This window comes from Nocardia sp. CDC159 (genome assembly GCF_023740735.1).
GTDB lineage: Bacteria > Actinomycetota > Actinomycetes > Mycobacteriales > Mycobacteriaceae > Nocardia > Nocardia pulmonis.
On the sequence record NZ_JAMRXH010000015.1, the window covers coordinates 1 to 57,671 of the forward strand.

A 57,671-nucleotide genomic window follows, 5' to 3' on the forward strand; every position below is an offset into this window, starting at 1 on the left:
TTCGAATCGCGGATGTACTGCTCGATCGGGTAGTCCTGCAGGAAGCCCGAACCACCCAGGGTCTGCAGCGATTCGGTCAGGTACTGGTAGGCCCGCTCCGAGCCGACACCCTTGACGATCGGCAGCAGCAGATCGTTGACCCGCGCGGCCAGATCGGCATCGGCACCGGAAACCTGCTCGGCCACCACCGGATCCTGATGGGCGGCGGTGTACAGGTACACCGCGCGCAGGCCCTCGGCATAAGCCTTCTGGGTGGCCAGGCTGCGGCGCACGTCCGGGTGGTGGGTGATGGTGACGCGCGGGGCGGTCTTGTCGGAGGCCTTGGTCAGGTCCGCACCCTGCACGCGCTGCTTGGCGTAGTCCAGCGCGTTCAGGTAACCGGTCGACAGCGTCGAGATGGCCTTGGTGCCGACCATCATGCGGGCGTGCTCGATGACCTCGAACATCTGCGCGATGCCGTTGTGCACCTCGCCGACCAGCCAGCCCTTGGCCGGAATGCCGTGGCCGCCGAAGGTCACCTCGCAGGTGGCCGAGACCTTCAGGCCCATCTTGTGCTCGACGTTGGTGACGAAAACGCCGTTGCGCTCGCCCAGCTCACCGGTCTCGTGGTCGAAGTGGAACTTCGGCACGAAGAACAGCGACAGGCCCTTGGTGCCCGGGCCCGCACCCTCGGGGCGGGCCAGCACCAGGTGCATGATGTTCGGGAACAGGTCGTCGGAATCGGCCGAGGTGATGAAGCGCTTGACGCCCTCGATGTGCCAGGAGCCGTCCTCCTGCTGGACCGCCTTGGTGCGACCCGCGCCCACATCCGAACCGGCATCGGGCTCGGTCAGCACCATGGTGGCGCCCCAGCCCTGCTCGGCGGCGATCTTCGCCCAGCCCTTCTGCTCCTCGGTGGCGTTGTTGTAGAAGATGTTCGCGAAGCCCGCACCCGCGGCGTACATGAACGCGGCGGGCTGCGCGCCGAGGATCAGCTCGGCGATGGCCCAGTAGGCAGTGCGCGGGAAGGGCAGGCCGCCCAGCTCCTCGGCGATGCCCAGCTTGTCCCAGCCACCCTCCTGCAGCGCGCGGTAGCTCTTCTTGAACGACTCCGGCAGCGTGACGCTGTGGGTGTTGGGATCGAATACCGGCGGGTTGCGGTCGGCGTCGGCGAAGGACTCACCGAGCGGACCCTCGGCCAGGCGACGAACCTCGTTGATCATCTCCTTGACCGTGTCGGTGTCCAGGTCGCCGAAGGCGCCGGAGTCGAGGATCGGGCCGAGACCGAGCACCTCGAAGAGGTTGAACTCCAGGTCGCGGACGTTGCTCTTGTAGTGACCCATGTCTGTTACTCACTCTCCGTTGAGTTGGTGCGGTCGGTGTCTGTTCCGTTCCCGCCCAGCTGTTGCCACCGGGGTAGTCGCCGGAAGTCCGCCTACTACTCGCGGGTAACTTACACCGTATATTACCGACGAGTAATAGGCACTCCAAGGCTCTTACGGCGGATTGTGACGCGAAGAACAAGCCCACGCCCGTCAAGCCCCTCTAGCTCTTTCGACCTCATGTGGGGTTAGCGTGAGGTGTGCGCATCCAGACGAGTGCGGGACCTGCGGAGATCGAACTGGACCGGCCCAAGCGTCCGGTATCGCTCCTCCTGCTGACCCACGGTTCCGGCGGCGGCGTCGATGCCAAGGATCTGCTGGCCGTCCGCGATCGCGCGGTCGATCTCGGCATCGCCGTGGCCCGCGTGATCCAGCCCTATCGGGTCGCCGGTCGCCGCGCCCCGGGATCGGCCACGGTGCAGGACGCGGCCTGGACGGAGATCGTCACCGCCCTGCGCGAGAAGGTCCGCGATGTGCCGCTGGTCCAGGGCGGGCGCAGCAACGGTGCGCGGGTGGCCTGCCGCACCGCCGTCGAGGTCGGGGCGAAAGGCGTTCTCGCGCTGTCGTTTCCGCTGCACCCACCGGGTAAGCCGGAAAAGACCCGGCGCGCCGAACTGCGCGCGGCCGCCGAACATGTCGACGTCGTGGTGATCAACGGCGCCCGCGATCCGTTCGGCATCCCGGACCCGGCCGACGCGGCCGAGGTGCGCATCATCGCCGGCCAGCCGCATTCCTTCCGATCCGGCTTCGACGAGATCGCCGCGACCGTCGAGCCATGGCTGCGCCGCTGGTCCGCGGCCTGACTCAGCCGGCCGTCGCCTGCTCTTCCAGATCGGGCACGATCCGCGTCGCGACCACGAGCGCGTCGATGGCATCCCCGCCCTCGGTCGCCCGCAGCACCCGATCGGCCACCCGCACCCGCACATGGTCCCCGGCCGCGGCCAGATCCCGCACCACATCGTCGGGCGTGAACAGGATCGACGCATCCTGCGGCCCGCCACAGCCCTCGGTGAGATTGCGGCTGTCGTGCCCGAGCACCAGCAGCGTCCCGCCGGGGGACAGCCGCTCGGCGGCCTGGGCCAGCACCGCGCGGCGCTGTCCGTCCGGAAGATGCAGGAAGACCATGAGGATCAGCTCGAACGGCCCATCCACCCCGGCCGCGGCCAGATCGGTCACATCGGCGCACTGCCACTCGATGCGAGCGCGCACCGACCGCGACAGCCGCGAGCCGACCGTGCGTCCCTTGTCGATGGCGACCTGCGAGAAGTCCACCGCCCGCACCTGCCAACCATGCGTGGCGAGCCACAGCGCGTTGCGACCCTCCCCGCACGCCAGATCCAGCGCACGGGGCAGGGCGGGCGGCTCCGCACCGGGCGCGTCGGGCTGCAGCGGCACCCGCCGCTCCAGCCCGTACACGTGCTCCACGACGGTCGCGTTCGGCGGTGCGCCCCAGACCAGTTCGCTCCGGGCATACCGCTCGTCCCACTCCGCCGCGTCCATGCCGCCGAGTGTATGTGGTTCGGCTACAGGGTCGTTCGCATCAACAGGACGTTGTACTGGCTGTGCACGGTGGTGAGGAAGTAGAGATCGCGGCCGGTCTGATACGGGAAGATCGAGGGGGCGTAGGCGGTGGGCAGCTCGCGGGTGTCGATCAGCACCTCCGGTGGGCTCCACGGACCCTCGGGGGAGGAGGCGCGCCGCATCACCACCGAGTTCCACGGGTCGGTGGTGAGCATCAGGTACTGGCCCAGGTACTGGTTCCACATCACCGACAGCTCGCCCACCCCGGCCGCGATGGGCGTCGCGGCGTTCGGATCGCCCTTGCGCCAGCGCTCGCCGTCCCAGTACTCGTATTCGTCGAGATTCTGGATGTCGTGCTCGCGCACCCGGGCGATATATGCGAAATGGTTGCGCCCCGAGGGAGTCCCGTATTCGTAGACGAACCCGCCGTCCTTGAGGAACGCATTCATCTGAAAGTTCGAGTTGCCGCCCTCGTCGGGCCTGCGGGTGAAGGTCAGATCGGCCCACGTCTCCCCGTTGTCGGCCGATGCGGCCAGACCGGAGAAATTCGTCGACCACTGCCCGACCTCGTCCCAGCTGCGCACCGACATCAGACTCATGTACTGGACCCCGTCCACCGCGATACCGGCGGTCGGAATTCGGCTGATCTCGATGAACGGAATCTTCGGACTCGGAATCAGATCCCGGGCCTGGCCGAATCCGTCCCGGACCACGCTGTCGAAATAGATGCCGTTGCTCGGGTCCTGGGTGTGGCTGCGCAGCAGCACATTCGATCGCCAGGCCCACACGCTGCCGGAGAGCAGATTCGGAAAGCCGACCCCGGCGGTGTCGCCGAATGCGGTGAGCATTTCCCCCGCACCGTTGTCCCACATGATGCCCAGATCGGTGCCGAGCACATTGTTGTTCTCGGTGTGGTTGGGGCTGGCCATGCCGGTCACCTGGAATACCGCGCGGGTGCGGCCGGGCAGCTGCGGCAGGCCGCTGGTGCCGTTGAGCACCGGAATCGGATTGATGGCGTTGGGATTCGCCGCGGCAGGCGGATTGACGGTGAAGAGCAAGGCCGAGACACCCGCCAGTGACAGCAGGATGGATCTGGTCTTGGTCAAGGTCGGTGGGCCTTCCGGGTTATCGCCGATCCGGTGCGGCCCACGTGAAGATCTGTGACACCGCACACGATCATCGACTTGGCTGGCAAGGTGTGAAAATGCTAACAGCGCTTCGAGAGCGTGTGGGTGTCACCCACCGACATTTTGGGTAACGATCGAATACTTCCGCGCGAAATTACACGCGCGAAAGTCAGCGGCGGCCCAGTGCCTGCCGAATCAGCAGCGGCAACTGGGTCGCGCGTTCGATGCCGAGCGTGCGCAGAGTTCCGCGCTGCCAACTGCGGTCGAACAACCGTTTGGCGGCCATGACGGCATATGGCGAACGGGCGCTTATGCGTTCGGCGAGTTTTTCCGCCGCCGCCCGCGGGTCCGCGGTCACCTCGGTGATCAAACCGATTCGCTCGGCATAGGCGGCATCGACCGGATCCGCGGTCATCGTGAGCAGCAGCGCCTTATCGATGCCGATCAACCGGGAAAGGGTCGCCGCCCCGGTCATATCCGGAATCAGGCCGTGCTTGACCTCCATCACCGAGAAATCCGCATCCGGGGTGGCGAATCGGAAGTCGGCCGCCAGCGCCAGCTGCAGCCCGCCGCCGTAGCAGTGCCCGTGCACCGCGGCGATGACCGGCTGCGGCAGCCGCCGCCAGGCCCAGCACGCCTCCTGGAAGGTGTTGGTGCCGCGCCCGGGCAACGGCACGAAATTGCGCACGATGGTCAGCGGATCCCCGGCGGCCTTCGCGATATCGAGGCCGCTCGAGAAGCTGGGGCCGTTGCCGGTCAGGACGACCGCTCGGACGTCGTCGCGCTTGCCGATCTCGCGCGCCACCCGCACCAGCTCGCGCAGCATCGGAATGGTCAGGCCGTTGTGCTTGTCCGGGCGATCCAGCGCGACGTAGGCGCGGTCGGCGTCGATGGTCAGCGATACATGGCTCATGGCGTCCCCTTGGTCGACTCCAGCAGAATCTTCGCGCATCCGGTGGGGTCGTCGTAGAACGGGGTGTGGCCACTGCCGTGCAGGGTCACGTGGCGGGCGTGCGGTAGCCGGGCCCGCGCGCGCCGACTCTGCGTCGCGTAGGTGAGCAGGATGTCGCGATCGCCCCACACGATGGTGACCGGAATCCGCGCCAGCCGCCCAGCGTCCTGCAGCCGGGCGTGCTCGAAAGAGCCCAGCGCCGCATCGAGTCCGGGCGCATCCATCGCGCCGTACGCCGTGTCGAGGGCGATGCGGGTCCCGACCGCCCACGGCCTGCCGAAGACCAGCCCGAGAAAGGCCGTACGCCCCGCGGCCGTCCCGAGCACCCTCGGCAGCGTCGGCCGCAACAGCATCCCCAAATCCTTGGACCGCCCCAGCGCCTGCTGACACCAGATCCGCCCCACTGTCGACCAGAACCCGATCGGCGAAAACGCCGTCACACTCCGCGCCAACCCGCGCGCCCCGAGATTCAACGAAATCAGCCCACCCATGGAATTCCCCGCCAGATGCGGCCGCTCCACCCCCACGTCCGCCAAAAACCCCGCCACCGCGTCCGTGAGCGTGTCCACACTCGTCTCCGCCAACGCCTCCGACCCCCCGAACCCCGGCAGATCCACCGCAATCACCTCGAACCGCTCGGCCAACAACCCCATGACCGGCTCCCAAACCTGCCACCGACTCCCCACCCCATGCACCAAAACCAAGGGCTGCCCCCGCCCAACCCGCTGATGATTCAACATCCGCCAACTCCCGCACTAGGTGACCCCGCTCACCCTAACAACAATTGACACACCGCCAACAGCTCCACCCTCTCCCATCTCCCACTCCCGCCCCGAGCGCTCTCGGTCCACGCAGCACCCCTTCCTGCCCCGCGCAGCTCCCACCTCGATTCCCCCGCCCCGGAGCGCAGCGGAGGAGCGAGGGCGAACGGTAAGATAATTGGTATGGCAACCCGCAAGGTGACTCTTTCCCTCGACGAGGCGGCCTGGTCGTATGCCGAACAGGCCGCGGCGCGAGCGGGGATGTCCCCGTCCGCCTGGATCTCCAAGGCCGCCCGGCGCGAGGCCGTGCGCACCGGTTGTGGTCCGGTGCCCGATCCGACCGCGCTGGCCGCCGCCGACGAGGCGGAGCTGGCGGCCGCCGAGAGGGAGCTGCGTGCGCAGGGGTGAACTGTGGACCTACAACCCGCACGGTTCGCCTCGGCGCCGAAATGTCGTCCTCATCTCCAGTGACGGCATCAACGAATCCCCGCGCCCCTGGCTGATCGCGGCCGAGGTGGAGGCGGCGGACCCCGACGACATCCTCGCGGTGTCCATCCCGGGGCACGGCTGGGTGCACGCCGGGAATCTGGGCCGCATCTACCGCGGCTGGCTCGCCGAACGCATCGGTGAGGTCGATGCCGCAACCGTCGAGCGGCTCGACACCGCGCTGCGCGCGGCCATGGATCTTTGACCCACGTCTGTTGCCCCGCCGCGTGATACGGCAGGATCACCACGGCGGTGCCCGCGCCGCCGCTGCCGACCTACTCGCGAGAATCGAGGAACAGTTGAGGATTTCGCTGATAGCCGCCGCATTCGTCGCCCTGCCGCTACTGGCGGCCTGCGGCGGCTCCGACACCAAGGACGCCCAGCCGCAGATCACCCAGGCCGACGTCTCCAAGTCCTTGCAGTCCGGCGGTCTGCAGGCCAACCTGGCCGACTGTGCGGCGAAACACTTTGTCGATGCCGGTATCTCGCAGGACGGCCTGCGCACCATGACCAAGTCCAATACGGCTCCCACCGCCGATCCGGGCACGGGCATGAGCAAACAGGATGCCGAGAAGGCCCGTTCGGCCGCGCAGAAGATCGCCACCGAATGCTTCAACCCCAGCTGACCCGCTGAGCGGGCGGCGCGTTCTCCGGGCGGCCGCGGCGTCGGCGGTCGCGGTCGCCGCGGCGGTTGCCGCACTGTGGCCGGTGTACGTGCGCCCGCGCATCGACACCCCCGTGCGGGCCGACGCGATCGTGGTGCTCGGCGGGGCGCACGACGGCCGCGAGGAACTGGGCCTGCGGCTGGCTCGCGACGGCTACGCACCCCGCGTGCTGTTCTCCGACCCCTACGAGCACAGCGCGCTGATGAACCGGATCTGCCACGGCGGCTACTCCTTCGAGGTCGACTGTTTCGACCCCGATCCGCGCACCACCCGGGGCGAGGGCCGCGAACTGGCGGCCCGGGCCCGGGCGGGCAACTGGCATCGCGTGATCGTGGTGACCTTCACCCCGCACGTCTCCCGTGCCCGCTACATCCTCGAAAAGTGCTGGGACGGCGAGCTTCTCATCGTGGTGGCGCAGCCGCGCATCTCGCCGCTGCGGTGGGCCTACCAGTACGCCTACCAATCGGCCGGATACGTCAAGGCGGCATTCGAGCGCTGCTGATCGTTACCAAAGGGAAGTAACGTATCCGTAACTGCCCGGAAAAAGTGGCTCTACATTCGGCCGTGAATCTCATCTCCGAACCCCGTTCGCGACGAGCGGGAGTGAGGAGTGACGAGTGGTCGAGGTGCAGGCGCGGCAGGAGAATTCGGTCGCCGCGACGAAGGAAACCCTGGAGGACTACACGCTGCGCTTCGCGCCGCGTAGTTATCGCAAGTGGAGCCCGGCGGTGGTGGGCGTCTCCGCGCTCGGCGGTATCGCCTACCTGGCCGATTTCGCCATCGGCGCCAATATCGGCATCGCCAACGGCACCGGCAACGCCCTGCTGGGCATCGGCATCTTCGCGATCGTGGTGATGCTCACCGGATTCCCGCTGGCCTACTATGCCGCCCGCTACAACATCGACCTGGACCTGATCACCCGCGGCAGCGGCTTCGGCTACTACGGCTCGGTGATCACCAATCTGGTGTTCGCGTCGTTCACCTTCATCTTCTTCGCTCTCGAGGGCTCGATCATGGCGCAGGGGCTGAATCTCGGCCTGCGCATTCCGCTGTGGCTGGGCTATCTGGTGTCCACGGTGTTGATCTTCCCACTGGTCATCTACGGCATGAACACCCTGGCCAAACTCCAGGTGTGGACCACCCCGCTGTGGCTGCTGCTGATGGTGGCTCCCTTCGTCTTTCTCGTTGTCCGCCATCCGGATTCGATCGATTCCTTCCTTGCCTACGGCGGCAAGGACGGCAGCGGGGTCAGCCTGACCGGCGCGCTGATGGCCGCGGGCGTCTGCCTGTCGCTGATCGCCCAGATCGCCGAGCAGATCGACTATCTGCGCTTCATGCCGCCGAAAACCCCCGAGAATGCCCGCAAGTGGTGGACCTGGGTGCTGCTCGCCGGTCCGGGCTGGGTGGTCTTCGGTGCGATCAAGCAGGTCGTGGGCCTGTTCCTGGCGGTCTATCTGATCGCGAATCTGCCTGGCGCCCAGGACATCGCGAATCAGCCGGTGCATCAGTTCCTGGAGATCTACCGCGATATGGTGCCGTCCTGGCTGGCGATGACACTCGCGGTGGTGCTGGTGGTGATCAGCCAGATCAAAATCAACGTCACCAACGCCTATTCGGGCTCGCTGGCATGGACCAACTCCTTCACCCGGGTTACCAAGACCTATCCGGGCCGGCTGGTGTTCCTGGGCCTGAATCTGGCGATCGCACTGATCCTGATGGAAGCCAACATGTTCGACTTCCTCAACAACATTCTCGGCTTCTACGCCAACTGCGGCATCGCCTGGATCGTCACCGTCGCAACGGATATCGCGGTCAACAAGTACCTGCTGAAGATCTCACCGAAGCAGCCGGAGTTCCGCCGCGGCATGCTCTACAACGTGAATCCCGTTGGGCTGGTTGGGTTCGGCCTGTCGGCGGTGCTGTCGATCATGACCTTCTTCGGCGTCTTCGGTGAGACGCTGAAGCCCTATTCGCCGATCGTCGCCGTGGTGATCTCCTTCGTCGCGACGCCGCTGACCGCGCTGGCGACCAAGGGCCGCTACTATCTGCGCCGCACCGACGACGGGATCGCGGCGCCGATGTTCGACGAGCACGGCAATCCGTCGGGCGAGACGCTGACCTGCCACGTCACCGGCATGGAGTTCGAACGGCCGGACATGATCGCCTCCGCGGTGCCCGGACCGGCGGGGGAGATCCAGTACATCAGCTCACTGGCCCTGTCGACCGACAAGTCCGGCGTGCACGTCCTGCCGCCGCAATAAGGTCAGCCCTGCTGCGGCAGCGGGAAGTTCAGGTACGCCTTCGACGGCGTGGGGCCGCGCTGGCCCTGATACTTGGACCCCGCTGCCGCGCTGCCGTAGGGATTCTCCGCCGGGCTGGACAGCCGGAACAGGCACAGCTGGCCGATCTTCATGCCCGGCCACAGCGTGATCGGCAGATTCGCCACATTCGACAGTTCCAGGGTGATGTGCCCGCTGAATCCCGGATCGATGAATCCCGCCGTGGAGTGGGTGAGCAGTCCCAACCGGCCGAGGCTCGATTTCCCCTCCAGCCGCCCGGCCAGATCGGTGGGCAGCGAGCACACCTCGAGCGTCGAGCCGAGCACGAATTCGCCCGGATGGAGGACGAACGGCTCCCCGTCGACGGGTTCGACGAGGGTGGTCAGCTCGTCCTGCCGCTGAGCCGGATCGATATGGGTGTAGCGAGTGTTGTTGAACACCCGGAACATCCGATCCAGTCGCACATCGATACTCGACGGCTGAACCAGCTTCTCGTCGAACGGTTCCAGCGCGAGCCGGCCCGCGGCCAGCTCGGCACGAATATCGCGATCGGAAAGCAGCACGTCGACAGAGCGTAGTGTGTCGGTCTCCGCGGCGGGCAGCGGGGAGCGGGCCGCCGGAAGGTTGCTGACATCATGTGCGCATGCTGCACGTGCTGTATCTGGTCGGTGTGGCGGCCTTTGCCGCGAGTGGAGTGCTGGCCGCGTACCGGGCCAATATGGATCCGTTCGGCGGCCTCGCCCTGGCCTTCGCCGCCTCCATTTCCGGCGGCACGCTCCGGGATGTGATCCTCGGGCGCTACCCGCTGTACTGGACCCACGACTGGGTGCTGCTGACGGTGATCGGCGGCGTCGGCCTGGCGACCATCGCCTATCTCCGATTCTGGACGCTGCCGCGAAAATCACTGTTGGTCGTCGATGCCATCGGCCTGGCGGTGGTGACCGTGATCGGTGCGCGCGCGGCCATCGAGGTGGGCGCCACACCCCTGGCGGTGATCATTCTGTCGGTGATGACGGGCGTGACCGGCGAGGTCGTTCGCGATGTGCTGTGCGGCGAATTCCCCCCGCTACTGCTGCGCGAGGACGTCTACGCCATCGCCGCGCTGATCGGCGCCTGCTGCTATCTCGGCATGCACCACCTGGGCTCGGGCCCCGGCCCGGCCGCGTTGATCTCCGCCGGAGTGGTTTTCGCCCTCCGCATGGCCGCCGTCTATTTCGGCCTGCACCTGCCCCGCCCCCACCGGCCCGGGCCGTAACCCCTCGACCCGCCCCGGCCCAACCCCTACCCCCTCCCCTGCCCCCGTCCGGCGAAGCCGACGGGGTGGGCATCCGGCTCTCCCCTCCAACGAGTCGGTAGCCCACCCCGACCCCCGGATTCGGGCGAGATGCGTTTGCCCTGCCCGCTAACAGCATTGGATAGTGGTCGCGCCGCAGTCAACACCTGCAACCCGTACATCTTGTCCGGGTAGGAGTAAGGAATCTTTTCGATGTCGTCCATTCGCAATCTCGGCACCTGGGTCCGGGAGTGGAGAAATCGCGCCGAACTCACCCAGGCTGAGCTCGCCACAATGGTCGGGATCGCCGAGGAAACGCTGTCCGCCATCGAACGCGACAAGCGCCCCATCTCCCAGAGCGTGCTGCGCCCACTACTCACCGTCCTCGGCATCGACCCCTCGCTGGCGAGGGCGTTCACCGACATGTACGCCGGACCGCGGCGGCTCGATCACGTCCGGCCGATTCCCCAGGAGATATCCGCACTCGAGGCCATCTCGACTCCCGCCTGCTACCAGGAGGTCCGGACCTACCGGATCGTGGCCGCCAACACCGCCGCCCGGCACGCGCTGCCGGGTCTGGAACCGGGCCTCGCCCTCGTCGAATGGGTGCTGCTCGACCCGCGCGCCCGCGAGGTGATCGGCGACTGGGAAGCGGCCGCGCACAACTTCGTCCATTCGCTGAAAATAACGGCACGGGCCCTGATGGACCCGGAGGTCGGCGAATCACTCATCCGGACATGCAGTCAGGCCCCGGAATGGGATCGCATGTGGAATACCGAACCCGACGAGTTCGGACCCATGACCCTCACCCACATCGATCCCGTCACCCGCATTCCACAACCGGTCTACCTCACCTCCTGCACCCTCCAATACCCCCGTGCGGGTTGGGCGCTGTGGATCATCAGTCCGGTCATCGATCCCGGCGACGTGGACAGCCACCCGAACGTCGTGGCCTGGTCCGAATAGAAATTCAGATGTCGCCGTCCATCAAGAATCTGGGCAATTTCATCCGCGAGCGAAGAATCGACAACGATCTCACCCAGGCCCAGCTCGCCAAAATGGTAGGGATCTCCGAGGAGACACTGTCCGCGATCGAACGCAACAAGCGCCCCATTACACAGGGCGTACTGCGCCCACTGCTCATTGCTCTCGGTCTCGAGCCGACGCAGGTGCAGTCGTTCACCGGCATGCACGCCGAATCGCAGATGTCCGATCACGTTCGGCCGATTCCGCACGAGATATCCGCACTGGAGGCCATTTCGACCCCCGCGTGCTACCAGGAGATCCGTACGTATCGGATCATGGCCGCCAATCCCGCCGCCCGGCGCGCGCTGCCGGGCCTGAAACCGGGCATCAGCCTCGTCGAATGGATACTGCTCGACCCGAACGCCCGCAAGGTGATCGGCGATTGGGACGCGGTCGCCCACAACTTCGTGTATTCGCTGAAGATGATGGCTCCGGGTTTGATGGAGCCGCAGGCCAGTGCGGAACTCATCCGGTCGTGCAGTCGGGCACCGGAATGGGACCGTATGTGGAACACCAAGCCCGACGAGTTCGGACCCAGGCCCACCATGATCCACATCGATCCCGTCACCGGCATCCCGCAGGCGGTCTACGTCACCTCCTACACCCTCCAATACCCCCGCTCCGGCTGGTGGTTGTGGATGCTGAGCCCGGTCCGGAACCAGGAATGACCCGAATCCCGCCGTCGCGCGGCGGAATTCGGGTCATTCGAATCAGGCTCGGGTCAGTGCACCAGAACGGGCTCGTCGGACGCCTCCGCCGAGGTGCTGGATCGGTTCGGCAGCAGCACCGCCATCGCGAACACCAGCAGCGACAGCGCCGCCGAGACACCGAACGCCAACCGCATCCCGTCCAGATGCGCGGTCGTCGCCTCGACGCCGTCCGCGATCAGCGCGGTGCTGCGGGCCGACATCACGGTCACCACCAGCGCGGTGCCCAGCGCGGCGGCCACCTGCTGCAGCGTGCCCAGCATCGAACTGCCATGGGAGTACAGGTGCGGCGGCAGCGCGCCCAGCCCCAGCGTGAAGACCGGGGTGAAGGCCGCGGCCAGCGACACCATCAGCACGATGTGCAGAACCAGCAGCTGCCAGTACGGCATGGTCCGCGAGATCTGGGTGAATCCGGCCAGTGCGAGCGTGATGCCCAGCGCGCCCGGAATCACCAGCACCCGGCCGCCGAAGCGGTCGAACAGGCGGCCGACGGTCGGTCCCAGCAGACCCATCGCCAGCCCGCCCGGCATGACCAGCAGTCCGGTCTGCAGCGGGCTCAGGCCGCGCAGATTCTGCAGATACAGCGGTAGCAGGATCATCGAGCCGAGCATCGCCAGGAACGCCACCGACATCAGGACCAGGCCCTTGGTGTAGGTGCCGAAGGCCAGGATGCGCAGATCCAGCAGCGGAGTTCCGCTGCGCTGCAGTCGCAGCTGACGCCAGGCGAAGATGCCGATCAGGGCGAGACCGGCCACCACGATCAGCACCGGCCCGGTGGCATTGCCGGTCTCGAACCGGCTCAGGCCGTACACCAGTCCGCCGAAACCGAGCGCCGCGAAGGCCACGCTGGCCCAGTCGATCGCGCCGGTCTCCGGTTCCCCGATGTCCTCCAGCCGTCGCAGGCCCAGCCAGGTGACCGCGCCCGCGATCGGCAGCACCAGCACGAACAGCCATCGCCACGAGGCGATTTGCAAGACCAGCCCCGACAGCACCGGACCCATCGCGGGCGCCACCGAGATGGCGAGGGTGACATTGCCCATCACCCGGCCCCGATCGTGTTCGGGTACCACCGTCATCAGCGTGGTCATCAGCAGCGGCATCATCACCGCGGTGCCGCCCGCCTGCACGACCCGCCCGACCAGCAGCAGCGCGAACGAGGGTGCGATCGCCGACAGCGCGGTGCCGAGCAGGAATACGCCCATCGCGATCGCGTAGGCCCGCCGGGTCGTGACTCGCTGCAGAAACCATCCGGTCACCGGAATGACGGCCGCCATCGTCAGCATGAACGCCGTGGACACCCACTGCGCCGCCCGCTCGGTGACGTCCAGATCGGTCATCAGCCGCGGAATCGCATTGATCATGACGGTCTCGTTCAAGATCACCACGAATGTCGCGAGCACCAACAGCCGGACGACTGTCGGGGTCCGTCTGGCCGGACTAGCGGATATTTCGGCGGACAACGGGTACCTCCGGAGCGTTCGTGAGTGGTCGACGACATGTGGGCCGAGGCGGTCTCGACTGCTGGGCGCCACACACATCAGACGGGAACAGTCCGCTCAACTCACCGGTCTCGCGCCACTATTCCGGTTCGCTTCCTTGCGAAGCATCCGATTTTCCACCGCCATGCCCACCGCATGCCCGTGAAAGCCCCTGGTCACCACGACTTCTCAGCGACTGTACGGTCGTATGGTGAGTCTGGTCACGTCCGGCATAATCCCAGGTCGCCACCTCCTACCTGGGAAGTTGGCTGCCGCGACCGAGGGTCTGCTATCGTCTCCCCAGCGCCCCGTGGGGCAGCGCCGGTGTAGTTTAGTGGTAGAACATCAGCTTCCCAAGCTGAGAGTGCGGGTTCGATTCCCGTCACCGGCTCTTTGCTCGATCTTTTCCCCGCCGTATCCGGTTGGTGGCCAACATTTTTCGCAGGCGAGTCGGGATGCCCTGCGGAACTGCGGGTTTCCGCTTGTACATCTGATGTTGCCCGGGGACTTGCCTCGCGGACGCGGGGTGGCCATCGCTGGCGCTTACCAATCGATCATGCGTCTCACGGTGTTCGGGACTGGGTATCTGGGAGCCACCCATGCCGCGTGCATGGCCGAGCTCGGGCATGAGGTGGTCGGGGTCGATGTCGACCCGGGGAAGGTCGCCAAGCTGTCCGACGGGGTGGTGCCGTTCTACGAACCGGGGCTGGAAGAGGTGTTGCGGCGCAATCTCGATCGCAAGCGGTTGCGGTTCACGACCTCCTACGAAGACGCCGCGGCCCATGCCGATGTGCACTTCCTGGGGGTCGGCACGCCGCAGAAGAAGGGGGAGTACGCGGCGGATCTGAGGTATGTACACGCGGTGGTCGATACGCTCGCGCCCATGCTCGAGCGCCCGGCGGCGATCATCGGCAAGTCGACAGTGCCGGTCGGGACCGCCGCCGAACTCGGCGCCCGAGCCCGGGCCGCCGCCTCGACCGAGGTGGAGGTCGCCTGGAATCCGGAGTTCCTGCGCGAGGGCTACGCCGTTCAGGACACGCTGCGCCCGGACCGGCTGGTGGTCGGGGTGGATCGCGCTCGCGCGAACTCCTCCTGGGTAGAGGAACTCGTGCGCGAGATCTACGCCGATCTGATCGCGGCCGAGGTGCCATATCTGCTGACCGATTTGGCCACCGCCGAATTGGTGAAGGTCTCCGCGAATGCCTTTCTGGCGACGAAGATCTCGTTCATCAACGCGGTCTCCGAGGTCTGCGAGGCGACCGGCGCCGACGTCACCGTGCTCGCCGACGCGCTGGGCCACGACGCCCGCATCGGCCGTCGCTTCCTCAATGCGGGCCTCGGCTTCGGCGGCGGCTGCCTGCCCAAGGACATCCGCGCCTTCATGGCCCGCGCGGGCGAACTGGGCGCCGATCACGCCCTGTCCTTCCTGCGCGAGGTCGACAACATCAATATGCGCCGCCGCACGAAGGTCGTCGATCTGGCCGCCAAGGCGTGCGGCGGTTCGCTGCTGGGCGCCAATATCGCCGTGCTCGGTGCGGCCTTCAAACCCGAATCCGACGACGTGCGCGATTCGCCCGCCCTCAATGTGGCCGGAATGATCCAGCTGCACGGCGCGGTGGTCACCGTGTACGACCCGAAGGCCTTGGAGAATTCGCGCAAAGTTTTCCCAACGCTCAACTACGCGACCTCGGTCGCCGAGGCGTGTGAACGCGCCGACGTGGTGCTCGTGCTGACCGAGTGGGCGGAATTCACGGCTTTACGGCCGCAGGATTTGGCCCCGGTGGTCCGGTCCCGGTCCATTATCGACGGCCGGAATTGTCTCGATCGCGCCGCTTGGCGGGCTGCGGGATGGGTGTACGCCGGGCTCGGCACGCCGTAGGGTGGTCCGAGCAGGTACAGTGACCCCCACCGTGGGGCGACGCTGGCCATCCGCAGGCGGCGGGCGCCGCGCACGTCGTGGAGTGTGAGAACGAGATGGGCAGCAGATGAGTTCGGTATTGGGAGTTTCGGTGGGAGCGGGCGCCATTCGCCTCGCGCGCCCCGCGCCCGGAAATTCCGCCGAGCGATTCGCCCCGGATCATTTCGAGTTGCAGACCCTGCCCGTGGACGATCAGCGGGTCGAAGAGGTCGCCGCCGACGGCCTCGGCGCCGCGCTCAGCCCGGAAGTCGCCGCCACCGCCATCGCCTTCCGCAGCGAACAGCACGCCCGCGCCCTGCGCGCCGCGCTGGCCCGCCGGCAGCTGACCAATTACGAACTGGTGCCCGAGGTGGTCGCGGCCCTGCAGTTCCTGGAGTCGGCCGGAGAGCTGTCCGGCTTCCGCACCATCGCGCTCTACGACCTGGGCAGCTCCGGCCTGTCGGTGAGCGTGGTCGACGTCGCCAGCCGCCAGATCCTCTACAGCGAGCGCACCAGCGATATCAGCGGCGACTACCTGGATTCGCTGATCCGCGAACAGCAGATCGCCTCGGGCCGGATCGCGCACCCGCCGGATCCGGAGGGCCTGGCCGCGCTGGACGCGCTGTGTCGACAGGCCAAGGAGCAGCTGTCGGTCAACACCGCGGTGGCGCTGCCCTCCGAACACGGCCTGGTGCTGATCTCGCAGGAGAATTTCGAGGCGCTGATCATGTTGGCCGTGGAGTCTTCGGCCCGCATGGCCCGCGATGTGATCATGCGCTCCGAGCAGGCCGTGCAGGCCGTGGTCGCGATCGGCGGCTGCGCTCAGATTCCGCTGGTCACCCGGGTCCTGGGGCGCTGGCTGGGTATGCCCGTGGTGGTGCCCGCACATCCGGAGACGGTCGTGGCCCGCGGGGCGGCGCTGCTGGCTCGCCCGGCCCGCCCGGTCGCCGCGCCGCAGCCGGGCCCGTCGCACACCGAGGACACCGAACAATTACAACCGGCCTGGCTATCCGACGACTCCGCCCCGCGCACCCGCCGCGAGGCCAAGGTCGGCCGCGGCCTGGAACTGGCTCGCGGTCGGCGGCGGGAGATGAGCGTCGCCGGTGTCGCGGTCGGCGCGCTGGTGGTCGTGGCCGCGGTCGGTCTCGGCCTGGGCTGGGCCCCGCAGGTGCTGCAGGGCAATTCACAGAGCAGCAAGACCTCGCCCACGACGACCGAGACCAGCACCCCGCATACCACCGTCGCCGAACCCACGGCGACCCCCGCGCCCACCGACACCACCATGGAGTCGGTCGCCGCCCCGCCCCCGCGCTACCAGCCCACCACCGAGCCGCCGCCGCCTCCGCCGGGACCGAACACCATCGTGGTGCCGGGCCTGCCGCCGATCGTCGTCCCGCCGATTCCGCCGCTGCCCCCGCTGTTCCCCGGACCGCCGCAGTAACGCTCAGCGGTCGTAATCGCTCGGCGGCCAATCCCGGCGGTACCGATGCCGTGGTCGCTCGGCTTCCTCGGGCTGCCAATCCTCCGGCTGGCCGGATCGCGGATACGGCTGGGCCGGGGGCTGCTGTGGATAACTCACACCCGGGTGGTAGCTCGGCGGATCGTCGTAGTCGTCGTCGCGCGCGTGCTGACCGGGTGTGCTGAAGCCGTCGTAGGTGCCGCCGTATCCGGTTTCGGATGCGCTGTAGTACTGCTGCTGGTGAGCCGCCTCGTCGTCGGCCGCGTGATGGGCTCCGAGATCGCCGCTCACCCGTTCGTAGCCGTAGTCGTCGGCGATCCGACCGGTGCCGACCCGGCCGCCGTGGCCGGTTTCGGGTATGCCGGGGTGCGGGATGTTTCGGTAGTCCCCCGTGGGATCGTGGAACTGCGCGGCCGGATAGGCGTCGTGGTAGCCGTCCTCGACGGGATCCTGTGCGGCGAAACCGCTGCGCGTCGAGCCGATTTCCTGGTCATCCTCATCCCGGTGACGTCTGCGGGGAACGAAATTCCCACTCGTCGCGGCCATTTCGTCGCTGATCTCGTCCTGGGCATGATTCTGCGTACCCAATCGCATTCTCACCGAGGCGCTTTCGTCATCCGTGTACGACGGTGCGGAGACCCGTCTGCGCGGCGTTTCGATCTCGTCCTCGTCGAGGGTGTGCGTCCGCGGGGCGACCCGTCTGCGTGGTGGTTCGGTGTCGTCCTCGTCGAGGGTGTGCGTGCGCGCGATGGCCCGTCTGCGTGGCGGCTCGGTGTCGTCCTCGTCGTGCGTATGCGCCCGCACGGCGACCCGCCGTCGCGGCGAATCGCTGTCGTCCTCATCGTGCCCACGAGCCCTTCGAGAGCCCGCACCCATGAGCTCGGCACGCAGCGAGAACGGCCGCGCCAGCACCACCGCGATCGCCGTCGTCAGCGGTACCGACAGGGCCAGGCAGATGCCGCCCACCGCCGAGCGGGCGATCTCGATCGCCACCGCGTCCCCGGTCAGCACATCGCGCATCGAACGCCCCGCTACCGAGAACATCAGCAGCAGCGGCAGCGCCCCACCGGCATAGGCGAGGACCAGGGTGTACACCGTGCTGGCGATGTGATCGCGCCCCACCCGCATGGCCGCGGCGAAAACCTCACGGCGGGAGGCCTCCTCGTCGAGCGAGGCCAGCTCGAAGGCGGCCGACGCCTGCGTGATGGTCACATCGTTGAGCACACCGAGCGAGCCGATGATGAACCCCGCCAGCAGCAGCCCGGTGATGCTGACGTGCTGGATATAGGTCGCGACATTGGTGTTGTCCTCCTGCGACAACCCGGTCACATGGGTGAGCTTCAGCGTCACCACCGACAGCACCGCGGACAGCACCATCGCGCTCAACGTCCCCAGCAGCGCCGAACTGGTTCGCAGATTCACCCCGTGCGCCAGATACAGCACGGCATAGAGAATCAGTGAGCCCGCCACCAGGGCCACCGGCAGTGCGGGTTTTCCGTCCAGCAGCGCGGGCAGCATGAACGCCACCAGCACCCCGAAGGCGAACACCAGCCCGAGCACCGCGCGCAATCCGCGCCAGCGCGCCACGGCCACGATCACGACCGTGAACGCGATTCCGATCAGCGCCAGCGGCCAGCCGCGCGAATAGTCGTCGAAGGAGTAGACCGGTGTACCGCTCGGATCGTTCTGCCGCACGATCCGGATCTTGTCCCCGGCGTGCAGATCGGGTTGACCTGGGCCGGGAGCGATTTCGAGCAGCGTGTGCTTGCCCTGGTGCGGACCGGACTCAATGGCGATCATGCTGCGCTGGCAGGTGTAGGAGCTGGCGGGCGGCGGCAGCGGGGTGTCGTCGAAGACCTTGCCGTTGGATTGGCTGCCGCACGGCCCCACGTCCTGCATGACCACCGTGCCACCCTCGGTCACCACGGCGCCACCCCCGCTGTTCTGCATCGGCAGTGGAATGTCGATGTGCTGACGGCTGGGCCACAACCAGATCGCACCGATGACCACGAGCATGCCGATGCCGATGAGTAGCCCGACCACGACCCGGGCCGCGGTGGCGCCGATCGCGATCGGCCCCGAGTGATGGTGGTGGTGATGGTGGTCGCTCACCGGTCCCTACCTGTCCCTTGCGTACCTGACCGAAGCGAGCTTAAAGGATTTGGTTTTCAACAACACTACGGCGAGGGTTGCGACCGCGGACCCGGACCGAATGCGGTTCACCGCTGAAGATTTGGAGAATGCCCAGTTGAGAGGCGGGAGGGGGTGGCGGAGAGCAGGGGGATGTCTCCGCCACCCAGGGATCCGACGGCCCAGGGGGGTAGGCGGTCGAACCCAGGGCCGAGCGGCCCAGGGGGGGTAGGCGGCTCGGCCGGGCACCTTGAGTGCCAAGGACTACTGTACACAAACGGCCGTTCTTTGCGCTAGCTAAGTCTTCAAAAACCTCAATTTTTCGGACTCACGGTTTGTTTCGCGCGGCAACGAACCCGATCGGCTGTCGTCACTGCCGATAGCTGGCCAGGAAGTTGCCGAACCGCTCGATCGCGACCGCCAGATCCCGCGCCCACGGCAGCGTCACGATCCGCAGATGGTCGTGATACGGCCAGTTGAATCCGGTTCCCTGCACCATCAGGATCTTCTCCTGTAGCAGCAGATCCAGGATCAGCTTGGAGTCGTCGTGGATCTCGTGTACCTCGGGATCCAGTCGCGGGAAGGCATACAGCGCGCCGCGCGGCTTCACGCACGACACACCCGGGATCATGTTGAGCTTCTCCCACGCCACATCGCGCTGCTCGAGCAGGCGGCCGCCGGGCAGCACCAGATCATCGATGCTCTGATGGCCGCCGAGCGCCACCTGAATCGCATGCTGCGCAGGCACATTCGGGCACAGGCGGGAGGAGGCGAGCAGGTCGATACCCTCCAGGAATCCGGCCGCATGCTCCTTCGGCCCGGTGATCACCAGCCAGCCCGAGCGGTATCCGGCGACCCGGTACGCCTTGGACAGCCCGTTGAACGTCAGACACAGCAGATCCGGCGCGAGCGTCGCCAGGGAGATGTGCTTGGCGTCGTCGTAGAGGATCTTGTCGTAGATCTCGTCGGCCAGCAGCAGCAGCCGATGCTTGCGGGCCAGGTCCACCAGCTGCTGCAGCACCTCGGTCGAATACACCGCGCCGGTCGGATTGTTCGGATTGATGACCAGCAGTGCCTTGGTCCGGTCGGTGATCTTCGACTCGATATCGGCGATATCGGGCTGCCAGCCGTTGGACTCGTCGCACAGATAGTGCACCGGCGTACCGCCCGCGAGGCTGGTCATGGCCGTCCACAGCGGATAGTCCGGCGCGGGGATGAGCACCTCGTCGCCGTTGTCCAACAGTGCCTGCATGGTGATGGTGATCAGCTCGGAGACGCCGTTGCCCAGGTAGACGTCGTCGACATCGAACTCCGGGAAGCCCGGAACCAGCTCGTAGCGGGTCACGATCGCCCGGCGCGCCGACAGGATGCCCTTGGACTCCGAGTAGCCCTGCGCGTACGGCAGCGCCGCGATCATGTCGCGCATGATCACATCCGGCGCCTCGAACCCGAACGGAGCCGGATTGCCGATGTTCAGCTTGAGAATGCGGTGCCCCTCGGCCTCCAGCCGCGCCGCATGGGCGTGCACCGGCCCCCGGATCTCGTAGACGACGTTCTGGAGCTTGGTGGACTGCTCCAGAACGCGCGGCGGTAGATGCGATGACTGGCTGGTAGGGCTCACCCGTCCAATGGTGCCACTGGCAGGCAAGCCCCTTTTTCGCCCGTCCCCTACGCCGACAAATGCACCGGGATCATCCGCACGGCCGCCGTGGCTCCGCAGAATTCCTCGATGCGTTCGTCCAGGTGGCGGGCCTCCACCGCGTCCCGGAACGGTGGCGCGGCGATGCGCCGACGCAGTTTGGTCAGGCGCTCCTCCAGCTGAGCGATGCGCTTGTCCTCGGCCAGCTCCAGCACCGGCCGCAACGCCTCGGCGGCCCCGTCGAGGCTGCCGTTGATCAGATGCGCGGCCGCGTTGTCCACCCGGGCCAGCGATTCGGCGCCGTAGGAGCGCTGCTCCTCCGGCCCGCTGGTGTACAGCTCGATCGCGCGCTGGGTCGCCTCCAGCGCCGGTGTGGCCTGGTCCAGATGGATGTAGGTGGCCCCGGCGTAGTAGTGGCTCTTCGGCTCGTTGAAACCGAAGACGCCGCCCACCTCGTCGTGCAGGGAATCCCGCTCGGAACTCTCCCGAGCCGAATCGGCCTCCCGGATGCAGCGCTCGGTATCGGCGACGCTGCCCAGCTTCGACCAGATGCGAGCCTCGATATTGTGCAGCCGCACCCGCGCCGTCGCCGATTCGGCGTACTGCTGCCCGTTCTGGGCCAGCAGCACCCCGCGCCGCGGGCGCTCGGATTTGTATTCGATCAACGCCTGCATGCCGCGGGTCCAGGCCCGTAATCCGTTGTGCTGACACAGCTCCGCATAGGCCCAGGCGGCCCGGGCCTGTTCGCCCGCGGCGTCGTGATAGCCGAGATCGGTGCTGGCATTGGCCAGCAGGCCGGAAAGCGTACCGGCCAGCAGGTACAAATGACTTGTGTCCGAGGGCCTTTGATGGCCCTCGAGCAGCCGGTACACCCGCCGCCGGACGCGTAGCATCTCCACCATCATCGGCACCGGTGGCACATGGACATAATCGTTTGCGATGCGCGTGACGTCAGCGTCGAGTTGTTCCAACGTGGACGCACCTACGTTGGTCGCCTCGGCCCGGCCGGCGTGCTCGCTTGCTTCGTGGGCAGCCGCCATGATCAGATCCCTCTCCGAAATCGCTGCTAACGCATCACCTCTCATCGCACCAGCGTCTACGAGTGCCAAAAGTTCCGCGTCGCTCGAATACTTGGCGTGCGCGGAATTCTCGCCGCGCACCTCGAATTCAGGTGCGGGTCGATCGATAAGGGGCTGATCGATCAACGCCGCGAACCGTGCCCGCACAACATCGTCGGACCTGGCAAGAGATGTATCGAGGGCAGCCTGGTTCACCGGGCGGGGGTGTACCCGGGCGCCACCTGCTTCCCATTTCGAGACCAGGCGCTCGTGCACACCCAGATGTGCCGCGAACTCCCGGATACTCATCCGCTTCGCATCGCGGAGGGCGCGGGCTTCTTTCCCTGACCACTGCCGGACCACGATGTCATCCCTTCCGCAACGAGCTCCGTAATCCAGGGTACGAGCGCATGGTGATCATGGCCACAGCCGAAACCGAGCTGGTATCAGCGATTTTGCAGGTGCCATGGACAGAGGCAGCGGAAGGGCAGCGCAAGGAGGGCGGGCGTGCGTTCCGAACGGGGGTCTCCGGAGGCGAAGCTGGGAGAGGATCGAGGGAGTTCGCCGTGAACGTGGAGAAGCTCAGGACTGTCGAGGATTGGGTGGCGTTCTACCGGCACGAATTCGGATTGCCGGTTACCGAGCGCGGTGGCTTCGTCATGCTACCGATCACCGGGCGGATCGGCGTCGTGCATCTGCCCACGAGGCGCGCCGAGCGCGTCCGCGACTCCCTGTCCGAACAGGGGATGGCCGGTCCCATGCTGGCCCGCCAGATCCGGTGGAGTTTCCTGGTGGTGCCCGACAGTCGACCGGGCACACAGGTTCTCGACGTACTCAACCGTTTGGATATCGGCATCCCCGCCATCGGCAGTGCCGTCATGTTGCCGACCGGTCTCGGTAGATGGACCCGGGAAGGGTGCCACTGGGTCGTGCCGCCGAGCCCCGACAACAAACTCCCACCGCTGTCGGTGGTCATCACGACGGCGCTGGCGGTGGGGAGCGGCGGCGAGGTCTGAATCCTCGCTCCCTCGGGCCCGGGTCCGCCTCTCTTTGGCAGTCGACGAGGCGGACCCGGATACCGGGGTCTTGCGTTCATCAGGCCGGGATGCGTTGGCTACGTGTGTATCTGATCAAAACCCCGTCTCGCTGTGTATACTCCGGCCGTCGGATATGTCCGAAATATATTGTGCGGCTGGGCATACGGACGGATGGAAGGTATGGGATAGATCGAGGTGGATTGCCACCCTTTCGGGTAGGGCAGGCGGACGAGAGCTGGCGTTCGCGGGGTGGGCGTCCTTCCTTTGTTTCCGGCCGGTGCAGCTCCCCGGCATACGGAAAAATCGGTCCTTCGGGGCCGGGAGGTCATGGGATCCGTTGTGGGTCTTCAAATAAGAGGGGATAAAGCCGCATGGAGGCGAGCAGATGGGCGACGTGGTTCGGCGCGTTGCTGGATGGTGAAGCGCTGACAATCGTCGGTGCGGGTTTGGGTGTCGAGATCGTCCGGCGGATACAGCAGGGGACCGCCACGGTCAGCGATGTGATTCGGGCGGCTTGGGAACTGGGGCGAGATCCGCGGGAATTATTCCCGATGTCGTTCGACGACTTCGATCGTCTTGGCGACGATCTCCTGCGGCGAGATGCCGAGGGCGTTGCACAGGGCATGTAGTTGCAGCATGTCCGGTGAGCGCTCGCCGTTCTCGAACCGCTGAATGGTGCTCACCGCCAATCCCGAAGCGGCCGCGAGCTGCGGCCGGGTGAGGCCCCGCCGGGCCCGCGCGGCGCGCAACTCGCTGCCGACCGCGCGATTGATCTCGCCGTCCATGTCCCGCAATTCCATACGGACCATTGTGAAGTCCGAACGGCGTTCTTGCAAACACATACGGCGTGTTGGCGCATAAGTGCCAGTTCCGTGTGTCGCTCTAGTTACTGGTCCGTATGGACTTGCTGAAGGTCCATACGGACCTTACAGTGCTCCATATGGAACTAGAAGATAGATGCATCGCCTCCAGAGTCGAGGTCGCCATGAGTGCGGCGGGGGTGGATCTGCCCGAGCTGGCCCGGCGCACCGGGCTCTCGGAGGCGGCGTTGGTCCAACGGCTGGCCGCGCCCGGCTCGTTCCGGTTGAACGAGCTCGGGCGCATCGCTCTCGCGCTGGATTGCAGTCCCGTGGAACTGGCGGGGTGTTCGGGGGACGACGGTTTTCCGACATGCTGCCGACGGGGTGCGGCCGCATGAGGGTTTTGTCGAGGCGGGGGGCGTCGAACAGCGAAGTGGGGAAGCTTGTGCTGCTCGGCCGCGCCGAGGCGGTGATGTCACGGTGAGCGACCGGTTGTACATCGACCGCGCCGCGGTCCGCGAACTCGTCGCCCTGCTGCGCGAAATCCCGGATCTGGCAATGGATCTGCTGGACGCCACCACCCGGCAGGCCCGGCTCGGCCACCGCGAACGGCGGTGGCAACACCACTCCGGCGCCCAGCCGCTGCCGTACAACCCCGCGGCCGCCGCGGCCGCGGATCGGCTGCACGCCGCGCTCGTCTCCTGGGTGCGCCACGTCTGCGAGCATCGCGGCCTGGTCTACGCCGGTCCGACCACGACCGGCGGCCTGGCCCGCTGGCTGGACCGGCATCTGATCGCGCTGGCCATGACGCCGGGCGTGGAAGCCGCACCGGCCGAATTTCGGATGGTCGTCACGGCCGCGACCAGAATCGTCTGCCCGCCCGCGACCGTCATCGAACTGGACACCACCAAACTGGCCCTGGCCCGCCGGAGCAGGCTCAATGCCTCCGGAATCGCCATGCTGGCAAAGGAATTGGGCGAGCAGTATCGGGGCCTCACCGTCCGGCGCATTCAGACCCTGCGCGACGCGGGCCGAATCGCACCGGTGCCCGGTCCATGGGCTCCCGACTGGCCCGACCAGTACGTGGTCGGGGACGTCCTGGACGCCCATCTCGTCCATCCGCTACGGTGCCGCCGAACAGCCACCACGGAGTCGGCGAGTAAACAACCCACGGTCGGAATCGAAGTGCGCCGCGCCGGATGATCCGGCCGCCGCGACTTCCTCCGCGTCCCCACGTTCACATCCACAGGCCGACGAGTTCTCCGGAACTCGGCGGCCTGATTCGTATCCGGAGCAATCCCGTGCACTACACCCTCACCCAACTCTTCGACCTGGTCGCACACGCGGCGCCGAACATGCCCCCGACCGTCGATCGCGCGCACGAGCTGATGCGCGTCCACCGCGAATGCACCGTCGATTCCTGCGCCCACAAGTGCGCCGCCTTCGAGGTCTTGATCGCCGCGCGCCATATCGTGCCCGATTCGTCGCGCCGCTACTGATCGCGAAAACCGTTGCTCACCAGCCTTTTCGGCAGAAAGTTTGACAAATCGATTCGCTTACGTGAAGCTATGTGCAGCGCCACAGTTGTGCCCACGATCCGGAAATCAACTCGGATCTCCTCCGCCACAACATCTTCCGCGCACCAATCCCGAGCACAGCCCCCGAGCTGCGGCACGCCCCCGACGAAATCCCTTAGCCCCCTTGTGTATCGGGCCGGGTCGAGCGCGCCGCAAACCCGCCTCCCCGTGTCCCGTCTCCCCAGAGCCAGCGGTCGCTAGACGGTGTAGAGCGGCGGAGGCGCCATTGCCCTACCCCCGGCCGAGCGGCCGGGGGTAGGGCGCACAGACCCGTCAGCCCGCCCCGCCCGGCCGTGCCTCCCGCATCTCGTCACCCCTCGAAAGCGGTTGCAGGCCAACGGAAGCCGGGGCGCCCGCGGCCCCACCCGCACCCCGTTCACGCGGGTGGGGCCGCCCCTGCCGAAAGGAGGTGAACAGATGCTCACCCTCGCCCTCGACCTGATCGAGCTGGCCTGCAAGGTCGCCCACATCGTCGTGCCGGTACTCCAGCGAATCCTCGCCCTGTGACCGAAGAGAGGCCCTGTGATCACCGTCCTCACCTGCCGCGGCACCGGGGAACCGCTGGGTGCTTCCACCAATCTGCTGACCGCGGTGACGCGGCGACTGGACCCGGACAAATACGTCCTCGGACCCGATGTCGATTACCCCGCGAGCGTCGGACCGATCAATCCGCGCCGGGACCTCGGCGGCTGCTCGGAACGACAGTCGGTCGAGGTGGGCGTCGTCGCGCTCGCGGCGGCGATCCGCCGCGCACCCACCAAGGTGGGCCTGCTCGGCTACAGCCTCGGCGCGCAGGTGCTGACCCGTTTCCTGGAGGCCAAGGCCCGCGGCGAATTCCCCGACTGCGAGCTGGTGTGGTCGGCCACCATCGCCAACCCGCTACGCCGCGAGGGTGATTCGATCGACCCGAGCCCCACCGGCTTCGGCATCAACGGGCAGCGCGGCGAATGGCCAGGCGACATCTTCACCTGGGAGGTGGCCTGCCCGCTCGATCCGATCACCTCCTGCCCCGCCGATTCGCCACTGCGCAACCTGGCCGACGCGGTCTCGGCGTTCGGCTTCGCGGAACTGGGTGGATGGTCGCTCGATCTGGCCGATCGCCTACGCCGAAACCGCTGGCAGCCCAACCGAATCGAATGGTGGCGACATCCCATGCACGCCTGGGACCAGTGGTCCCGCGCCGCCGCGCTGATAGAGGGCTACCTCCTCGCGGGCACGCATACCACCGCATACATCGACAACGGCTACTGCGCCCGCCTCGCCGCGATCCTCGACGCGCACGGCTGACCGCGCGGTGCCCGACCTCAGGAAGCCCCCGTGACCATTTTCGGCATCGACATCTCCAACAACAACGGCCCCGATATTGACCTGGCTCAGGTTGCCCGCGAAGGCTTTTCGTTCGTCTTCGCGAAGGTCACCGAGGGCGACTACTTCATCGACTACACCTGGCCGAGCTATCGCGACGCTGCGCGCGCCAACGGGCTGCTGCTGGCGGGCTACCACTATCTGCGCGCCGACTGCGATATCGACGCCCAGGTGGACCTGTTCCTCGAACACCTCGGCGACGCGCCGTCGATGCTCGACTTCGAGGAGAACTCCGGCGATCTGTCGACCTTCTGGGCCTTCGTCCACGCGCTGAACGCCCGCGGCCGACAGCTCAACCTGTCCTATATCCCGCGCTGGTACTGGCAGCGAATCGGCAGTCCCGATCTGTCGCGGGTGCCCGGCCTGATCCAGTCCAGCTACGTCTACGGCACCGGTTACGCGTCCGAGCTCTATCCGGGCGACGATTCGCGTTTCTGGAACGGCTTCGGCGGCAAGGCCGTCGACCTTCTGCAGTTCACCGACCGCGCCCTGGTGGCCGGGCATCACATCGACGCCGACGCGTTCCGCGGCGGCCTCGACGACCTGCGCCGCCTGCTCGGGCTGTCCACACCACCTACCGAAGGAGCTCTCATGGCGCTGACCGAAGCGCAGCAAGCCGACCTCTACCACAAGGTCAACGAGATCTGGGACCAACTGCTCGGCCCCGGCGGTCAGGGCTGGCCGCAACTCGGCCGCAACGCGGCGGGCCAGCACCTCACCCTGGTGGACGCCATGGCCCAGCTGTCGAGTGAACTCCGCACTGGCACCCCGGGAGCCACCGAATGAGCGCGGGCGAGTTGGTGTCCCGCAACGCCAAGACGGTGATCTCCGCGGTCGGCGGACTGATCAACGTCCTGGCCGCGACGGCCCTCCTGTTCCACTACGCCCCCGCCGAACTGGCCGGTTTCGGCGCCGCGGCCCTCACGGCCCTGGAGGTCCTGCGCAGCGTCAACGTCTGGCTGGTCAAGAACGAGCCCCTCATCGAAGCCGCGGTAGACGCGGGCGCCGAACTGATCGAAGCCATCCAGCACCCCCGCGGAGCCGCGTGATGCCCCTGGCCGAAACCGCCGCCCTGGCCGCCGCCACCTTCGTCGGCGGCTCGGGCGCCACCGCCTTCTTCTCCTGGCTGCGCGACCGCAAACGAATCCCGATAACCCAACTCCGCCACGAGGTCACCGCCGCCAAGGACGTCAACGACATGGCCCTGGCCACCCTGGCCCGGGTGTCGGAAGAACTCCGCGTAGTCACCCAGCGCCTGGACGCGGTGGAGGCAGCCCAGGAGGCATCGATCCGCGAATTGAACCGCGTGACGGGACTTTTCCGGGAGGCACTCGGCGTGCTGCGAGGCGTGATAGAGGCCGCGCAGCAGGGGCGGATTCCGGAATTGCATATGTCCCGGGAATTGATGGCCGAGGTCGAGCAGGACCACGGCACCGGCTGGCCACGCACCTACGAGTAAGAACCGAAGAAGGAGACCACTATGTCCGACAAACTGGCGAATACCAAGGCGTTCTACGACGAGGTCCGGACGGTCTTGGCCGGAAAGCTCAGGTGGGAGAGCTATCCCGGTTCCGCGCTGTCACAAGAGCTGAGGCATCAGTTCCAGCTGCTCCAGTTCGCAATCGATGCGGACGTCCGCGGCGATGCGACCGGTACCCCGACCGACGTCAACACCAAGAAGTTCGCCGCCGACCTCTACAAAGCCGGTCCCGTTGTCGAGCGGTACACCGAAGCCATGACCCCGACACAGCGAATGCTGTTCGGGGACCGTCAATCTTCTCCCTACGCGAACCGCGGGTTCGCGGGCGACCTGGTGGCGGCCCTGCAGAAGGACGATCCGACCTGGAAGCCGTGATTCTTGCGGTCCCCCGCACAGCCGACCCAGCTCTTTCTGGAGACGAACCCGCACATCATGTCCGACAGGGAAATCATCGAATCGGTCACTTTCGGCGACCACCGAGCCCCCACGAACTACGTGAAAACCGATAGCGGCCAAATGGTTACTCCCGAGTTCCTGGCCTTCATCCAACAGGCCTTGACCGGAAAACTGCCCCCCGCACCGGAACTGGACGCCATCGACCCCCAGATCAAAGCGTTGGCGGAGGAACTGTCGGCAATCCACCTTCCTGAGTGGCAGGCCCCCAACTCTCCGAAGACCGCCGAGCCCACGGTAACCGGCCTCAAACAGGCCACGCGAGTCGCGGAGTACCTCTTCAAACGAGGCGTCCGAATACATCCCGAACTCGAGCAGATCCGCTGGGTGGCAACGCCCGGCGGCCCTCCCGGCGCTTTCGACACCGGGCTGCATGTCACCAAGGACGAGAACGGCGATTGGCCCTCCCCCGATCCGGACGCCTTCTACGACATGGAGGACATCCAGGTCACCCAGACCGACGACGGCCGTTGGGTAGCCGTGCATCCGCGGGGGTTGTCGTTCGATGCGGCCACGAAGACCGAGGCATATGCGGGCGTGGTCGATCAGCTGCGTCAACGGATCGAGCGCGCCCGAAACGAGCAGCCAAACGAGAATCAGTAATTCCTGATGCGGTAGCTCCAACCGTTTGCCCGATCTCGTTGGCGCCCAACTATTTCAAGGTTACGTCGTGTCTGATTCAAATCGAAAACCTCCGAGATCGGGCCCGTTTCTTTCCCCATTCTGGGTGGATCGGATGGCCCAATTCCAGCGAATGGCTACCGGTCCGACGCCCGCTCGAGAAGGCGCTACGGGTACGGCGAACGAACGTCGTGTCTACACCTTCTACGACATGACTCCGGCCGGTGCAAGCCGAAGACTGGAACGCGTTTTGTCCTCCCGCGACATGGTGGCCACAGCGCAGTCGATCGCGATCGAAGCTTCGGGCCTGGACCCGATAGCCAGAGTTATTCCGCCGAGCACGCCATCTGCTCCGATGCCGGTGAGCCCGCCGAGCATTCCGGAAGGAACTCAGGTGGTCCCGCAAGAAACGTGGGACAACGGCACCCAAAGAGCACCGCTTCAATATGAACCGAACCACAACACTATGCGTGGTGGCGGTGGCGGTGGCGGTGGCGGTGGCGGCACCTCTCCGGGCGGGAACAACCGCAACACGCCGGGCCAGTCGGGTGGCGGCGGCCAAAACGGCAGCACCCCTCCACCCGCTCAGCGCTGGGTCATCAATCCTCCTGGCCACTATGTCATCTGGGAAAACGACCACCCACGGTGGGAAGACGGCCGGGAAGTACACATCTTCCGGGACGAGAACGGCAACATCACCGGCTTCGGCTATCCGGAACCCGTCCCCGGCACTCAGGACGACGCCCGAGCCGAAAACAAACCGGCGCAGGATCACAGCGACGCCGGATCCCAGCCGAGTCCCTCCACGACGGGCAACGGCGGAGGGTCGACACCGGTTCCGAGTCAGGGCGGCAACGAGGGTCCGCGCCCCAACACCACCGCCCCCACGCCCGCCGACCCCGAAGACGCGAACCAGGAGCCGAACCCCGCTCCGCCGACCGACGCGCCCGAGAACGAGGACCCGGCCCCCGCCGACCCCGCCGCACCAGCGGAATCCGACCCGGCCCCCCAGCCGAATCAGCCCGCCGAGCTGCCACCCGAACCGGAACCCGAAGAACCCCAACCGAAGCCAGAAGAACCACAGGAAGAACGCGGCATCGGCCAACCAGGATTCCTCGAAAGCTTGATCCCAGGATGGGGCTCCGGCCGAGCCGCAATCGACGATTTCCAAAACGGCCGGTGGGTCTGGGGAATCTTCAACACCATCATGGCAATCAGCGACTTGTTCTTGATCGGCACCATCGCCAAGGTCGGAGCGAAGGCCCTGCTCAAACTGGGCAAAATGCTCCTCGAGAGCGGAGCGGTGAAGAAAGCGATAGCCGACGCCGCTGCCGCCGCTGCCAAGAAGGCCGTTGATGCCGCCAAGGCGGTGGTCGACGGCGTCACGTCGGCCTGGAACAAAGCCGGCGAGATGGTGGCTGGAATATTCGGCGGAGGAAAAAAGAAGGCTGCCGAGGAAGCGAAGAGAGCTGAAAAGGCAGCGGCTGAGGCGCAGAGGGAAGCGGCCGAACGGCAGTGGAAAGAAGCCGCCGAAGAACGCCAGAGAAGACTCGATGAATGGAAGAGGAAAAAGGAAGCGGGAGAGAAGGTCGACTACACACGTCGATCGCCCGAATGGAAACCGTCTGGCGACGGATTTGATGATCTCCGTTCAGACATTCAACGGATGCACGACAGCTCCCCTAATATCTCGCACACTCGGACTCTCGCGTCAGGAGAATTCGAAGCGGCTGATGGAAGTAAGATCAACCTCCGAGCGTCCAGCGCGAAAGAGAAAACGGTAAAGCGGGAACGGAAACCATTCCCCGATGAAGCTCGTGAGCCGGTCGATAATCCAAACCGCTACGAACACTTTACGGTCGGTGAAATCCCTCGTAACGCCGACGCCGAGCTGAAGATCCTGGAGACCCTGCGTAGTCAGCTCAAACCCGGAGCGTCGGGCAAGTTGCGAATGGTCGTCGACCTGCCGTCGGGAGATAGCAAGCTGGCGACTGAGATCGTATGCGATTCGTGTCGAGGTGTCTTGAATCAGTTCCGTCACGAATTTCCAGGCATTAGTGTGGAAATTCGTGACATGTACGGTAGAATTATCACGCCAGAGTGAGCAGCGGAATGGATGGGATAGGAAGATGGCGGCCGACGGTGGCGGCAACATTGCAAATATAATTCGGCATCTGTTCGAAGAGGTTGAACGTAACGACATGGACTTGAGCAGGGTGGTCGGAGCCAGCGATGAAGAAATCGATCGGATGGCTGCTGCCCAGAATGTTCCCAATGTGCCTGTCGCCTTCCGTGAGGTGCTTCGTTTGATCGGCAAGAACGAAGGCCCCTTTTTTGGCGCGATCGATTATTTCGGCGTCAGCGGAGATTATTATGAAGCAAAAGATTTGGCACTGGAATTCTATCGAGAATTGCCCCCTGATCAAGATGTGCTAGTTGATGCAGATCATATGCTTGTGCTGACTACCTATCAAGGTGAAGCGTGTGTCGTGATTGACGGTGCCAGCCTCGGGGAGTCCAATCCGCAAATTTTGACGCTGCTCGAAGGGGGTGAGATTATTGTTCGGGGGCGTACGGTGGTTGATTGGTTTGCCGAGGCATGTGAGAGAGTTGCAGGGTGTAGATGATTTTGGATAATAATAGTATTTTTTTGAAAAGTTGACACCAAACTTTTGCGGGGGTATCGCTCCGATTGTGTGAAAGGGGGTGAATATGTCTGAAAAGATCACGTACCCGGATATCGAGAAGGCTCTGACCGACTACCTGTTGACGCAGTTTGCCGCGCTCGCGGAGCCCGCGAAGGTGGTTGTGAGAATGCCTGAATCGCGGCCACCGCGGGTTGTCCGCGTAGCTCGCAACGATCGGAAGCTGCGAAGCGACAGGGAAGATTTTGAAGGGCTGCGTGGGCCGGAGCGGATCGTCGACCGTCCCCGCGTGGTCTTCGAATGCTATGACGATTCCGGTGCAGCCGCGGAACTGGCGGGGAAGGTTCGTACCATCCTTGCCGCTGCCGCTCCCGGCTATATCGGCCAGGTCTGGTGCGACTACATCGAGGATGTCGGTGTCGAGAACAGCACCGACTCGGTGACGGCCGCCCCGCGGTATCTCGTCACCACCGACCTATACGTGCGAGGCACCGTACTCGCGTAACTCCCCTGCGGGAGAACACAACTGAATACACCTCATCCCAACGGGCCTGCGCAACAATCCCGAAGGGAATGGCTATGGCCAAGCAGTTCAGCAAGCTGATCGGTGCCGGCACTCCGGTTTCGGTGACGGGCGGTGTGCTGGTTGCACCGCTCGGCACTCCGCTGCCGACCACGGTGAGCGACGCCGTCAACGACAAGTTCAAGCCTCTCGGTTATGTCTCCGAGGATGGCATCGAGTCCAAGGGCGAACGCCGCGTCGAGTCCGTCAAGGACTGGAACGCCGATATCATCGCCCAGCTGCAGACCGAGCATTCGGTGCGGTTCGGGCTCACGCTGTACGCGGTGTGGGATCAGGACGTTCTTGCCGAGGTGTTCGGCCCGGAGAACGTGACGGTTCCGGGCAAGCCCACCACCACCTCCGGCAATCTGATTCGGGTTACCGAAAACGGCGCCGTGCTGCCGTCTCGTTCGTGGGTCTTCGATATGAAGAACGAGAACAGGAAGCTGCGTATCGTACTGCCCAACGCCAAGATCTCTCAGGTGACCGAGAAGAAGTTCGTGTCGAAGGAGTTGGCGGGCTTCAACATCACCATCGAGGCGTTCAAGGACGATTCCGGCGTGAAGGCGTACCGCTACCTGGACGACGGCCTCTACGCCACCGCCTGATAAGCCCCCAGCGGCGGCGGATTTCAACCTACGCGCAGGCCCGCCCGCCGCCGCTGGGCCTCTCCCATTAACGCCTGCGCATCTTCATCTGTACGAAAGGGTCTGCGCCCCAATGACTTCACCGAAGGCCCCCTCGCTCGAATACGAGCCCACACTCGTGAAGGACGATTTTGTCCGGAGGGTGAGCGGAATCGAGATCAGACTGCCGTCGCTGGCATATCTGAAGCCCGGGCTGATCCGCCGAATCCGGCGATTGAGCGATACCGACGCGATCTGCACGCTGCTGGAGCTGACCCTGGACCCGGCCGCGCTTGCCGCGGTCGACGACATGGATCCGGGCGATTTTCAACAGCTCATGAACGAATGGCGGACGCATTCGGGAGTGGACCTGGGGGAATCCTGAGCCTCGCGGCTCTGATCGAAGAGCACAGCGAGGCCATCGAATACGACCTCATCGGCCTCGGTCTGAGGCTGCGTCAACTGGGTACGGAGCAGCTGAACTGGCGTGATCTCAAGGTGGTCGTCACTTGCTCGTCACCCGACTCCGCCACCGCCCGAGCCAGATATCCCGAAGAACACAGATGGCAGCTCTGTCCGATGTTGCTGGCCGATATGGCTGATTCGTTGCGTTGGCTCGTCTGGGCGAAGACACCCGACGCCAGATATGGCCGGAACCGGCCCGACCCCATCCCTCGGCCCGGGGTGAAAGCCGCGACCGAGCGCATCGGTACGGCGGCAAGCCAGGAGGAGATGAACGACTTCCTCGGCTGGACGTGACGGTGTGCGGCTCCGCAGATCGCGGCGTCGGAGGGTCCGAAGGTCGATGGAATGAAAGAGATTGAGCATGGTTTTTCGAAAAGAAATGCTGAGCCCTCCACCATGGCAGGACTATGAATCGAATTTTGGAGAGTTGATCCAAGGGGCCGGGCTCGGGCAGACCATGTCCGATCTTGCCAATTTGCTCGACGGCCCCTCCTTCCTCGCCGGAGATCCGGCCATGCGGACGCTGACGGATCTCGTCGGACTGCTTCCCGCTTCGGGTCTTTCGCTCGACCAAGGGGAGTTGTTCGGCCAGCTGAACTCGCTGGCGAGTGCATTGAGCACCGGAATGATCGCTGCCGCGGGCGAGGCCGGTGCGCGCATGGGAGCGGCGTTGGGTTCGGCCATCGGCCCCGCCCTCGGGGCACTGGGTCCGGCCACCGCACCCGGTGGCGCCCACCCCTCCTCGGCCCGATCGGTCCGCGCTTTCGCATCCGATCCGGAAGGAAGCCGAGGGTATTTCCCAAGTTCCTCCGCGGCACTGGCATCGGGTCGTGGAAGCTATTTCGCTCCGTCCGCCGGTCTGCCCGGCGGGTCGGTCCCCAGTCTGCCCGGAGAACCCGCCCGGATGCGGGCGCATGTTCGCCGTGGCAGGCCGAGCCCACCCCCGGCACTCGGAGAGGACCTCTCGTTACGTGGCTTCCTGGATACGTTCAGGATGAATCCCCGTAAGCCGGTCGGCGATCCACCCGGCTTGGCACGAGCTCCGATGGGGGTACCGGGACCCCGCGCGTCCCTGTTCGGCGATGCGCTTGCCCCGGCCCTCGGACCGTCCTTCCCAGACCTTGGTGCGCACTTGGGCGAAGTGGGTGGAGCGTTGCTCGGTGGCGCCGGTGCGACACCCCAGCAACCCGCCGCCTCCGGATCAGGCGGTTGGCAGGGCTTCGATCAGAACGGCTTGGCCATGGCCGGAATTCAGGGCGCCGTGTCCGGCGCCATGCAGGGCGGCCTCATCGGCGGAATCAAAGGCGCGGTCAGTGGCACGGCTTCGGCGGCCGGTGGGCAGCTCGGTACCGCGATCGGTACCGCGATCGCGCCTGCTTTGGGCCCGGCCGCACCGCTGGCACCGATTGTCGGTGGGCTGTTGGGCTCGACGCTCGGTTCCATGGCCGCGGAGACCGTGCTGAAACCGGTCGAGCAGGTTGTCAGCTATGCCGGCCAAACCGCGAAGGAAGTGATCGGCAGCGGTTTCGGCTTGGTCGATCTGGCCAACGGCCCGGGCGGACATACCGCACGGGGCGACATCTACAACTTCAACGGAATGGACCCGAAGAGCGCCGCGATAGCGGTGGAGCGGGTGCATCGGCGCCGCACATTGGCGCAGCAACGCGGAGGAGGGCTCGGTCGGTGACCAGGCAACTACTCGAAACCCGCGACACCAAGGTCGTCGTGTGGGACATCAACGGTCGGGTATGGCACATCTCCGGCGCCAACGCCGGTCGTGAGGGGGTGCGGCTGGCCAAACAGTCGGGATTCATGTTCGCACCCGTGCAACTGCTCGTTTCGGAGGGCGCCCGTCAGGATGGCGCGACATTTCATCGCTCGGTCCGCTCGAAGAAGGAGTGGGACTTCGTCGTGGTCATCTCGGGAACCGCGAAAGCCGGTGTGACCGACCCGGTTCGTGACTTCTATGCCGTGCACGATGCCTGGTTCCGGGGTTGGTCGACGGATATCCCGGTCACGGTCGGCACCTTCACCCGCCATCAGGGTTGGCGGTTCCAGCGCGCACAGTTGGAACTCGCGCCGGAGCCGATCGGCGATGTGGATCCGGCCCGCAACGCGCTGGTGATGTACAAGATGTCCGCGGTCGCCATGGACCCGCTCGAGCACCACTTCGAGGAAACCTCTGTCTGGACCAACACCGTGGGCCGCAACGAAGGCATCGTTCGTGCCCGAAATGCCGCGGACCAGCCCGCCTGGCCGCGGTACACCATGAACGGCCCGGGGCGCTGGTCGATTCTGGACCCGACCGCCGGTGACCTGACCCGCATGGTGCAGACCCCGATGTTGAAGTCCCACCAGACGTTGCGCATCGATACCGATCCACGTCGCCGGACCGCGCGCCTGAGCCCGGCGGTCGAAGGCGAGAATCCGTGGGCTCAGATGGCCGGTCGTCGCTGGCTCGCGGCGCTGCCGCCGTGGAGCTCGACCGATATCACCGTGCGGGTGGAGGGCGGGACGCTGCAATCGAGCCTGATCGTGTCGGTTACTCCGCGATCGTCGAGGCCGTTCTGATGACCGCGACCTGGGATCCACACGCCGAAGCACATCGAATGGACCGGGCGTACCGCGACGAACGCGAAGCGCTCCGCGATCCCGAGGTGCTGGTGCGCTACTGGGACAAGAATATGCGGGAGGTGGGCGAGGAGCACAATTACCTCTCCCTGGAGTTCACCTATCCCCGCAACGCCGCGGGCGGTCTGAAGATGGTCTGCCCGCGCGACATGGTTCATTTCGACCACCTGTTCGACAACGACGACAAAGAAGACGCGACCATCCCGATCACGGTGAACACCAAAGGTTTTCGCTGGGATGGTTACATCACCAAGGCGTCCATCGTCAGGGACGAGCAGGGTGTGGAGACGGTCGATATCGAGGCCATCCACTGCTGGAACCACATCGCCACGATCTGTTGCTGGGCAAACCCTTTCGCACCCATCCTGGCGCAGTTCCCGCGGCACATGATCCAATTCGGACCGGTGCGCACGATCGTCACCAACTATTTGACGGCCAATCTGCTGCGCCTGCAGGGCGGTAATTCCCTGTTCCCCATCGCCGTGGTTCCGGTGGACCCCCTGCGCGACACCAGTAGGTGGAGTGCGGCCTCGGCGCGATTCGACATGGCGGACAAGCTGTTCGCACCTATGCTCGAGGACTCCGGCGTCATGCTGACGGCCAAGTTCTTCCTGCCGGGCGAGGACGAGCAGCCCGCGCCGGACTGGTTTTACCTGGACCGGCCCACCGTGGTGTTGGAGGCGGTCGACAAGTCGGGCGTCACCGGTTCCAGCGGCACGCTGCTGGACGGAATCCAGTCCTGGATAGAGGAATTCAGCGACGACGGCACCACGCCAGTGCGCTATCCCAATCTCAACTCGACCACCGATTACGAGGCGGTGTACGGGCAGCCGGGGAAGAACGGGACGTTCAAGGCCTTCCCCTGGGTGTGGTACTTCGAGGGCGAGTACTCCGGTATCGGCCGTTCGGAAATCGCGCTGCATAAGCCGACGGCCACCGACATCATCGTCGGCGGTCGTTCCCCGGGCTGGGTCAACGCCGGTATCGAAATGGTGTTGAAGGGCCTGCTCTCGCTCATCGGCCTGGACTGGCTGTATCGAGGTCAGCTCAACGACGTGTTTCTGGCGTGGATGGTCTACCGGAACGCCGAGCGCGTGCGACGCGCGGGCCCTTACGCATTCCGCGAGTTGTACATCTCCGGCAGCGACAAGGCATTCAATCTGGATGGCCTCGTCGCAGCCCGGCAGGGTCTGCACCTGACCCGCGGCTACACCAGCAAACGGGTCACCGTGGAGGACAACGCTCCCTACGTGCTCGGCAGGGACTTCCAGCTGGGCGATCAGATCGGTTTCGCACTCGACGACAAGATTTTCACCGATTACGTCACCGAGTTGACCTTCACCGACGACCGCGAAACCGCCGCGAGGTGGCAGATCGTCGTCGGCGACGGTTCGGACGAAGAGGATTCGATCGTCAAGGCGTGGCAGCGGCTCGGGCGCGTCGCGGCGGCGGTCAAGGATCTGGCCACCGATGTCGGCGCGGACCTCGACCTGCTCATCTTCTGACCTCGTTTCGTGAGGAGAAAACATTGGCCGACATCAGTTTTCCGGCCCATATCACCGTGCGTCGCGAGCTCGACGCCGACGGGCTGCCGATTGTGACCGCGGACGTTGACGTCGACGGCGACGTCGCTGGGATGAAGCTTCCTGCCGGTGCGCCGGGACCCCAGGGTCGAAAGGGTCAGCCCCGCACCACGTTCCGAAAAATGGGCGCGATCGAGAACGCCGCGGCCCGACCCGCCGGTCTCGGTCCCGACGATCGCGGCAAATGGTGGCACCGGCTCGACGACAACGGCATGGACTGCTGGGACGGCGCGGCGTGGGTGCATTCGCCACAGGTGGTCGGACCACAGGGACCGGTCGCACCGCCGAACACCATTACCGCGGCCCCGACCAAACACGAGGAGAATCTCACCGTTCCCGCGGTGCGGCTCAGCGGCTCGGGACCGAGCCAGCAGATGATCACGACCGCGCCGGCGGGTCTGCAGGGGCCGAAGGGGCCGGCCGGCGCGTCGGGAACCATTGCCGACGCGCTGCACAAGGCGACCGGCCCGACGAGGGGCTCGGTATTCGCATTCAACCGGGCCAATCAGATGTTCCGTCCGCTGCCGCCACCGCTCGGTATCGGCCCGTGGTCGTGGTCCCAGGAGGATTTCGCCGCCGATCAGGAAGTCGACACCGCGCTGCTGACAGTCGGAACCTTTACGGTGCCGGCCCAGCCGTTCGCCTGGCGACCGATCGTGCAAGGCCATGTCAATGCCGGTGGCGTGCCCAGGGAGAGCAAGGTTTCCCATGTCGCGACGACCGTGTGCCTGAACAGCACCGATGGTGCCGTGCTGGCCGGAACCCGAACCTCGGCGGGTCTGTACCTGCTGCTCCCGCTGCTGCCGTGGTATCGCGACGGCCAAGTCGCGCAGACGCTGTCGCCCGCCTCGGGATTCGCCAAGGTACCCGCGGGACAGCCGGCGAGCCTGGTGGTGAGCCTGGCCAGGACCGAGAACAACGGCGGCGCGATCGGTTTCAGGCGTGAGCAGACTTCGCTGGTCGTCTACGCCCAGCCCATCTGAACGAGGTGACATGTCTACCGTAGGCGAATACTTCCGAGCCACGAAGCTGCGTGGCATCGATGAAGGGGTCGGTGCGCCCGGACTCGTACAGTCGATGCACGGCACACCTCGGGACGGCTCTTTCGAATTGATCACGGGCACACCCGGACCCGTTGGGGCACAGGGCGAACAGGCGGCCACCTTCCGGTGGGAAGGCGATATCTCCGATCCGGTGGCACTGGCCGCGTTGGCGACCCGACTCGGCACCGTGCACGCGGGACGCGCCTGGCGCGTGAAGTCCACCGACACGTTGATGTATTGGAACGGTTCCGGTTTCGAGACCTTCACCGACGCCTTCGGCGCGCCTGGACCCGACGGAAAGCCGTGTTCGATCACCATCGGCACCGTCGACACCGGACCCGTCGGGTCGGATCTACGGGTCACCCTGACCGGCACGGCACCGAATCTGGTGCTGAATCTGGTCGTACCCCGGGGCATCAAGGGGCGTAAGGGCGATCCCGGCGGCCCCGGACCGATCCGGGAGGCGTCAGATTATCTCGACGGGCCGCTGGTGGACCGTGCGGTGCCCATATGGAGCGAGACCGCTCAGAAGTGGAAGCTGCAACCCTATCCGGGTCTTCGTGGGCCGTGGTCGCTCGTGGAGGCGCGTGCGTGGGACGACGGCCCCGGCTTCGCCCCCGGCAAGCGAGATATCAACGTCGATTCGATGACGGTCGCGCAGTTGAAGATTCCCGCGCAGGACACCGATTGGCGGCCGGTTCTCGGCGGGGGTGTGGTCACGTCGACCACGGAACCCCACGAAATCACGTCCGTGACTCGAGTAGATACCGAGGTACGCCTCGGCTCGCCCACCGGGCAGATCGTCGCACTCGGCGCGGGTTTCCCGATGGGAGTCGACGGAATCGGCTACCTGCAGCCCTACTACGGCGTCCGGTCGATGACACCCGACAGCACCGTCGGTGTCGTGCCGGCTGGACAGGCGACCACCCTTTACGTCGTGCTGCGCCGGAAGGGCACATCGACATGGATCTACTACCAGTCCAACGCCCAAATCATCTGCTGGGCAAGACCGATCACCACATCGTGAGGGCGGAGAACCAGATGGCCGACCAACAAAACATCGTCTTCGACGACGACATCACGATCACGATGCGGGGCGTCTCCGATTCCATCGGCCTGCCGTACACGGTCAACCCCGTCGAACTCGTCGATCGCGAGGCGGTGATCGAACTGCGCGACGGTCCGGTGGGCCCGCCCGGTCCCGAGGGCGATCCGGCCTGGCCGTGGCAATGGCAGGGCGATGTCGCGGATTTCACCGCCCTCCGCGCGCTGAAACCGACCCGCGCGGACGCGGGCAAGGCCTGGCGGGTCGTCGCGGAGAATGCCATCTATCTGTGGAACGGTGCGGAATTCGTCGCGTTCTCGAATGCCTTCGGCAGGGCGGGCCGTCCAGGCCCGGTCAATACCCTGATCGGAACCGCGGTGGCCGGGCCTACCGGATCCGCCGCTGCGGCAAGGATTCTCGGCGAAGCGCCGGGACAGCAGCTCGAGATCACTTTCCCGCGCGGGATTACCGGCGATGTCGGTGACCCGGGCCGCCCGGGGCGGTTGCAGGACGCCGCGGATGTGCGGATCGATGCCGACCGTCAACTCGGCCAGGATTACGTCCTGGGCTGGGACACCTCGGTGTCGAAGTTTGTCCCGATGCCGTGCCCGCGGTCTGCCGGACCCTGGGCGATTTCATCGGGTCAGTTCAGCGGCGGAGCCAATCTGAACGATCCGAAAACCATAGCGGCGATCACCATTCCGGCTCAGCCGGTGGCCTGGCGACCGCAAGTTGTCGGGTCCATTCAAGTCAGAGCGAGTAACGGCACCCGATGCGATGTCGAGGTCCGGATCGGGGACAACAGGAACGGCGATCTGGTCGGCTACGGCGCCGGTTACGACATTTACAGCTGGGACTGGTTGCTGATCGGTCCGCATTTCGAAAGCCCGCTCACCCCGACATCGAAATTCGGCGTGGTCCAGCCGAATCAAACCGTCACGTTGTACGTCACCGCGATGCGGAAGCAGGGGACCAAGACGTACGAAGTCGACACTGCGGGCGCTCAGCTCATCGTTTACGCCCAGCCGATTTAGCACCACGCTCATCTCTCGAAAGGTATTGATCCATGGCCGATCTGCCCCCTTTGAAATACGGCAAGGTCGTCGGGCGTTTTCTCGCCAACGTCGCCCACGGACCCACTATCGGTGATCTCCCCGATTTCCCGGCGCTGACCGGAACCGTCACCTTCACCGCCGAAGCGCCGAAGGTCCTGGTCGCAGGGGCACAGCCGCCTGCTACCTACGTGCAGCTGCCGAAGCATTACGAATGCGAACTCGATTCGCAGGGTTACCTCACCTGGCGCGGCGTGCGGGGCGTTCGCCTGGTGTCACCGAACAGCTCCACCAATCCGTCGAAGTGGACGTGGCGGGTGACGTTCAAACTGTCCTATCAGGACGAACCGGTGCCGCTCGAATCCTTCGGTTTCGTGGTGCCGGAATATGTTCCGGGACCCGATGAGAACAATCCCGATGCCGGTTCGATCGGGCTGGTCGATCTCACCCTCGTGTCGCCCGTGCCCACCTCCCCGGGCAATGCGGTCGTCGTCGGGCCGCGTGGCGAGGGGCTGCGAATCGACGGGCTGGTCGACACCTACGACAAACTGCCGCCCGATCCGTCGGAGGGCGCCCAGTACGTCGTGCGGGCCGACGGGCTGCTGTACGTGTTCCACGCCGCAGCCGGCGGCTGGACGCCGAACGGTCGGGGTGCCGTGATCCGTGGGCCGGCCGGCACCACCGATTGGGCCGGAATCACCGGCAAACCGGCCACTTTCGCGCCGATCATCGGTTCCACCGCCACCACCGCGGTCGCTGGGAACGACCCGCGTCTGTCCGATGCACGGACACCGACCACGCACACTCATCCCGCAACCCAGATCAACGACTCCACGGCGATTGGCCGGGCGTTGCTGACCGCTGCCGACGCGCCCGCGGTGCGTACAGCCGTCGGCGCGGTGTCGGTCGACGATCCCCGGCTGTCCGATCCGCGCAAGCCAACCGCGGAGGGTCAGGCTTACGACATCGCGTACAAGTCGCATATCGGAACCCGCGCCGCCGGTACCGGGAATGTGATGCCGGAAGGCCTGCGGATCGAACGCAGGATCTCGGTCAGCTCGGTTACCTACCGCGGTGAGACTGCTGGCACCGGCAACCTGATCGTGGAATTGCGACAGAATGGCAATGTCGTGCCGAATTCGTCGGCGACCATCACCCCGGCGAACCAGACCGGGGACACCACGATCACCCCGACCACGCCCTGGACGTTCATGCCCAACGATCGGCTCACGGTCAACATCACGACGGTGGATACCGGTACCGGTAAGGGGCTGCAGGCCAGTCTGAAAGGCGTGACGGCCGCATGAAAGCGAGTGCACGATGCCGCTACTGATCGTCGGTTCCGCCTCGGCGTTCGCCCCGGTCGGGATGCTCAAGAACGGGCCGCAACAGTTGACCCAGGACTGGGCCATGGTCGTCAATTGGACTGCCGACGTCGCCCGCTATCCCGGTTCGGTGGTAGTCGGTGACAAGCAGGAGCAACTGCGGTCGCTCGGATCGAAGACGAACGCCAAAATCGAAGTCGGCCTTCCCTTCTCGGGCGGCAGCACCATCTCCGGAATGTCGCACCAGGTGCAATTTCGGATCAACGGTTCCGATATCCCTGGCGTCGGGGAGATCGGCGGCAACCAGGGCACGCTCGGGCTGAGCCTCAACTGGGATGTACATGCGGGTGATGTCATCACGGCGGTGGTGCGATGCATCCCCACTCTGGGTAGCACGATGCCCACCATCAACGCGACGGCCAACGCCTACCTCAGGATCAGCTGATGAGCCTCCTGTCGGTCGGAGCCGATGTGCCCACTCGATAGGAAGGATCACCCGATGTCCCTGATCGTCGTTGGTGCGGTACCGGAGACGTTGACGCCCATGGGGATGAACAAGGCGGGCCCGAGCCAACCCGTCGATCCCTCGGGCGTGCCGGTCAGGCTGACCCAATGGACGGCTCGGCCGGAATTTCCCGGGACGATCATCAGTCCACGGGCCGAATTGCTGCCCAACGGTTCCGGCATCGTCACCGTGCACTGCGGCGTCCAGCTCGCTGGAGTGTGGAGCTCGGTCGGGAGCCTGGTCGTAGATGTGATGAAGAACGAGGAGATCGTCGTCAGCGGACAGTTCCAGAGCATGACGAATCTTCTGGAGCTGTCCGCCCCCGCGGTATCCGTCGCGCCGGGCGACCGTCTCTGGGTCCGAATCGGTCTGCAGGCCTTGTTCGGCGGTATCACGGTAACCGCGGGCGCGAATACCTATCTCTACTACGACCTTTCTCGAGCGCGGGGTCGTGCTACGAATTGATTGGAAGTCACGACCGGCAGCCCCGACGTGTGCCGAATACCGTCGTCGCGGGACTGCCCGACGCGGAGGTGTTCTTCACCGACAAGGAGGTCTTCGGGTATTTCCCGAGGGATCGGCCAGGGCTCGAGGACCGTACTATCTTCGGCCGGTCGCTGTCAGACGAACCAGGCCCGCGCCGACGGCCGGGTCAGGCAGGCGATCGTGGTCAGGCCGCAGAGGACGCCCAGGAGGCCTGGCGGGGTTTGGTTCAGCGTTCCCGCCAGGCCGAAAAGCAGTTCCAGGGTGCCGCAGACGATTGCGGTGGTACGGGTGGTGCTGCCTCGGTGGGAGAAGCGTAGGCAGGGGATCGCCGCGATCCAGCCGGGGACGAAGGTGAACGCGATCTCGCCGGCATGCTCGAGATTTCCGGCGGCGGAACCTGTTACGGCCAGGATTATGCCCAGCGCGGCGAACAGCAGGGTGGTGATCTGGGCGGTGCGGACCGAGCGGGGCATGGCGGCGAGGTGGGGTTCGTCCGGCCAGGGTAGCCGGGTGAAGGGGAGGGTGTCGGTCCTGTCGTGGCCGGAGACGTTGTGCGACACGGATTTTCTCTCTCGAGTGCTGGTGCCGGGGTGGGGCGGAACGCTACAGGATGCCCCACGGCCCGGGTTGTCGCAAGCCGGGCGGGGAGTCCTGTCGCGGGGCTCGGAACAGAGGTTTCGAACGTGAGCGAGTGGGAAATCTGCGGCCGGTAGGCCATCGGCCGGAAGCTTGGGAATCGCTCGGATGCGAGGAGCGCATTCAGAATTTATCGTTTCGAGATCGGTTGGCGTTACAGATAATTCGTTGTGATCTATATCTCACCATTGCTCGAAGATTGCCGCATGTTTGACTGAAGCGAGGTATCGATAACGATAATCGAAACGGTGTGGCGTGTTCGAGGGTGGTCGGGGTCGATCCGAGCACAGGGTCGGTTCGCGGGTGTCGTTGGAGGGGGTGGCTCGAACAGGGTGTACGGGTCAGGAAGGCGTGGGAGTGAATCTTCCATGGTGAAATGCCCGTTATCGGGCCGCAATCGATAGGGCAGCCTTACCGGGGAACTGTTGGTAGGTCGCCGTCTCGTTTGCGTGATAGGAATCCGTTGTCGATGGCACTTCCGCTGTCGGCCAGCGGGGCCTCGGTATCGGCCGTGGTCTCCGCGGGAGGATCAATTCGAGGGGATATGTTCCTGAGCAAGAAGTTTCGTGCTGCCGGCACCGCGTGTATCGCCGCGACGGGAATCATCCTGGCGGGGGCGGGGGTGGCGGACGCCGAGGATGAGATCGGTACCGGATCGGCCGCGACCCTGATCGACCTGGTCTCGAAGCCGAATACCGGCAGCGCGGGCAAGGGTGCTGGCAACGGCGCCTAGTTCACGGGAACCGGGCACCTCATCTCGGGGGAGGTGAGGTAGCACCCGGGGGTAACGAAAATCTCCACACCGACTCCCCTGCAGGAGGATTGCCCCCGCCGCTCTCCGCGCGGCGGGGGCAATTTTTGTGTCGGTCGACTTGGCGGTCCCTCACCTGTTTCTCCGCCAGGTCCGCCTTACGGTCCCGGGACGGATCAGACCTTCTGCCAGAGGGCGGGGGTCGACGGTGGGGTCCAGCCGTCCTGGGCGGTGTGCGGCTGGAGGCAGCGGTAGCGGGCGCCGTCGTAGGTGACTACGTCGCCGGTCGCGTAGGTTGTGCCCGACTTCCATTGCTGGCCACCGGGGTTGGGGTTGGTCGTCGTGGTGGGCGGGGTCGTGGTGGGTGGGGTGGTCGTGGGCGGGTTCGTGGTGGTGGTCGGGTTGGGGCCGCTGCCGATCTGGATATCCACGCAGGAGTAGAAGGCGTTCGGCGTATCGGCGATGTTCCAGATGCCGATCAGCTTCTGGCGGCCCGAGAGGCCACTGAGATTGACTGTGTGCGTTGCGGTTTGGCCGGGCTGGCGGCCGCCGCCGTCGACGACGGTGACGCGTTTGCCGCCGACCCAGTACTCCCAGTTGCTGGTCGCGTGGCGGGCGGTGAAGGTCCAGGTGAAGTTCATCGAGCTGCCGACCTGATGGACCTTCCAGGGCTTGCTGTCGTCGTCGAGGTCCTTCCAGCGAGCATCGCCCGCGCTGCAATTGCGTTGGCCCTTCGGGCCTTCCACGCTCTGCGGCTCGTATTTGATGGGGCCGCAGGGTAGTTGGTTCTGGGCGCACTGTGCCTGGCGGCTCGCAGGGGACGAGATGTAGCCGTGGGCACTGGCCGGTGCCGCGGGGAGGGCGGCGACGATCAGCGGTGCCAGTCCGGCGGCACCGACGAATGACAGCATTGTCCGTCGAGACATGGTGGTACTCCTAGCCGAGGGAGGACGGCAGGGGCCGGCATGCCGTCCCGTGGGGGTTTGGGTATCCGATCCGGATCGGCTCGAAGTGAAAAGGGTATGTAACGGTAAGCCTGCGGCAGTTGGGCGGTCAACCGTCTGGGAGGTAACCCCCTACTCCCACGGTCGCCCCGGGGTTGTCGGACGCCGCGCCTGGGGCCAACCGAAAAGCGGTCTGCGTCAAGAGGTCTCGATAGCGGATCCGGTGATCGTCGGTTGGGGTGCTGAGGGCTTGCTCGTCAGGCCCGCCGGGGCGGTCGGTTCGTTTCGGCAGAAATGCCATCTGGAAGTGTCGCAAACTTCCGGCAATGCCGAGGCCAGGTCTCGCCCGGCGCGTGGGGAATGCGCCGAGGGCGGTGCGGCCAACTTCTGGCAACACCGCCCTCGGGGCGAACTACGGATCGGATCAGTTCTTTCGGCCGGGTGCCTTGGCACCGGATTTGAAGCCCAATCCACCCGGCTTGGCGGGCGGGGGCTTCGGCGTGCCGTTGCCCTCGCTGCCCGTCGCGGCATCCTCCGAGCTTGTCTCTGGGGCTGCCGTTTCGGGCGTAGCGGGTGTGGCCTCCGGTGCCGAATCCGCCTGGCTCGCCGCGGGTTCGGCGGCGGGTTTCGGCGCACCCGGGGCCTTCGCGCCCGGCCGCTTGAAGCCGGACTTCATGGCCAGCCCCTTCGGGGCGACGGTGGGTTTGGCCTCTATATCCCCGCTGGGCTGGGCTGGCGCACCTTCTCCGGTGGGCTTGGTTTCGGCAACCTCACCGCCCGACTCGGGCTTCGCCCCCGGAGCCTTCGCCCCGCCCTTCATGGCGAGTCCCTTGCCGCCCGGCGCCTTGGCAGCACCCTTCATGGCCAGCCCCTTCGGAGCGGCAGTGGGCTTGGCTTCGACATCTGCCTTGGACGCGCTCGACTCCTCCGCCGGTGCCTCGGCCGCCGGAGCCGCCTTCGCACCCGGTGCCTTGGCGGCACCCTTCATGGCGAGTCCCTTGCCGCCCGGTGCCTTCGCCGGACCCTTCATGGCCAGCCCCTTCGGGGCAGCAGTGGGTTTGGTCTCGACATCTCCGGATTCCGCGGCGGGAGCTTCGGTCTCGGCCTTCGCGCCGGGCGCCTTGGCGGCGCCCTTCATGGCGAGTCCCTTGCCGCCGGGTGCCTTCGCGCCACCCTTCATGCCCAGGCCACCACCGGCGGGCTTGGGTGCCGCGGGCGCGGCCTCGGCGGCCGGTGCGGCGGCCTCGGCTACGGGCTCGGGCTCGGAAACGGGTTCCGGCTCGGCGACCTTGGGCTCCTGAATCACCTTCAGATTCGCCGACAGCGTCGCGGGCTCGACCCGCTCGATGGCATTGAGCATCAGCTGCGCCACGTCGACGACCTCGACGCCCTGGCCGATCTCGCCGGAATCCTTGCGCGCGGTGACACCGTCGGTGAGCATCACGCGGCAGAACGGGCAGCCGGTGGCGATCATCGACGGCGAGTTGCCCCCGTCCAGGGTGGCCAGCGCCTCGTCGGTGCGATCCAGGTTGACGCGCTTGCCGAGCTGCTCCTCCATCCACATGCGCGCCCCACCGGCGCCGCAGCACATGGAACGTTCGCCGTGGCGCGGCATTTCCGCCACGGCCGCACCGGAGGCGGCCATCAGCTCGCGCGGCGCGTTGTAGATCTTGTTGTGCCGACCCAGATAGCAGGGGTCGTGGTAGGTGACCTTCTCCGACACCGGCGACACCGGCACCAGCTTCTTCTGGCGCACCAGACGATTCAGCAGCTGGGTGTGGTGCACGACCTCGTAGACGCCGCCCACCTGCGGATACTCGTTGTTGAGCGCGTTGAAGCAGTGCGCACAGGTGACGACGATCTTCTTCCTGTTGTCCTCGACGCCCTCGAACACCGAGTTCAGCAGCTCGATGTTCTGCATCGCCAACTGCTGGAACAGGAATTCGTTACCCGCGCGGCGCGCCGAGTCGCCGGTGCAGGTCTCCTCCTGGCCCAGCACCATGAACTTCACGCCTGCGGTGGCCAGGAGTTCGGCGACGGCCTTGGTGGTCTTCTTGGCGCGGTCCTCGTACGCACCCGCGCAGCCGACCCAGAACAGGTACTCGTAGCCGTCGAAGCTCTCGGCGTCCTGACCGAACACCGGAACGTCGAAGTCCACTTCGGAGATCCAGTTGAGCCGATCCTTGGCGTTCTGGCCCCAGGGGTTGCCCTTGTTCTCCAGATTCTTGAACAGACCGGCCAGCTCGGAGGGGAACTCCGATTCGATCAGCACCTGGTAGCGGCGCATATCGATGATGTGGTCGACATGCTCGATGTCGACCGGGCACTGTTCCACGCACGCGCCGCAGGTGGTGCAGCTCCACAGCACCTCGGGATCGATGACGCCGTGCACGTCCTCGCCGCCGACCAGCGGGCGTTCGGCCTCGGCCCGTGCGGTCTCGGAGATCTTGGCCAGCGCGGCCTCGTTCGGCTTGCCCTCGGCGTCGACCAGGCCGACCTCGTCGCCGCCCATATCCTTGCGGCCGCCCGCGAGCAGATACGGGGCCTTGTTCACCGCGTGGTCGCGCAGCGACATGATCAGCAGCTTGGGCGACAACGGCTTTCCGGTGTTCCAGGCCGGGCACTGGCTCTGGCACCGGCCGCATTCGGTGCAGGTGGTGAAGTCCAGCCAGCCCTTCCAGGAGAAGTCCTCGACCTTGCCCGCGCCGAAGGTGTCGTTGTCGGGATCGGCGGTCTCCATATCGATGGCCTTGCCCTTGGACATCATCGGCTTGGCCGCGCCCAGCGCGACGCCGCCGTCGTCCTCACGCTTGAAGTAGATGTTGAAGAAGGCCGCGAACCGGTGCCAGGCCACACCCCAGTTGATATTGCGCCCGACCAGCAGCAGGAACATGCCGCCGGAGACCATCTTCACGAATGCGAACACCGCGACCAGGCCGACGCTCTCGGGCAGCAGCTTGGCCACCTGCATGGTGAAGAAGTCGGTCCACGTGTTGGCGTGGTGGTAGGTGGCGATCTTGCCCGCCTTCACCAGCACCATGCCCAGGCCCTCGATGAGCACGATCAGCTCGATCGTGTAGGCCGGGCCGAACTTCGAACCGCTGAAGCGCGACAGCCGCTCAGGCACCCGCGGATGGTTGAGCTGGCGGATCACGATCAGCGTCACGATGCCGACCACCGTGCCGATGCCGAGCAGCTCGTCCCACAGGTGGTAGATCGCCCAGTTGCCGAAGATCGGCCAGTGGAATTTGGGATCGAAGGTCTGCCCGTAGGCCTCGAAGTAGAGGATGAAGCCGCCGAGGAAGCCGATCATCACCAGCCAGTGCGCCCAGCCGACCGTGCGGAACTTGTTCATCCGGGTATGCGCCAGGAATTCGACGATCATCGTCTTGAAGCGCGGGAAGAACGGCTGCCAACGATCCGGGGCGGGCTGACCCAATCTGATCGCGCGGACCATCTTGGCGACGCCGCCGACGAACGACGCCCAAGCCAACAGGCTGAACGCCACCCCAATCGTGCCCAGCGTCACTGTCAGGGCATTCATGTCGCGACCTTCCTTCGGTTCAACGAGCATTGGGCGGCAGGGCTGATGCCGCCTCGGTTGCTCGTATCCTAACGGGCAGTAAGTTACCCGCCGGTAACTTGTCTGTCCATCATATGCTCACCGGTTGGAGTGCCCCAGCTTGCGGGGGCTTGACCCACCTCGTATTGTGACCGCGCTCACGCGCTTTCCTGGGGATATGCGCACGTACGGATCGTTATCACGGTAAAACCCGGCAAATGTCGTCCTGAACCCAGGACAGGCTTAGTTGGATTGGCGGAAAACGGATCTCGCTTCTGGTCAGCTATTGGACTAGGCTCCAGACGTCCTGCTTGCTGTGCGTGTCGTCACCCCGCTCGGGGAGGGTTCCGCAGGTTTCGACCTGAGGGATGCGTGGGCTCTCGCGGGAGCGTCGCGCGCGGCGAAACCTGATGATGGATTGGATAACCGAATGAAGTTCCGCAGAGGTACTGCGGTGGGCGCCCTGGTCATCGGCGCTATGACCGTTGGGTTGGGAACCGCCCACGCCGAACCAGTCGCTCCGGCCAAGGGCGTCAACTACGTGGTCCTTTTGGAGGACGCACAGCAGCCCGCAGCGCCGAAGAAGGTGGTTACGCGGCTTCAGGGGGGAACGTTCCAGCTGTCCAAGACCGAGATCGCCGCCAAGCCCGGCGAGGAAGCGGTGCAGGTCGACACCGTCGACGTCAAGGATAGCGACGGGAATACCGTTGTGACACTTCCGCTCACCTATCACATCGCCGGAACCGATGTGCAGGTGAAGCCGGAGCTGAAGAACGATGACAGGGACCTCGTTCTGACGCCGGACAAGACTGTCGCCGCCGGCCAGAAGGTGGAAGTCCAGCCGATTCTGAACGACGGCACCCGGTTGGTCGCGAAGGATGTGGCGTCGCCGATCGAGAACCAGCGGGCGATGAGTGATTTCGCCACCAAGTTCGGCCTCGCCACCGCTGTGGGTGGCTTCGTCGGCACCGCGATCGGTGCGGTCGTCGGTTGTGTTGTCAGCCTGCCGGTCGGGTGCCTCCCCGGTATCCCGTTCGGTGCTGGTATCGGTGGCATTCTCGGCACCATCGCCGCCGGTGGACCTACATTGATTGCTACCGCTGTCGACCTTGCCAACACCATCGGCGCCGCTCCCGGCACCACGCAGTGGACCGATGAGGCCATGGCCCGGCAGCAGGCTGCGCAGAACCCGCCGCAGAACTGAGCTTCGGCTTCGAACGGCCCGTACTCGTCAGAGTGCGGGCCGTTTTCGGCTGTCAGGCGGGCAATCGCACTGTGCCGCTGAACGATACCTCGCCGCGGCGGCGGCCCAGGCGGCCGAACGAGCGCTCGGCGATCTCGAAGGTTCCGTCCTCGCGTACGAGCAGGACTGTGCTGCAGCGGGTTCCGTGGGTAGCGTCGGCGACGAAGCGGGCCGAGACCGCGCGTTCGCGGCGGCGGGACAGGCCGGTGCTCGGCAACTGGTCGTCCGGGGCGATGGTGCGATCGGCCAACAGGTCGAAATAGGCGGGGACGTCGGCGGGTTCGGTGCGGATCACCTCGCGCAGCGCGGCCAGTCCGTCGCGGACCTTGGGCCAGGCCGGGGCGCCGGTATCGGTGCGGATCACGGTGTCGCTGTGGATATCTCCCGAGCCGAGCAGTGCGCCGTTGGACAGGCCGTGCAGGCCCGGCCGCAGCTCGGCCGGGGTCAGGGTGCTGCGATTGCTGTGCCACCACAGCGATTCGAGATCCGAGCCGACCAGGTTGTAGCCGTTGTAGTTGTCGGGGGCCGCGGCGACCGAGCGGACGAACTTCTCCGGGTCCGCGGTATCACGCAGGAAGTCCAGCAGCAGCGCGCCACGCGAACGCACGCCGGTGCGATTCTCGGCCGGACCGCGCACATTGGTGACCGTCGCGAATCGGGATGCGGCGGGCAGTAATCCCAGCCAGGTTCCGGGCATGCCGGTTCCATTTCCCAAATCCCGCCCCGCGAGCAGGCCGGGTACCTCGTCCCACCACCGCATGGGTGCGGTTGGGCGGGTGTAGTACTCGTCCCGATTCGCGGCCACGATCAGCCGATAGTCCGGGTGCGCCCGCCACCCGATCAACACCAGACACATGCCAACAGGATGCCCCGGCGAAAAGCATGCCGGGGAAATAAGGGGGGAGCGCGCGGGGAAAGGGCAGTGGGCGTTGGGTTCAGAGGCAGTGGCGTGACGCGGAGGGCAGTGGCGTGACGCGGAGGGCAGTGGCGTGACGCGGAGGGCAGTGGCGCGGCGGAGGGGCAGTGTAGGGGCATGGAAAAGGCCGACAGCGGGTTGCTGTCGGCCTTTTCGGGGTTAGCGGGTCAGTTGGTGCGGACGCGCAGGCCCGGGTTGTCGGAGAGGACGACGTTGACCGGCTGCGCGAACAGCTGGGGGGCGTCGCCGGTGATGATGCCGAGCATCTCCGGGATGAAGCAGTGCGGGTAGTCGGCGACCGAGGAGGCGCTGGAGATGCCCAGGGCCAGGGTGCCGGTGACGATCGGGCCACCGCTGTCGCCGGGCAGGGCGCAGATGTTGGCCGAGAAGGCCTGGGTCAGCTCGCGCTCGCCGACCTGCACCGTCTGGTCGACCGCGTTCACCACGCCGCAGCTGAAGCCGGTACGGGTGCCCGACTTGCAAACCGGGGCGCCGACGACCGGATCGGCCACGCCGGTGATCGCGATGGGCGCCGCGCCCTGGACCCGAACCAGGTTGTTGGCGAAGCGATCCCGGCTCGGTTCGTTGACCGCGACGACCGAGTAGTCCTGGCTGCCCAGCACCGACTTCTGGAAGGTGCCCAGCTGATTGCCGAGGTGGTTGCCGGGCAGCAGCTCGAACATGCCGGGGGCGTTCGGAGTACCCGCGGCCGCGAGATTCGGATTGCAGTGGCCCGCCGTGATGTTCACGACATTGTTGTTGCGATCCAGCCCGTTGAAGCCCGACGAGCAGATCAGCTGCATGCGCCCGGCCACCGAGGCGTAGCCGTCACCGGCCGCCACCGAACCGCTGCCCTGACCCGCGACCGGCTGCGCCTGCGCGATCTCGTCGGCCTGCTCCGGACCGACCGGCGGGGCAGGCATCACGATCACACGGGCGGGGTCGACGAAGCCGGGCATCGGCAGGCCGACCTTGTCGACCCGCACCGCGATGCTGTTGTTCATAGTGTCGATCGCGACGCCGCGCACCGACTTGGTCACCGACTCCGGCTGGCCCGTGAGCCACTGCTGGAAGGCGTTCTTCTCGCCGCGCAAAACTGTTTCGCTCTTGGCGACATCCTTGACCTGGAAGCCCGCGTCCTGCGCGGCCTTGCGGGCCTCGTCCAGGCCCTGCCCTTGGGCCAGTGCGATGACGGCCTTACCGGAGTTGTCCAGCCAGGAACCCGCATACGCCTCCGGGTACTGGCGCTGGGCGGTGGTGGCGAAGGCCGCGACCTTCTGGGCCACATCGGCGCGGCGCAGATACTCCTCCGGGGAGATCTTCAGGTCACGCTGCACCGCCGCGATCAGCTCGGCCGGCAGATTCGGCGCCGGGGCGGGCTCCGGTTCCGCGGATGCCGACCCCGCCAGCGGTCCGAGGACCAGTGCGGCCGCCGACGCGGCGACCGCTGCTTTGCGGAGACGGTTCCGCGGGCTCGATCCCGCGGCGGACAAACGGATGCGTGGCAGGAGCATGAGGCGACTATATGGGGTTCGGATGGTTATGCCTACTCGTCTCGGACTTGTCAGGAGAATTCATCTGGCGTTCGGTTTCAGCCCACGTTCGCCCGGGTGCGCACGGTGATCCCCGAGCCGAGACCGCCGCCGGAATTGGCATCGATATCGTCGAGGATGGCCCGAATCGGAATGCCCAGCGAGGCGGTGCCGCCATAGGCCGCGAGGCCGATATTGGCCTCGCCGCAGTCCGGTGCGTCGGCCGCGTTGGAGCCGCTGGTGATACCCAGGGCGAGTGTGCCGGACACGATCGCGCCGCCGCTGTCACCGCCCAGGGTGCAGGCCGAACTCGCGAAGCCGCGCACCGTCTTCGATTCGCCGTCGGCGGTGTAGAGCTGGGTCTCCACCCGGTCGGCGACCACGAAACCGCAAGTGAACGTGGAGGATTGGCCCGATTTGCAGACCGGCGCGCCGACGATCGGGTCGGCGGTTCCGGTGATGGTCAGCGTGGTGCCGTTGGCGCCGCGCACCGACGGCTGGTCCATACCCGCCCGCACCGCGCGCTCGTTGAGCTTGATCACCGAGTAGTCCAGGCCGCTGCTGCCGCCGAGCTGGGCGCGCACGAACGAGCCGACCTGCGGGCTGGCCTTGAGGTCGTGCACATTGGGCACGTACACGTCGGCCCGCTCGTCGCCCTTGCCGAGGTTCGGATCACAGTGTCCCGCACTGATGTTCAGCGCGTTGCCCGCCGCGTCGACGCTGTTGAAGCCGAACGAGCACACGTCGACGGCCTTCAGCGACTCGTCCGCGAGCGAGGTCGGCGCGCTGATGTAGGTGTCGCCGCCCATCGGCCGACGCTCCACCGGGCCGCCGCTGTTCGGGGACAGCACCACCTTGATGTTGGCGATCAGGGTGGGCAGATTCAGCACATGCCCGGCCGGGGTGTTGGCGACGTTCACCACCAGCTGGCTGTTGAGAAAGTCCACAGTCACCGAATTGATGGCCGAGGAAATCTCCCGGGGTAGGCCGCCGATCCACTGGCCCAGCTGACTCATCGAATCCTCCAGGCTGTTCGCCGAGATCGGCGCGAGCCGGGTCTGATAGCCGTCGGTGGCGGCGATCCGGGCGGCGTCGATCGAGGTGACCGCCATGACCGGCTTGCCATCGGGGCCCAGCCAGGCCCCGGCGAATTCCTCGGGCCGCTCGGCCCGGAACTGACGGGCGTAGTCGCGCAGCTGCTGCGCCTGGGCGGCGCGATCGAGGTACTCCGCGGGCGTCATCTTCAGATCGCGCGAAATCGCCTGCGCCAGCTCCGGCGGCAGCTGATCGGCCGACGGTTGACTCGGGGCGGGGGACGCCTGCGCGGGCGCGGTGAGCAGGGGGCCGAGCAGAACGGTCGAGGCGAATGCGACGGCCGCGGTCTTGACCGTGGCGCGGCGCGCCGACAACTTGCGCATGGAGTCCCTTCGTCAGGCACCGGTGTGCCGGTTGGATCCGTGGGCGTAAAGCCGTTGTGCGGCAACAGCCCTCGTCCAGCAACGGACCGAGCGTTTCCGGCGAGCATCCGGTAACAACCGGTCAGCGCTTCACTTTAGGGCACAAACGGGCAAAGTTCGCTACGAAATGATCACGGATTAAGTGCCACCTACATACCCGGCAGCGTCGGCAGGCCCGGGATAGGGTCCCACGGATTCGGCGGGGTGGTCCGGCGCGGGGGCGTGGTTCGGGTGGGGCGCGCGGGCGTGCTGGTGGGCGGGGTGGTCGTCGTGGGCGGGGCCTCGGTCGTGGTCGGCGGTGGTGGCGGCGGGGGCGCCTCCGTGGTCTCCGGCGGCGGGGGCGGCGCCGGTTCGACGGTGGTGGTGATCGGCGGCGTAGTGGTCGTGATGATGACCGGGGGGACGAACGGCGTACTCGTCGGGGCCGGGCGGGTGTTGGCGTCGGGCAGTGGCGGCACCGGGGTAGTGGCGTGGCCGCGGAACAGCAGCGTCACCCCCAGGCCGCCGAGCAGCAGGCCGATCAGCACGGCCCCCGCGACCAGCACCGGGACCCGGCGCAGGGATTTGCGGGGCACGGTATTCGTCGGGGCGGTCGTGGTCTGCTCGACGGCGACGGTCTCGGCGGGCTGGGCCACCGGGATCGCCGCGGAATAGGCCTGGACCACCGGTTCGGGGGTCGGGAGAGCGGGCAGGATATCGGTGACGACCAGCGCGTTCTCGGTGTGGGTCGGATCCGGCGGGGTCGCACCGGCCGGGGTGGCCAGCACGGCCGCGAGGGCGGCGCGGGCGGCGTCGTGGGCGTAACCGCGGTCGCTGCCGTCCTCGGAGCCGGGCAGATCGGCCTCGCTGACCAGCACCACCGCGCGCAGGCCCAGATAGTCCAGCGCCTCGCGCAGCGCGTTGACCTGCTGTTCGGGCCAGTCGCCGGGGTGGGTGGCATAGAACTCGGCGGGACCCTCGAGATGTTCGGCGGCGAGATTGATGAGGCAGAACAGGGCCGTGGCCACCAGATCCTCGGCGCGGTAGGCCTCGCCCTCGTCGACCGGGATCCCGGCCGGATCGCCGACCGCCTCGAAGAATCCGGTGATCGAGTGGGTATGGCCCGCGGGCGGTTCGCCGCCGAGGGCCGCGTCCCCCTCGTCCGACATGTGCAGCACCGATTCGCGCACGATGTAGAGAGGTTCGGGGGCGTCCTCGATCCCGCTGGTGAGGATCGCCGCGATGCACTCGTCTCCGGCGATCCGTAGGCCCACCCCTGTGGCCATCCTCGATACCTCGTTTCGCGTCTCGTGCGCCCCCGTCGGCGTCATCCGCGCCGGACCCTTACACGAGCAGCGAACCGTGTCCCATGGCGCGGAGCATCGACAATAGCTCCGACCGGGAACCGGCTCCGATGCGACGCCGGATCCGCGCGACATGATGCTCCACTGTCTTCGCCGAGATGTACAGCCGAGCGCCGATTTCGCGATAGGTCAGTCCGAGCAGCACCAACTCGGCCACCTCGCGTTCCCGCTCGCTGAGCAGGGTGTCGGCGGGTGCGGCGGAGGTTTCCGGCAGCGGCTGGGGCGTCGCCTCGGTCGTCGGGATCGGGCGCTGCTGCGGACGGGCCTCGGTGCGCACCGAGCGGGCCAGTTTGAGCAGCGCGGTCGCCGTCGTGGAATCGCCCGCGGCGAGGGCGGCCTCGCTGGCCAGGCGGGCCGCGTCCCAGATCAGGCCGATTCCGGCGAGGCGGCGCACGGCGGCGGCCACCTCCTCCTGGACGACCTGGCCGCGCAGCACCAGCACCCAGGTGCGCCCGGCGTCGGCCAGCACCGCGGCATGGGCGTCGCCACCGTGCGCGGCGGCCTTCAGCGCCTGTGCGGGCGGCAGCAGTTCGTCGGGGCGCTCGTGGGCGATCGCGGCCTGGATGGCATACCAGTGGAAGGCATTCGCCCAGGCTGGCGGATTGGCCAGGCGGCGCAGCAGCTCTCGCGCGGCGTCCACGAGTGCGCTCACCCGGCCCTCGTCCCGCAGCCGGATCGCGGCCAGCCACAGCTCGCCGATCGGCAGCAGCGCCAGCAGATCCGCGCCGACATCGTCGAACAGCGGATGGGCGGCCTGCCAGGCCAGGGTCAGTGCGGTGTGGTCGCCGCCGCGGCGGGCCAGGCCGATCGCGACGCCGTGGGCCAGCAGGCGGTCGCGCGGGGATAGGGTCGAAAGATCAAGGGCGGCAATGGTTTTGGCGGCGGCTTGTTCGTCGCCGCCGAGCATGGCGGTCCAGGCGGCCAGCACCAGCAGGTGCGGGTCGCGATCGGAGCCGCCGCGCAGGGCGTCGGCGGCCCGGCGCGGTTCGCCCATGCTCAGGCAGAGCAGGGTGGCGATAGCGGTCGCGGTGCAGGGGAGGAAGCGGTCGATGGCGGGGTTGGTGTCGGCGCGGGCGGCCTGGATCAGGGCGGCGGCCGCGGTCACGGCCGCGGCGCGGGACGGGGATTCGGTGGGGTGCAGGGTTTGTGCGAGTGCCGTGGCGATCAAACCCGCCCGGGCCGTTGCCTCGGTGGGCGGCCAGTGCGCGGCCGAGGCGGACAGGGCGGCGGCGGCCTCGACCTCGCCAGCCAGGTACTGCACGGTCGCGCCGATCGCCCAGTCCGCGCCGACGCGGTGCGGACCCAGCCACGAATAGAGTTGGGCGGCACGGGGGGCCAGGCCGCGCCGGGTCCACACGCCCGCGCAGATGCGCACGGCCGCGGCGAGTTCGGCCGGTGGTGCGCCGGGGCACGAAAGTACTGGTTCGGCCAGTCGCAGTGCGGTTTCGCCGTCGCCGGTGCGGGCGGCGGCCTCGGCCCAGCGCACCGCGACGGCCTGCCGGTCGGCGCCTGCGGCGGCCGCGGCGGCGTAGTAGCGCACGGCCTCCTCGCCCGCCTTTTCCGCCGTGGCACAGAGGAATTCGGCGAGCTGGGGGTCGCGCACCCCGGATTCGGCCAGCAGCAGGGCGGTGTTGTCGCGCAGCAGACCGGCATCCAGGCGGGCCCGCAGCAGGCGGCGCTGTACGGCCAGGAAGCGGCGGTCGCCGACCAGAGTGCGCAGCGGCGCGACCGCGGGGGCGAGCAGCAGATCCGCGTCGGTGATCAGGGCGCTCGCGCGAGCGCGGTCGATGAGGTCCAGCGCGGTGTCGGGCTCGAGATCCAGTACCTCGGCGAGTTCGCCCGGATCCAGGCCCGTGCCGGTGGTGGCGACCACGAAGACCTCGAGCAGGCGGGGATCGGTGCCGTCGAGCAGGGTGCGCGCCCAGGTGGTCACGGCCTCGTCGACCGCGGCGATGCCCGCGTCCAGCCGGGTCGCGCACGCCGCGGTCAGCGCCGCCACCACGCCGCCGTGGATGCCCGCCGTCTGGCGGTGGATGTGCTGGGCCACCGGGCGGGGCACCATCATCCCCAATTCCCTTGCGAAGGGCGCGATCTCGGCCACGCCGAGGGCGCGCAGATCGAGCACGCGACCGTGCCGGGAGACGGCGTCGGCCAGTGCGCGCAGGGC

Annotated in this window: 56 protein-coding genes, 1 tRNA gene and 1 pseudogene (1 of these 58 running past the window's edge); 39 read left to right on the top strand and 19 right to left on the bottom strand. The window is 66.4% G+C overall.

Translation table 11 applies throughout. From position 1 onward, the window contains the following. The coding region (locus tag NDR87_RS27500; RefSeq protein WP_251916158.1) for an acyl-CoA dehydrogenase family protein at positions 1–1,322 on the bottom strand (1,322 nt) is incomplete at its 3' end. Between the two features lie 239 nt (positions 1,323–1,561). Between NDR87_RS27500 and NDR87_RS27505 the strand changes: the two genes are divergently transcribed. Further along, positions 1,562–2,164 (top strand): alpha/beta family hydrolase, encoded by a 603-nt coding sequence (locus NDR87_RS27505; RefSeq protein WP_251916160.1) that lies wholly within the window; start codon positions 1,562–1,564, stop codon positions 2,162–2,164. Position 2,165: 1 nt separating this feature from the next. Here the strand turns inward: NDR87_RS27505 and NDR87_RS27510 are convergent, their stop codons facing one another. From NDR87_RS27510 to NDR87_RS27525, 4 genes are all read right to left on the bottom strand, one after another. Further along, positions 2,166–2,861, bottom strand: a complete 696-nt coding sequence (locus tag NDR87_RS27510) for a bifunctional 2-polyprenyl-6-hydroxyphenol methylase/3-demethylubiquinol 3-O-methyltransferase UbiG (protein WP_251916162.1) — start codon at positions 2,859–2,861, stop codon at positions 2,166–2,168. Positions 2,862–2,884: 23 nt separating this feature from the next. Further along, positions 2,885–3,988: a DUF4185 domain-containing protein gene (locus tag NDR87_RS27515; RefSeq protein WP_372494304.1), complete on the bottom strand. Its 1,104-nt coding sequence runs from the start codon at positions 3,986–3,988 to the stop codon at positions 2,885–2,887. 190 nt (positions 3,989–4,178) lie between these two features. Continuing rightward, positions 4,179–4,922: a crotonase/enoyl-CoA hydratase family protein gene (locus tag NDR87_RS27520; RefSeq protein ID WP_251916164.1), complete on the bottom strand. Its 744-nt coding sequence runs from the start codon at positions 4,920–4,922 to the stop codon at positions 4,179–4,181. Next, positions 4,919–5,701, bottom strand: a complete 783-nt coding sequence (locus tag NDR87_RS27525) for an alpha/beta fold hydrolase (protein ID WP_286014136.1) — start codon at positions 5,699–5,701, stop codon at positions 4,919–4,921. Before NDR87_RS27525 ends, NDR87_RS27520 begins: the two co-directional genes overlap by 4 nt. Positions 5,702–5,905: 204 nt before the next feature. On the opposite strand from NDR87_RS27525, the gene NDR87_RS27530 reads away from it, so the two are divergent. The 5 genes from NDR87_RS27530 to NDR87_RS27550 all read left to right on the top strand — a co-directional run bounded on the left by NDR87_RS27530 (position 5,906) and on the right by NDR87_RS27550 (position 9,134). Continuing rightward, entirely contained in the window at positions 5,906–6,130 is a 225-nt protein-coding gene (locus tag NDR87_RS27530) for a hypothetical protein (protein WP_251916169.1), read from the top strand. Beyond that, a complete protein-coding gene (locus NDR87_RS27535) occupies positions 6,117–6,413 on the top strand; it encodes a type II toxin-antitoxin system PemK/MazF family toxin (protein ID WP_251916170.1) in 297 nt (98 codons plus the stop codon). The genes NDR87_RS27530 and NDR87_RS27535 overlap by 14 nt, the downstream gene beginning before the upstream one ends. A 94-nt stretch (positions 6,414–6,507) precedes the next feature. Then, on the top strand, positions 6,508–6,834 hold the full coding sequence (locus NDR87_RS27540; RefSeq protein ID WP_251916172.1) for a hypothetical protein: 327 nt from the start codon (positions 6,508–6,510) through the stop codon (positions 6,832–6,834). Positions 6,835–6,916: 82 nt separating this feature from the next. Then, positions 6,917–7,375: a YdcF family protein gene (locus NDR87_RS27545; protein WP_308212155.1), complete on the top strand. Its 459-nt coding sequence runs from the start codon at positions 6,917–6,919 to the stop codon at positions 7,373–7,375. 115 nt (positions 7,376–7,490) lie between these two features. Continuing rightward, positions 7,491–9,134 carry a hypothetical protein gene (locus tag NDR87_RS27550; protein WP_251916175.1) on the top strand — a complete coding sequence of 548 codons (1,644 nt, stop codon included), beginning with the start codon at positions 7,491–7,493 and terminating at the stop codon, positions 9,132–9,134. Positions 9,135–9,136: 2 nt separating this feature from the next. Here NDR87_RS27550 and dcd read toward each other — a convergent pair whose 3' ends face one another. Next, positions 9,137–9,715, bottom strand: coding sequence for a dCTP deaminase (dcd, locus tag NDR87_RS27555; RefSeq protein ID WP_251916177.1), 579 nt, complete (start codon positions 9,713–9,715; stop codon positions 9,137–9,139). An 80-nt stretch (positions 9,716–9,795) separates the two neighbouring features. Here dcd and NDR87_RS27560 point away from each other — a divergent pair, with 80 nt between their 5' ends. From NDR87_RS27560 to NDR87_RS27570, 3 genes are all read left to right on the top strand, one after another. Then, positions 9,796–10,407 carry a trimeric intracellular cation channel family protein gene (locus NDR87_RS27560; protein ID WP_251916179.1) on the top strand — a complete coding sequence of 204 codons (612 nt, stop codon included), beginning with the start codon at positions 9,796–9,798 and terminating at the stop codon, positions 10,405–10,407. Between the two features lie 231 nt (positions 10,408–10,638). Continuing rightward, entirely contained in the window at positions 10,639–11,391 is a 753-nt protein-coding gene (locus NDR87_RS27565; RefSeq protein WP_251916181.1) for a helix-turn-helix domain-containing protein, read from the top strand. 8 nt (positions 11,392–11,399) lie between these two features. After that, entirely contained in the window at positions 11,400–12,119 is a 720-nt protein-coding gene (locus NDR87_RS27570; protein WP_251916184.1) for a helix-turn-helix domain-containing protein, read from the top strand. Positions 12,120–12,172: 53 nt separating this feature from the next. On the opposite strand, the gene NDR87_RS27575 is transcribed toward NDR87_RS27570, so the two are convergent. After that, positions 12,173–13,564, bottom strand: coding sequence for an MDR family MFS transporter (locus tag NDR87_RS27575; RefSeq protein ID WP_251916527.1), 1,392 nt, complete (start codon positions 13,562–13,564; stop codon positions 12,173–12,175). A gap of 392 nt (positions 13,565–13,956) precedes the next feature. Between NDR87_RS27575 and NDR87_RS27580 the strand changes: the two genes are divergently transcribed. From NDR87_RS27580 to NDR87_RS27590, 3 genes are all read left to right on the top strand, one after another. Beyond that, positions 13,957–14,027 (top strand) — tRNA-Gly (locus tag NDR87_RS27580). Positions 14,028–14,192: 165 nt separating this feature from the next. After that, positions 14,193–15,515, top strand: a complete 1,323-nt coding sequence (locus NDR87_RS27585) for a UDP-glucose/GDP-mannose dehydrogenase family protein (RefSeq protein ID WP_251916185.1) — start codon at positions 14,193–14,195, stop codon at positions 15,513–15,515. A 106-nt stretch (positions 15,516–15,621) separates the two neighbouring features. Continuing rightward, on the top strand, positions 15,622–16,974 hold the full coding sequence (locus NDR87_RS27590) for an Hsp70 family protein (protein WP_251916187.1): 1,353 nt from the start codon (positions 15,622–15,624) through the stop codon (positions 16,972–16,974). 915 nt (positions 16,975–17,889) lie between these two features. Here the strand turns inward: NDR87_RS27590 and NDR87_RS27595 are convergent. The 3 genes and pseudogenes from NDR87_RS27595 to NDR87_RS27605 form a co-directional block, all read right to left on the bottom strand. Further along, positions 17,890–19,104: pseudogene (locus NDR87_RS27595) on the bottom strand (YibE/F family protein); the annotation flags it as partial. 388 nt (positions 19,105–19,492) lie between these two features. Continuing rightward, positions 19,493–20,752: a pyridoxal phosphate-dependent aminotransferase gene (locus NDR87_RS27600; RefSeq protein WP_372494315.1), complete on the bottom strand. Its 1,260-nt coding sequence runs from the start codon at positions 20,750–20,752 to the stop codon at positions 19,493–19,495. Between the two features lie 38 nt (positions 20,753–20,790). Beyond that, complete coding sequence (locus NDR87_RS27605; protein WP_251916192.1) at positions 20,791–21,681, bottom strand: XRE family transcriptional regulator; 891 nt, start codon at positions 21,679–21,681, stop codon at positions 20,791–20,793. 704 nt (positions 21,682–22,385) lie between these two features. Between NDR87_RS27605 and NDR87_RS27610 the strand changes: the two genes are divergently transcribed. Continuing rightward, entirely contained in the window at positions 22,386–22,835 is a 450-nt protein-coding gene (locus NDR87_RS27610; RefSeq protein ID WP_251916194.1) for a hypothetical protein, read from the top strand. A 563-nt stretch (positions 22,836–23,398) separates the two neighbouring features. Here the strand turns inward: NDR87_RS27610 and NDR87_RS27615 are convergent. Then, on the bottom strand, positions 23,399–23,656 hold the full coding sequence (locus tag NDR87_RS27615) for a helix-turn-helix domain-containing protein (RefSeq protein WP_251916196.1): 258 nt from the start codon (positions 23,654–23,656) through the stop codon (positions 23,399–23,401). A gap of 140 nt (positions 23,657–23,796) precedes the next feature. Between NDR87_RS27615 and NDR87_RS27620 the strand changes: the two genes are divergently transcribed. The 24 genes from NDR87_RS27620 to NDR87_RS27735 all read left to right on the top strand — a co-directional run bounded on the left by NDR87_RS27620 (position 23,797) and on the right by NDR87_RS27735 (position 43,099). Next, a complete protein-coding gene (locus NDR87_RS27620) occupies positions 23,797–24,054 on the top strand; it encodes a helix-turn-helix transcriptional regulator (protein WP_251916198.1) in 258 nt (85 codons plus the stop codon). Between the two features lie 82 nt (positions 24,055–24,136). Next, positions 24,137–24,859 carry a hypothetical protein gene (locus NDR87_RS27625; protein WP_251916200.1) on the top strand — a complete coding sequence of 241 codons (723 nt, stop codon included), beginning with the start codon at positions 24,137–24,139 and terminating at the stop codon, positions 24,857–24,859. A gap of 98 nt (positions 24,860–24,957) precedes the next feature. Next, on the top strand, positions 24,958–25,155 hold the full coding sequence (locus NDR87_RS27630) for a hypothetical protein (protein ID WP_251916201.1): 198 nt from the start codon (positions 24,958–24,960) through the stop codon (positions 25,153–25,155). A 600-nt stretch (positions 25,156–25,755) separates the two neighbouring features. Then, a complete protein-coding gene (locus tag NDR87_RS27635; protein ID WP_251916203.1) occupies positions 25,756–26,520 on the top strand; it encodes a PE-PPE domain-containing protein in 765 nt (254 codons plus the stop codon). Positions 26,521–26,550: 30 nt separating this feature from the next. After that, on the top strand, positions 26,551–27,384 hold the full coding sequence (locus tag NDR87_RS27640; protein ID WP_251916205.1) for a glycoside hydrolase family 25 protein: 834 nt from the start codon (positions 26,551–26,553) through the stop codon (positions 27,382–27,384). Beyond that, positions 27,381–27,647: a hypothetical protein gene (locus NDR87_RS27645; RefSeq protein WP_251916207.1), complete on the top strand. Its 267-nt coding sequence runs from the start codon at positions 27,381–27,383 to the stop codon at positions 27,645–27,647. Before NDR87_RS27640 ends, NDR87_RS27645 begins: the two co-directional genes overlap by 4 nt. Next, a complete protein-coding gene (locus NDR87_RS27650) occupies positions 27,647–28,057 on the top strand; it encodes a hypothetical protein (protein WP_251916209.1) in 411 nt (136 codons plus the stop codon). The genes NDR87_RS27645 and NDR87_RS27650 overlap by 1 nt, the downstream gene beginning before the upstream one ends. 21 nt (positions 28,058–28,078) lie before the next feature. Continuing rightward, positions 28,079–28,453, top strand: a complete 375-nt coding sequence (locus tag NDR87_RS27655) for a hypothetical protein (protein ID WP_251916212.1) — start codon at positions 28,079–28,081, stop codon at positions 28,451–28,453. A gap of 141 nt (positions 28,454–28,594) precedes the next feature. Further along, entirely contained in the window at positions 28,595–29,134 is a 540-nt protein-coding gene (locus tag NDR87_RS27660) for a hypothetical protein (RefSeq protein ID WP_251916214.1), read from the top strand. A gap of 133 nt (positions 29,135–29,267) precedes the next feature. Beyond that, a complete protein-coding gene (locus NDR87_RS27665) occupies positions 29,268–31,256 on the top strand; it encodes a deaminase domain-containing protein (RefSeq protein WP_251916215.1) in 1,989 nt (662 codons plus the stop codon). A gap of 25 nt (positions 31,257–31,281) precedes the next feature. Further along, positions 31,282–31,779 (top strand): hypothetical protein, encoded by a 498-nt coding sequence (locus NDR87_RS27670; protein ID WP_251916217.1) that lies wholly within the window; start codon positions 31,282–31,284, stop codon positions 31,777–31,779. 85 nt (positions 31,780–31,864) lie between these two features. Then, the gene (locus NDR87_RS27675; RefSeq protein ID WP_251916219.1) at positions 31,865–32,302 is read left to right on the top strand and encodes a hypothetical protein; all 438 of its coding nucleotides are present in this window, start codon (positions 31,865–31,867) and stop codon (positions 32,300–32,302) included. 74 nt (positions 32,303–32,376) lie between these two features. Next, a complete protein-coding gene (locus tag NDR87_RS27680; protein ID WP_251916221.1) occupies positions 32,377–32,967 on the top strand; it encodes a hypothetical protein in 591 nt (196 codons plus the stop codon). Between the two features lie 181 nt (positions 32,968–33,148). Further along, entirely contained in the window at positions 33,149–33,370 is a 222-nt protein-coding gene (locus NDR87_RS27685; protein WP_251916223.1) for a hypothetical protein, read from the top strand. Then, positions 33,331–33,744: a DUF5361 domain-containing protein gene (locus tag NDR87_RS27690; RefSeq protein WP_251916224.1), complete on the top strand. Its 414-nt coding sequence runs from the start codon at positions 33,331–33,333 to the stop codon at positions 33,742–33,744. The genes NDR87_RS27685 and NDR87_RS27690 overlap by 40 nt, the downstream gene beginning before the upstream one ends. Before the next feature lie 61 nt (positions 33,745–33,805). Next, the gene (locus NDR87_RS27695; protein ID WP_251916226.1) at positions 33,806–35,137 is read left to right on the top strand and encodes a hypothetical protein; all 1,332 of its coding nucleotides are present in this window, start codon (positions 33,806–33,808) and stop codon (positions 35,135–35,137) included. Beyond that, positions 35,134–36,021: a phage tail protein gene (locus tag NDR87_RS27700; RefSeq protein WP_251916228.1), complete on the top strand. Its 888-nt coding sequence runs from the start codon at positions 35,134–35,136 to the stop codon at positions 36,019–36,021. The genes NDR87_RS27695 and NDR87_RS27700 overlap by 4 nt, the downstream gene beginning before the upstream one ends. Next, positions 36,021–37,586 carry a phage tail protein gene (locus NDR87_RS27705; RefSeq protein ID WP_251916230.1) on the top strand — a complete coding sequence of 522 codons (1,566 nt, stop codon included), beginning with the start codon at positions 36,021–36,023 and terminating at the stop codon, positions 37,584–37,586. Before NDR87_RS27700 ends, NDR87_RS27705 begins: the two co-directional genes overlap by 1 nt. Before the next feature lie 23 nt (positions 37,587–37,609). Then, entirely contained in the window at positions 37,610–38,647 is a 1,038-nt protein-coding gene (locus NDR87_RS27710; RefSeq protein WP_251916232.1) for a hypothetical protein, read from the top strand. A gap of 10 nt (positions 38,648–38,657) precedes the next feature. Further along, positions 38,658–39,734, top strand: a complete 1,077-nt coding sequence (locus NDR87_RS27715) for a hypothetical protein (protein WP_251916234.1) — start codon at positions 38,658–38,660, stop codon at positions 39,732–39,734. Between the two features lie 14 nt (positions 39,735–39,748). Then, positions 39,749–40,786 (top strand): hypothetical protein, encoded by a 1,038-nt coding sequence (locus NDR87_RS27720; RefSeq protein ID WP_251916235.1) that lies wholly within the window; start codon positions 39,749–39,751, stop codon positions 40,784–40,786. A 32-nt stretch (positions 40,787–40,818) separates the two neighbouring features. Continuing rightward, complete coding sequence (locus NDR87_RS27725) at positions 40,819–42,111, top strand: hypothetical protein (protein ID WP_251916236.1); 1,293 nt, start codon at positions 40,819–40,821, stop codon at positions 42,109–42,111. 13 nt (positions 42,112–42,124) lie between these two features. After that, the gene (locus tag NDR87_RS27730) at positions 42,125–42,574 is read left to right on the top strand and encodes a hypothetical protein (RefSeq protein ID WP_251916237.1); all 450 of its coding nucleotides are present in this window, start codon (positions 42,125–42,127) and stop codon (positions 42,572–42,574) included. A 54-nt stretch (positions 42,575–42,628) separates the two neighbouring features. After that, on the top strand, positions 42,629–43,099 hold the full coding sequence (locus NDR87_RS27735) for a hypothetical protein (protein ID WP_251916238.1): 471 nt from the start codon (positions 42,629–42,631) through the stop codon (positions 43,097–43,099). Positions 43,100–43,254: 155 nt separating this feature from the next. Here the strand turns inward: NDR87_RS27735 and NDR87_RS27740 are convergent, their stop codons facing one another. Next, entirely contained in the window at positions 43,255–43,680 is a 426-nt protein-coding gene (locus tag NDR87_RS27740) for a hypothetical protein (protein WP_251916239.1), read from the bottom strand. 545 nt (positions 43,681–44,225) lie between these two features. Here NDR87_RS27740 and NDR87_RS27745 point away from each other — a divergent pair. After that, a complete protein-coding gene (locus NDR87_RS27745; protein WP_251916241.1) occupies positions 44,226–44,489 on the top strand; it encodes a hypothetical protein in 264 nt (87 codons plus the stop codon). A gap of 194 nt (positions 44,490–44,683) precedes the next feature. Here the strand turns inward: NDR87_RS27745 and NDR87_RS27750 are convergent, their stop codons facing one another. Together NDR87_RS27750 and NDR87_RS27755 are read right to left on the bottom strand one after the other, a co-directional pair. Next, the gene (locus tag NDR87_RS27750) at positions 44,684–45,433 is read right to left on the bottom strand and encodes a lytic polysaccharide monooxygenase (RefSeq protein ID WP_286014137.1); all 750 of its coding nucleotides are present in this window, start codon (positions 45,431–45,433) and stop codon (positions 44,684–44,686) included. Positions 45,434–45,875: 442 nt separating this feature from the next. Beyond that, positions 45,876–48,995: a (Fe-S)-binding protein gene (locus NDR87_RS27755; RefSeq protein WP_251916244.1), complete on the bottom strand. Its 3,120-nt coding sequence runs from the start codon at positions 48,993–48,995 to the stop codon at positions 45,876–45,878. A gap of 472 nt (positions 48,996–49,467) precedes the next feature. On the opposite strand from NDR87_RS27755, the gene NDR87_RS27760 reads away from it, so the two are divergent. Beyond that, the gene (locus NDR87_RS27760; RefSeq protein WP_251916246.1) at positions 49,468–50,217 is read left to right on the top strand and encodes a hypothetical protein; all 750 of its coding nucleotides are present in this window, start codon (positions 49,468–49,470) and stop codon (positions 50,215–50,217) included. Between the two features lie 52 nt (positions 50,218–50,269). Here NDR87_RS27760 and NDR87_RS27765 read toward each other — a convergent pair whose 3' ends face one another. The 5 genes from NDR87_RS27765 to NDR87_RS27785 form a co-directional block, all read right to left on the bottom strand. After that, entirely contained in the window at positions 50,270–51,112 is an 843-nt protein-coding gene (locus NDR87_RS27765) for an NRDE family protein (protein WP_251916247.1), read from the bottom strand. Positions 51,113–51,339: 227 nt separating this feature from the next. After that, positions 51,340–52,686 (bottom strand): S1 family peptidase, encoded by a 1,347-nt coding sequence (locus NDR87_RS27770; protein ID WP_251916249.1) that lies wholly within the window; start codon positions 52,684–52,686, stop codon positions 51,340–51,342. Between the two features lie 77 nt (positions 52,687–52,763). After that, positions 52,764–54,122, bottom strand: a complete 1,359-nt coding sequence (locus NDR87_RS27775) for a S1 family peptidase (protein ID WP_251916251.1) — start codon at positions 54,120–54,122, stop codon at positions 52,764–52,766. Between the two features lie 188 nt (positions 54,123–54,310). Then, a complete protein-coding gene (locus NDR87_RS27780) occupies positions 54,311–55,426 on the bottom strand; it encodes a hypothetical protein (RefSeq protein WP_251916252.1) in 1,116 nt (371 codons plus the stop codon). A gap of 58 nt (positions 55,427–55,484) precedes the next feature. Next, positions 55,485–57,671 carry the 3' portion of a LuxR C-terminal-related transcriptional regulator gene (locus NDR87_RS27785; protein WP_251916254.1) on the bottom strand. It continues 339 nt past the right edge of the window, so only the last 2,187 of its 2,526 coding nucleotides appear in the window; the start codon falls outside the window, past its right edge; its stop codon occupies positions 55,485–55,487.

Bases quoted from the DNA above. Each gene is read 5' to 3' on its own strand.
- NDR87_RS27565 (WP_251916181.1), top strand. From the start codon at position 10,639: ATGTCGTCCATTCGCAATCTCGGCACCTGGGTCCGGGAGTGGAGAAAT.
- NDR87_RS27585 (WP_251916185.1), top strand. From the start codon at position 14,193: ATGCGTCTCACGGTGTTCGGGACTGGGTATCTGGGAGCCACCCATGCC.
- NDR87_RS27775 (WP_251916251.1), bottom strand. From the start codon at position 54,122: ATGCGCAAGTTGTCGGCGCGCCGCGCCACGGTCAAGACCGCGGCCGTC.
- NDR87_RS27705 (WP_251916230.1), top strand. From the start codon at position 36,021: ATGACCGCGACCTGGGATCCACACGCCGAAGCACATCGAATGGACCGG.
- NDR87_RS27725 (WP_251916236.1), top strand. From the start codon at position 40,819: ATGGCCGATCTGCCCCCTTTGAAATACGGCAAGGTCGTCGGGCGTTTT.
- NDR87_RS27510 (WP_251916162.1), bottom strand. From the start codon at position 2,861: ATGGACGCGGCGGAGTGGGACGAGCGGTATGCCCGGAGCGAACTGGTC.
- NDR87_RS27665 (WP_251916215.1), top strand. From the start codon at position 29,268: ATGGCCCAATTCCAGCGAATGGCTACCGGTCCGACGCCCGCTCGAGAA.
- NDR87_RS27750 (WP_286014137.1), bottom strand. From the start codon at position 45,433: ATGTCTCGACGGACAATGCTGTCATTCGTCGGTGCCGCCGGACTGGCA.
- NDR87_RS27755 (WP_251916244.1), bottom strand. From the start codon at position 48,995: ATGAATGCCCTGACAGTGACGCTGGGCACGATTGGGGTGGCGTTCAGC.
- NDR87_RS27590 (WP_251916187.1), top strand. From the start codon at position 15,622: ATGAGTTCGGTATTGGGAGTTTCGGTGGGAGCGGGCGCCATTCGCCTC.
- NDR87_RS27655 (WP_251916212.1), top strand. From the start codon at position 28,079: ATGTCCGACAAACTGGCGAATACCAAGGCGTTCTACGACGAGGTCCGG.
- NDR87_RS27615 (WP_251916196.1), bottom strand. From the start codon at position 23,656: ATGGAATTGCGGGACATGGACGGCGAGATCAATCGCGCGGTCGGCAGC.
- NDR87_RS27720 (WP_251916235.1), top strand. From the start codon at position 39,749: ATGGCCGACCAACAAAACATCGTCTTCGACGACGACATCACGATCACG.
- NDR87_RS27675 (WP_251916219.1), top strand. From the start codon at position 31,865: ATGTCTGAAAAGATCACGTACCCGGATATCGAGAAGGCTCTGACCGAC.
- NDR87_RS27715 (WP_251916234.1), top strand. From the start codon at position 38,658: ATGTCTACCGTAGGCGAATACTTCCGAGCCACGAAGCTGCGTGGCATC.
- NDR87_RS27525 (WP_286014136.1), bottom strand. From the start codon at position 5,701: ATGTTGAATCATCAGCGGGTTGGGCGGGGGCAGCCCTTGGTTTTGGTG.
- NDR87_RS27690 (WP_251916224.1), top strand. From the start codon at position 33,331: ATGGCGGACGCATTCGGGAGTGGACCTGGGGGAATCCTGAGCCTCGCG.
- NDR87_RS27730 (WP_251916237.1), top strand. From the start codon at position 42,125: ATGCCGCTACTGATCGTCGGTTCCGCCTCGGCGTTCGCCCCGGTCGGG.
- NDR87_RS27650 (WP_251916209.1), top strand. From the start codon at position 27,647: ATGCCCCTGGCCGAAACCGCCGCCCTGGCCGCCGCCACCTTCGTCGGC.
- NDR87_RS27770 (WP_251916249.1), bottom strand. From the start codon at position 52,686: ATGCTCCTGCCACGCATCCGTTTGTCCGCCGCGGGATCGAGCCCGCGG.
- NDR87_RS27645 (WP_251916207.1), top strand. From the start codon at position 27,381: ATGAGCGCGGGCGAGTTGGTGTCCCGCAACGCCAAGACGGTGATCTCC.
- NDR87_RS27660 (WP_251916214.1), top strand. From the start codon at position 28,595: ATGGTTACTCCCGAGTTCCTGGCCTTCATCCAACAGGCCTTGACCGGA.
- NDR87_RS27670 (WP_251916217.1), top strand. From the start codon at position 31,282: ATGGCGGCCGACGGTGGCGGCAACATTGCAAATATAATTCGGCATCTG.
- NDR87_RS27765 (WP_251916247.1), bottom strand. From the start codon at position 51,112: ATGTGTCTGGTGTTGATCGGGTGGCGGGCGCACCCGGACTATCGGCTG.
- NDR87_RS27680 (WP_251916221.1), top strand. From the start codon at position 32,377: ATGGCCAAGCAGTTCAGCAAGCTGATCGGTGCCGGCACTCCGGTTTCG.
- NDR87_RS27745 (WP_251916241.1), top strand. From the start codon at position 44,226: ATGGCACTTCCGCTGTCGGCCAGCGGGGCCTCGGTATCGGCCGTGGTC.
- NDR87_RS27560 (WP_251916179.1), top strand. From the start codon at position 9,796: ATGCTGCACGTGCTGTATCTGGTCGGTGTGGCGGCCTTTGCCGCGAGT.
- NDR87_RS27780 (WP_251916252.1), bottom strand. From the start codon at position 55,426: ATGGCCACAGGGGTGGGCCTACGGATCGCCGGAGACGAGTGCATCGCG.
- NDR87_RS27570 (WP_251916184.1), top strand. From the start codon at position 11,400: ATGTCGCCGTCCATCAAGAATCTGGGCAATTTCATCCGCGAGCGAAGA.
- NDR87_RS27735 (WP_251916238.1), top strand. From the start codon at position 42,629: ATGTCCCTGATCGTCGTTGGTGCGGTACCGGAGACGTTGACGCCCATG.
- NDR87_RS27620 (WP_251916198.1), top strand. From the start codon at position 23,797: ATGGAACTAGAAGATAGATGCATCGCCTCCAGAGTCGAGGTCGCCATG.
- NDR87_RS27520 (WP_251916164.1), bottom strand. From the start codon at position 4,922: ATGAGCCATGTATCGCTGACCATCGACGCCGACCGCGCCTACGTCGCG.
- NDR87_RS27530 (WP_251916169.1), top strand. From the start codon at position 5,906: ATGGCAACCCGCAAGGTGACTCTTTCCCTCGACGAGGCGGCCTGGTCG.